At 69.2% G+C, this 57,671-nt stretch carries 44 protein-coding genes and 7 pseudogenes (2 of these 51 cut by a window edge); 20 read left to right on the forward strand and 31 right to left on the reverse strand.

Annotated elements, in window-relative coordinates:
* Together OG948_RS00250 and OG948_RS00255 are read right to left on the reverse strand one after the other, a co-directional pair.
* Positions 1-892, reverse strand: the 5' portion of a protein-coding gene (locus tag OG948_RS00250) for an FG-GAP-like repeat-containing protein (protein WP_406292771.1). Its footprint begins 2,027 nt before the window's first position; only the first 892 of its 2,919 coding nucleotides appear in the window; it begins with the start codon at positions 890-892; its stop codon lies beyond the left edge, outside the window.
* Positions 893-1,057: 165 nt separating this feature from the next.
* Positions 1,058-1,337 (reverse strand): annotated as a pseudogene (locus OG948_RS00255) (transposase); the annotation flags it as partial.
* 393 nt (positions 1,338-1,730) lie between these two features.
* Between OG948_RS00255 and OG948_RS00260 the strand changes: the two are divergent.
* Positions 1,731-3,590 carry an RICIN domain-containing protein gene (locus tag OG948_RS00260; protein WP_406292773.1) on the forward strand — a complete coding sequence of 620 codons (1,860 nt, stop codon included), beginning with the start codon at positions 1,731-1,733 and terminating at the stop codon, positions 3,588-3,590.
* Between the two features lie 1,176 nt (positions 3,591-4,766).
* Here OG948_RS00260 and OG948_RS00265 read toward each other — a convergent pair.
* The 3 genes and pseudogenes from OG948_RS00265 to OG948_RS00275 form a co-directional block, all read right to left on the reverse strand.
* On the reverse strand, positions 4,767-5,132 hold the full coding sequence (locus OG948_RS00265) for a hypothetical protein (protein ID WP_406292775.1): 366 nt from the start codon (positions 5,130-5,132) through the stop codon (positions 4,767-4,769).
* A pseudogene (locus OG948_RS00270) lies at positions 5,129-5,784 on the reverse strand (hypothetical protein). Before OG948_RS00270 ends, OG948_RS00265 begins: the two are co-directional and overlap by 4 nt.
* 566 nt (positions 5,785-6,350) lie before the next feature.
* Positions 6,351-6,896 (reverse strand): annotated as a pseudogene (locus tag OG948_RS00275) (transposase); the annotation flags it as partial.
* Between OG948_RS00275 and OG948_RS00280 the strand changes: the two are divergent.
* On the forward strand, positions 6,895-7,482 hold the full coding sequence (locus OG948_RS00280) for an integrase core domain-containing protein (RefSeq protein WP_406292776.1): 588 nt from the start codon (positions 6,895-6,897) through the stop codon (positions 7,480-7,482). The pseudogene OG948_RS00275 and the gene OG948_RS00280 sit on opposite strands and share 2 nt — an antisense overlap.
* A 1,392-nt stretch (positions 7,483-8,874) precedes the next feature.
* On the forward strand, positions 8,875-9,594 hold the full coding sequence (locus OG948_RS00285) for a GIY-YIG nuclease family protein (RefSeq protein WP_406292778.1): 720 nt from the start codon (positions 8,875-8,877) through the stop codon (positions 9,592-9,594).
* A 79-nt stretch (positions 9,595-9,673) separates the two neighbouring features.
* On the opposite strand, the gene OG948_RS00290 is transcribed toward OG948_RS00285, so the two are convergent.
* The 5 genes from OG948_RS00290 to OG948_RS00310 all read right to left on the reverse strand — a co-directional run bounded on the left by OG948_RS00290 (position 9,674) and on the right by OG948_RS00310 (position 13,088).
* Positions 9,674-10,834 (reverse strand): methyltransferase domain-containing protein, encoded by a 1,161-nt coding sequence (locus OG948_RS00290; RefSeq protein WP_406292779.1) that lies wholly within the window; start codon positions 10,832-10,834, stop codon positions 9,674-9,676.
* Entirely contained in the window at positions 10,831-10,956 is a 126-nt protein-coding gene (locus tag OG948_RS00295) for a hypothetical protein (protein WP_406292780.1), read from the reverse strand. Before OG948_RS00295 ends, OG948_RS00290 begins: the two co-directional genes overlap by 4 nt.
* A gap of 127 nt (positions 10,957-11,083) precedes the next feature.
* The gene (locus OG948_RS00300; protein WP_406292782.1) at positions 11,084-11,896 is read right to left on the reverse strand and encodes a hypothetical protein; all 813 of its coding nucleotides are present in this window, start codon (positions 11,894-11,896) and stop codon (positions 11,084-11,086) included.
* Positions 11,897-11,898: 2 nt separating this feature from the next.
* Entirely contained in the window at positions 11,899-12,873 is a 975-nt protein-coding gene (locus tag OG948_RS00305) for a hypothetical protein (RefSeq protein ID WP_406292783.1), read from the reverse strand.
* Positions 12,873-13,088 (reverse strand): hypothetical protein, encoded by a 216-nt coding sequence (locus OG948_RS00310; protein ID WP_406292785.1) that lies wholly within the window; start codon positions 13,086-13,088, stop codon positions 12,873-12,875. Before OG948_RS00310 ends, OG948_RS00305 begins: the two co-directional genes overlap by 1 nt.
* Before the next feature lie 202 nt (positions 13,089-13,290).
* Between OG948_RS00310 and OG948_RS00315 the strand changes: the two genes are divergently transcribed.
* The 3 genes from OG948_RS00315 (at position 13,291) to OG948_RS00325 (ending at position 18,378) form a co-directional block, all read left to right on the forward strand.
* A complete protein-coding gene (locus OG948_RS00315) occupies positions 13,291-14,598 on the forward strand; it encodes a helix-turn-helix domain-containing protein (protein WP_406292787.1) in 1,308 nt (435 codons plus the stop codon).
* A gap of 297 nt (positions 14,599-14,895) precedes the next feature.
* A complete protein-coding gene (locus OG948_RS00320; RefSeq protein ID WP_406292789.1) occupies positions 14,896-16,809 on the forward strand; it encodes a hypothetical protein in 1,914 nt (637 codons plus the stop codon).
* Between the two features lie 99 nt (positions 16,810-16,908).
* Positions 16,909-18,378 (forward strand): ATP-binding protein, encoded by a 1,470-nt coding sequence (locus OG948_RS00325; protein WP_395874343.1) that lies wholly within the window; start codon positions 16,909-16,911, stop codon positions 18,376-18,378.
* A 573-nt stretch (positions 18,379-18,951) separates the two neighbouring features.
* On the opposite strand, the gene OG948_RS00330 is transcribed toward OG948_RS00325, so the two are convergent.
* Both OG948_RS00330 and OG948_RS00335 read right to left on the reverse strand, forming a co-directional pair.
* Positions 18,952-19,311, reverse strand: coding sequence for a hypothetical protein (locus OG948_RS00330; protein WP_406292791.1), 360 nt, complete (start codon positions 19,309-19,311; stop codon positions 18,952-18,954).
* 1,184 nt (positions 19,312-20,495) lie between these two features.
* The gene (locus OG948_RS00335; RefSeq protein ID WP_406292793.1) at positions 20,496-20,918 is read right to left on the reverse strand and encodes a tetratricopeptide repeat protein; all 423 of its coding nucleotides are present in this window, start codon (positions 20,916-20,918) and stop codon (positions 20,496-20,498) included.
* 167 nt (positions 20,919-21,085) lie between these two features.
* Between OG948_RS00335 and OG948_RS00340 the strand changes: the two genes are divergently transcribed.
* Complete coding sequence (locus OG948_RS00340; protein WP_406300155.1) at positions 21,086-21,727, forward strand: recombinase family protein; 642 nt, start codon at positions 21,086-21,088, stop codon at positions 21,725-21,727.
* Positions 21,724-23,691: a pentapeptide repeat-containing protein gene (locus OG948_RS00345; RefSeq protein ID WP_406292794.1), complete on the forward strand. Its 1,968-nt coding sequence runs from the start codon at positions 21,724-21,726 to the stop codon at positions 23,689-23,691. Before OG948_RS00340 ends, OG948_RS00345 begins: the two co-directional genes overlap by 4 nt.
* Positions 23,692-23,693: 2 nt before the next feature.
* Here OG948_RS00345 and OG948_RS00350 read toward each other — a convergent pair whose 3' ends face one another.
* The 4 genes from OG948_RS00350 to OG948_RS00365 all read right to left on the reverse strand — a co-directional run bounded on the left by OG948_RS00350 (position 23,694) and on the right by OG948_RS00365 (position 29,460).
* Positions 23,694-25,538 (reverse strand): IS1182 family transposase, encoded by a 1,845-nt coding sequence (locus OG948_RS00350; protein WP_406292796.1) that lies wholly within the window; start codon positions 25,536-25,538, stop codon positions 23,694-23,696.
* Positions 25,539-25,699: 161 nt separating this feature from the next.
* Positions 25,700-26,713: an ABC transporter permease gene (locus OG948_RS00355; protein WP_406292798.1), complete on the reverse strand. Its 1,014-nt coding sequence runs from the start codon at positions 26,711-26,713 to the stop codon at positions 25,700-25,702.
* Positions 26,714-26,742: 29 nt separating this feature from the next.
* A complete protein-coding gene (locus tag OG948_RS00360) occupies positions 26,743-28,284 on the reverse strand; it encodes a sugar ABC transporter ATP-binding protein (RefSeq protein ID WP_406292799.1) in 1,542 nt (513 codons plus the stop codon).
* A 120-nt stretch (positions 28,285-28,404) separates the two neighbouring features.
* Positions 28,405-29,460: a substrate-binding domain-containing protein gene (locus tag OG948_RS00365; RefSeq protein WP_406292800.1), complete on the reverse strand. Its 1,056-nt coding sequence runs from the start codon at positions 29,458-29,460 to the stop codon at positions 28,405-28,407.
* A 251-nt stretch (positions 29,461-29,711) separates the two neighbouring features.
* Here OG948_RS00365 and OG948_RS00370 point away from each other — a divergent pair, with 251 nt between their 5' ends.
* Entirely contained in the window at positions 29,712-30,500 is a 789-nt protein-coding gene (locus tag OG948_RS00370) for a DeoR/GlpR family DNA-binding transcription regulator (protein WP_406292802.1), read from the forward strand.
* A gap of 184 nt (positions 30,501-30,684) precedes the next feature.
* Here the strand turns inward: OG948_RS00370 and galT are convergent, their stop codons facing one another.
* Together galT and OG948_RS00380 are read right to left on the reverse strand one after the other, a co-directional pair.
* Positions 30,685-31,821, reverse strand: coding sequence for a galactose-1-phosphate uridylyltransferase (galT, locus tag OG948_RS00375; RefSeq protein ID WP_406300156.1), 1,137 nt, complete (start codon positions 31,819-31,821; stop codon positions 30,685-30,687).
* 193 nt (positions 31,822-32,014) lie between these two features.
* The gene (locus OG948_RS00380) at positions 32,015-32,497 is read right to left on the reverse strand and encodes an ATP-binding protein (RefSeq protein WP_406292803.1); all 483 of its coding nucleotides are present in this window, start codon (positions 32,495-32,497) and stop codon (positions 32,015-32,017) included.
* Positions 32,498-33,061: 564 nt separating this feature from the next.
* Between OG948_RS00380 and OG948_RS00385 the strand changes: the two are divergent.
* The 3 genes and pseudogenes from OG948_RS00385 to galK form a co-directional block, all read left to right on the forward strand.
* Positions 33,062-33,199 (forward strand): annotated as a pseudogene (locus tag OG948_RS00385) (galactose-1-phosphate uridylyltransferase); the annotation flags it as partial.
* Positions 33,196-34,178: pseudogene (gene galE / locus OG948_RS00390) on the forward strand (UDP-glucose 4-epimerase GalE). The pseudogenes OG948_RS00385 and galE, both read left to right, overlap by 4 nt.
* The gene (galK, locus tag OG948_RS00395; RefSeq protein WP_406292805.1) at positions 34,175-35,287 is read left to right on the forward strand and encodes a galactokinase; all 1,113 of its coding nucleotides are present in this window, start codon (positions 34,175-34,177) and stop codon (positions 35,285-35,287) included. Before galE ends, galK begins: the two are co-directional and overlap by 4 nt.
* 524 nt (positions 35,288-35,811) lie before the next feature.
* On the opposite strand, the gene OG948_RS00400 is transcribed toward galK, so the two are convergent.
* Positions 35,812-36,576 (reverse strand): alpha/beta fold hydrolase, encoded by a 765-nt coding sequence (locus OG948_RS00400; RefSeq protein WP_406292806.1) that lies wholly within the window; start codon positions 36,574-36,576, stop codon positions 35,812-35,814.
* Between the two features lie 233 nt (positions 36,577-36,809).
* Positions 36,810-37,307, reverse strand: a complete 498-nt coding sequence (locus tag OG948_RS00405; protein WP_406292808.1) for a hypothetical protein — start codon at positions 37,305-37,307, stop codon at positions 36,810-36,812.
* 362 nt (positions 37,308-37,669) lie between these two features.
* On the opposite strand from OG948_RS00405, the gene OG948_RS00410 reads away from it, so the two are divergent.
* Positions 37,670-37,885 (forward strand): hypothetical protein, encoded by a 216-nt coding sequence (locus OG948_RS00410; RefSeq protein ID WP_406292810.1) that lies wholly within the window; start codon positions 37,670-37,672, stop codon positions 37,883-37,885.
* A gap of 147 nt (positions 37,886-38,032) precedes the next feature.
* Here OG948_RS00410 and OG948_RS00415 read toward each other — a convergent pair whose 3' ends face one another.
* The 6 genes from OG948_RS00415 to OG948_RS00440 form a co-directional block, all read right to left on the reverse strand.
* Complete coding sequence (locus OG948_RS00415) at positions 38,033-38,353, reverse strand: hypothetical protein (RefSeq protein ID WP_406292811.1); 321 nt, start codon at positions 38,351-38,353, stop codon at positions 38,033-38,035.
* A gap of 245 nt (positions 38,354-38,598) precedes the next feature.
* Positions 38,599-39,597: a hypothetical protein gene (locus OG948_RS00420; protein WP_406292812.1), complete on the reverse strand. Its 999-nt coding sequence runs from the start codon at positions 39,595-39,597 to the stop codon at positions 38,599-38,601.
* A 1,467-nt stretch (positions 39,598-41,064) separates the two neighbouring features.
* On the reverse strand, positions 41,065-41,586 hold the full coding sequence (locus OG948_RS00425) for a hypothetical protein (protein ID WP_406292813.1): 522 nt from the start codon (positions 41,584-41,586) through the stop codon (positions 41,065-41,067).
* Positions 41,587-41,612: 26 nt separating this feature from the next.
* Entirely contained in the window at positions 41,613-42,677 is a 1,065-nt protein-coding gene (locus OG948_RS00430) for a hypothetical protein (RefSeq protein WP_406292814.1), read from the reverse strand.
* A 171-nt stretch (positions 42,678-42,848) separates the two neighbouring features.
* Positions 42,849-45,017: a polymorphic toxin-type HINT domain-containing protein gene (locus OG948_RS00435; RefSeq protein WP_406292816.1), complete on the reverse strand. Its 2,169-nt coding sequence runs from the start codon at positions 45,015-45,017 to the stop codon at positions 42,849-42,851.
* A 320-nt stretch (positions 45,018-45,337) separates the two neighbouring features.
* On the reverse strand, positions 45,338-45,619 hold the full coding sequence (locus OG948_RS00440; RefSeq protein ID WP_406292818.1) for a hypothetical protein: 282 nt from the start codon (positions 45,617-45,619) through the stop codon (positions 45,338-45,340).
* 131 nt (positions 45,620-45,750) lie between these two features.
* On the opposite strand from OG948_RS00440, the gene OG948_RS00445 reads away from it, so the two are divergent.
* Together OG948_RS00445 and OG948_RS00450 are read left to right on the forward strand one after the other, a co-directional pair.
* A complete protein-coding gene (locus OG948_RS00445) occupies positions 45,751-46,110 on the forward strand; it encodes a hypothetical protein (protein WP_406292820.1) in 360 nt (119 codons plus the stop codon).
* Positions 46,107-46,382: a hypothetical protein gene (locus OG948_RS00450; protein WP_406292822.1), complete on the forward strand. Its 276-nt coding sequence runs from the start codon at positions 46,107-46,109 to the stop codon at positions 46,380-46,382. The genes OG948_RS00445 and OG948_RS00450 overlap by 4 nt, the downstream gene beginning before the upstream one ends.
* Positions 46,383-46,824: 442 nt before the next feature.
* Here the strand turns inward: OG948_RS00450 and OG948_RS00455 are convergent.
* Positions 46,825-47,493, reverse strand: a pseudogene (locus OG948_RS00455) (ATP-binding protein); the annotation flags it as partial.
* A gap of 434 nt (positions 47,494-47,927) precedes the next feature.
* Between OG948_RS00455 and OG948_RS00460 the strand changes: the two are divergent.
* Together OG948_RS00460 and OG948_RS00465 are read left to right on the forward strand one after the other, a co-directional pair.
* A complete protein-coding gene (locus OG948_RS00460) occupies positions 47,928-48,641 on the forward strand; it encodes a carbon-nitrogen hydrolase family protein (protein ID WP_406292824.1) in 714 nt (237 codons plus the stop codon).
* 125 nt (positions 48,642-48,766) lie between these two features.
* A pseudogene (locus OG948_RS00465) lies at positions 48,767-49,700 on the forward strand (TniB family NTP-binding protein); the annotation flags it as partial.
* Between the two features lie 616 nt (positions 49,701-50,316).
* On the opposite strand, the gene OG948_RS00470 reads toward OG948_RS00465, so the two are convergent.
* The 3 genes from OG948_RS00470 to OG948_RS00480 form a co-directional block, all read right to left on the reverse strand.
* Positions 50,317-50,724, reverse strand: coding sequence for a hypothetical protein (locus OG948_RS00470; RefSeq protein ID WP_406292825.1), 408 nt, complete (start codon positions 50,722-50,724; stop codon positions 50,317-50,319).
* Positions 50,725-50,748: 24 nt separating this feature from the next.
* Positions 50,749-51,675: a hypothetical protein gene (locus OG948_RS00475; RefSeq protein ID WP_406292827.1), complete on the reverse strand. Its 927-nt coding sequence runs from the start codon at positions 51,673-51,675 to the stop codon at positions 50,749-50,751.
* A gap of 961 nt (positions 51,676-52,636) precedes the next feature.
* The gene (locus OG948_RS00480; protein WP_406292829.1) at positions 52,637-53,152 is read right to left on the reverse strand and encodes a GNAT family N-acetyltransferase; all 516 of its coding nucleotides are present in this window, start codon (positions 53,150-53,152) and stop codon (positions 52,637-52,639) included.
* A gap of 158 nt (positions 53,153-53,310) precedes the next feature.
* On the opposite strand from OG948_RS00480, the gene OG948_RS00485 reads away from it, so the two are divergent.
* The 3 genes from OG948_RS00485 (at position 53,311) to OG948_RS00495 (ending at position 56,960) form a co-directional block, all read left to right on the forward strand.
* Complete coding sequence (locus OG948_RS00485; RefSeq protein ID WP_406292830.1) at positions 53,311-53,841, forward strand: hypothetical protein; 531 nt, start codon at positions 53,311-53,313, stop codon at positions 53,839-53,841.
* A gap of 342 nt (positions 53,842-54,183) precedes the next feature.
* Complete coding sequence (locus OG948_RS00490) at positions 54,184-55,608, forward strand: serine/threonine-protein kinase (protein ID WP_406292832.1); 1,425 nt, start codon at positions 54,184-54,186, stop codon at positions 55,606-55,608.
* 404 nt (positions 55,609-56,012) lie between these two features.
* A complete protein-coding gene (locus OG948_RS00495) occupies positions 56,013-56,960 on the forward strand; it encodes a transposase (protein ID WP_406292834.1) in 948 nt (315 codons plus the stop codon).
* A gap of 83 nt (positions 56,961-57,043) precedes the next feature.
* On the opposite strand, the gene OG948_RS00500 is transcribed toward OG948_RS00495, so the two are convergent.
* A protein-coding gene (locus OG948_RS00500) for a LuxR C-terminal-related transcriptional regulator (protein WP_406292835.1) crosses the window boundary here: on the reverse strand, positions 57,044-57,671 show its 3' portion. It continues 386 nt past the right edge of the window; only the last 628 of its 1,014 coding nucleotides appear in the window; its start codon lies off the right edge, out of view — the gene reads right to left on this strand; it ends in the stop codon at positions 57,044-57,046.

The raw sequence follows: 57,671 nt of genomic DNA on the forward strand, positions 1-57,671 counted from the left end.
CGGCGGGCGGTATCGCGTGTTTTCCGGCCGTGTACTCACCCGAGCGGCAACGGGTCACGCTCGCACAGTTGGGCGCGAAGTGCTCGCGATCGCTCTCGTCGGCTTCCACCAGGTCACCGTTGCCGCTCTGAGCGGAGTAGAACCGGCCCATGTTCGGGTCCTGCGGGTCGGCGTTGAAGTCTCCGCCGAGGATGAGCGGGGAACCGGCGCCCCACGTCTTGATCCGGTCCGCGACGACAGGGGCTCCCTGGTCGGGGAGCAGACCGTCGAGGTGTGTTGCGCACACGAGGGCGGCGCGGCCGGCGGGATTGGCCTCGGCGCACAGCAGCGCGTAGTGATCCGCCGTCGGGTCGTCCGCCCGCGACGGATCGGCGGCCGGGAAGACGTGGTCGAACGTGCGGGCGACCGAGCCCTTGACAAGCATGCCGATCCCGGAGGGCGCGGGCGCGCTGCTGCCGATCCATTTGCCGCATCCGTAGTCCTCGCGGCGGGTCTCCAGCCACACCATCCGATACCCGGCCGTGTCGAGGGCCTCGAGTTGGCCACGGCACAGTTCCTGGAGCATGACGACGTCGGGCGCCAACCCGAAGATTGCCGCCTTCGCGCTGTTCGCCCAGGAGGCCGTGTCGAGGGTGGAACGACAGCCGGCTATGTAACCGCCGCATACGTTGTAGGTGATGACCCGGACCGGTGGGACCGTAGCGGAGCCGTGGGTGGCAGCAACGGCGTTGGGCGACAGCGTCGTTGCTCCGGCGATGCCCAATATCAGGGCGAGGAGGAGGTGGGCGAGGGTGACGGGGAGGGGCCGCGTGCGGGATACCGCCACCCTGGGCGCCGGTACGGAGTCCGGTGGCGAGGACCACGTCGGACAGGGCTGGGTCGACGATGACATCGAATGTCCTTCGGCTGCTTGGCGACAGTGCGTGCGCGTTCCCGAACTGGTGACCTGACTGCACGTCACCTACCGGATACGGGTAGCACCCTACGGCCGATCGGCTCGTGGAACGCGTCGGCCGGACGGCGGACCGAGTCGTCTCCCCCGAGCTGAGCTTGTCTTTCATGCTCCGCGTCGGTCTCGTTCGGCGACGCCCTCGGAGCGCACGGTTTTGCCCACGTCGTGGCGGGTGGCGGACTGTCGGTTCTTCGAGCCGGGCGGCCGTCCTGGGCGGGGCAGTGAAGGTTTGGGTGTACGGGCCGGCAGGCGAGGTGCGGGCGGAGGTTCCGGAACCGGCGGCCGGCCCGGGCAGGGTGCGTCGGCCGGTTTCTCCCAGGGGCGTTCCAGGTCGGCGGCGGGCCCGGCGGACGAGCCTGAAGTCGGTGTGGCCGGTTACCCAAAGAGCGTGCGCCAGGGCGAGGCCGATGTCGGTCAGCGGTCGATCACACCGACGAACCGCCGGTCCGGTGATCGCGAGGGCGCCGTCGGTGCGCTGGAGTCGCCATCACCGCCATCGACGACGGCACCGAACGCGTTACCGAAACCAGCCTCGACGCGATTCGTCCCCCACGGCCCCCACCCGAGCGCCCACGAACCGTCCCCGTCCAACCTGCGACACCCCAACCCACACGACCCGCCACACCCCAACTCGCCACGCCCGGGCTCAACACCCGATCCTGCGGCGCCCACAAGCATGCCTGGCCACCACGCAGTACTTGCTAGGGTCAACGATGCCCACTCGACCAACCGGTCGTGCTGACAGGTGTGTCAACGGATTCGCCCTACCGGAGGCAGTATGCGTCCCAGATCTCTGATCATCGCCCTGACCGTCCTGGCAAGCGTGCTATTACAACCGTTCCTCGCGTCGGCGGCACCCGACCGCCCGAACTCCGCGCCCACACAGACCCTTTCGGCAGCCGCTCAGGCCGGCGACGACTTGCGTTTTCTGGAGTACAACATCTGCGGAGGCGCGGGCAACTGCACCGACTTCATCAGCAATCCGGCCAACGAGTGGCGCGGTGAGATAGTCAACCGCGTAAACAGGATCACCAACGAGACCGAGACATGGGCGCCGGACGCGGTGTTCCTGAACGAGGTCTGCGAGGTGCAGTACCACGCCCTGCGCCCGCGCCTCGAAGCACTCGGCTACAAGGGCAAGTATCAGCGCACGACCTCCGATTCGGCGGGTTGCGCCATGACAGACGACACCTACGGCACGACCGAGGGCGTTGCGGTCTTCGTCAAGAGTGAGGTGCTCAACCCCAACGAGGCCGGACACGACCTCGGCACCCCCGACACCAAGAACGGCGTAGTCGTAGAGCGCTTCATCCTCCTGTGCGCGGACACGCACCTGCGCGGCCGGTTCACCAAGGTGTGCGCGACGCACCAGAGTGCCTATGGTGGCGCCCCGGCCCAGGTGAACGTCATCCGATCACTCACGGATCCTTGGATCGCGGCAGACCTGCCGGTGATCGTCTCCGGTGACGTCAACATCCTGCCGGGGGATCCGGCCCTGGCCACGCTCTATGCCCAGCCGCGCGGCAACGGGCAGTTCATCGAGGCCGACCAGACCACCCGGCCGGCCGGCGACACCCCGTGTGAGGCGTATCGCCAGCCGTGCGGGATCGATGAGTTCACGTATGACACCAAGAAGCCGGACCCGAAGAAGCTCGACTACATCTTCCTGAGCAAACGTCACTTCCAGGACGTCGGCGGCAGCGTGCTGCACTACGACGAGAAGGTTTCGGACCACGATGTGTATCGCGGCACCGCCCGATGGGCCGACTGCACGCCGCGCGTGTCGCTCGACCCGCGCGGGATGTGCGCCTCGTCCGTCTACCGGTTGGTCGATCGCACCACCGGCAAAGTCGCCTCGATAGCCGACGGGGCCGATACGGCGGGCGCCGGTGTGACACAACGGACGTGGACCGGAAGTGCGTACCAGCAGTGGACGATCAGCCCCTCCGGGAACGGATACCTCCTCGCGAATCGGGGCAGCGGACTGCTCCTCGACGGGCCTCAGCAGCCGAACGCCGTCGGTCGGCAACTACTGCAGTGGGGGCCCAACGGCGGAACCAACCAGAAATGGCAGATCACCTCGTCGGGTGACCAGGCGACCGTGAAGAACGTCGAGACCGGACTCGATGTCGCCGTGCGCGACGCCTCGCCTGCCGAGAACGCCGAGGTCGTTCAGGTCGCGGGCGGCACCCCGGCCGCTGCCCAGTGGCAACTGGTGCCGATCACCTACAAGTTGACCAACGTGCACAGCGACAAGGTCTTGGCCGTGGCCGGCGGGTCGATGGTGCGCGGTGGCACCGCGGTCCAGCAGACCGCGTCCCAGAGCGCTTTCCAGACCTGGCGGTTGGTCGCGCAGGGCGGTGGATTCGTGCTCGTGAACAAGGGCAGTGGATTCGTCCTGGACGCCCCGGAGCAGCCCGGCGCCGCAGGCAAGCAATTGGTCCAGTGGGGCTCGAACGAGGGGCTCAACCAACGCTGGACGATCGGTACGGGCAACGCCGCGGTCACGCTCACCAACGTCTCGACCGGCCTGGTCGCCGATGTTCGGGACGATTCCGTGGCGGACGGCGCCGACGTGATCGAGTGGTACGCCAACGGCGGCCCCAACCAGAAGTGGCAGCTCGCGCCCACGGCGTAGGCACAGGCGTCGCCCCGCCCACGATTCCACCGTGGGCGGGGCGACGAGCTCGCGCGACTGCGCGAGGCAGGCCGGGACGGCTCCCCCGGTGGTTGCCTGGGCTACGCGGAGCGCGACCGGGCAGGCCCCACGTCCCGACGCCGCCCACCCGGCTCGGGGATCGGCTGCGCCCGCCCCGACGGCGCGAGTCTGCCCCTCGTTCCCCCGGGCGACGGGCGGGCCGGGGCCGGTGTCGCCGACGTGGACGTTCAGGCACCGACTGTCCCGGGCCAGGACGAGGTGGGCGTCGCTGTGCGCGTGCGTGTGGGCGTTGGTGATCAGTTCCGAAACCGTGAGGAGAACGTCGTCCACCGTCAGCGGCGCGTTCTTCGTCCACGCCGGGGACGCCAGGTGCACGACCGTGTTCAGCGTCGTCCCGCCGTCACACCACCGGCGATGGGAAACAACCGCGCTCACCCCACCGCACACACATCCGCCATGGCGCTTTCTCCCCATTCGTACCCCCAGGAACACGCCTTCCTTCGTGTGCGTGCTCGTGCCCTGGCCGGCGTCGGCACGGTCGTGGACACCCGGCCCCCGACGCCCGCAGGCCCAGGTCCTCTTTCGACGTGCGTCCCTTGACCGTGCCCGCCTTCCCGCCGACCCTGCGCTCCTCCGACCGGCCCACCTTCACCCGCACCGCCTGACAATCCCGACGTAACGCACCCGCAAGGCGGCGACGACCAGCCATGCCGTCAGTGCCCCTCCCCGAGCCGACAAACGCCGCCAGAAAACGGCAGCCTCCTCCGTGGGACTGCCATCGGATGCGCGACCCTGTCGTCAGGGAACCCCAGGGCGTACCGCAAGCCGAGGCCGTCGTTGGGCCCGGCGGTGGTCCCGCAGCATCGACGCCACCGCCGAGCGCCCCGCCGCGCTCACCGGGGACTTGCGATGCCTGCAGACGTGGCACGTGCTGCCGGGTCAGGACGCGGGAGGCCGGCGCGGGAGCCCGTGCCAGGGTGCGTTCGGCGTCTGCTCCGCACAGCACCAGGCTGGTGTGGGTGGTGGGGGCGTCCGCCAGGAGGCGCAGGTAGTCCAGCTCGGGGACGGCGACGCGCTGGACATCGTCGATCACGAGCACACCCGGGGGTGCGAGGGCGTCGAGGAGCGCGCGGTCGGCGGCGTCCGTGCGGTTCGTCAGGGAGGTGGCCGCAGGCCGAACGCCGTGAGCAGCGCGGCGCGCAACTGGGGCAGGGCCGGTTTCACCGCGACCAGCGCGCGGTGTACCGGGACGCGGCGCGGGAGCAGACGCAGCGCCTGCTGGAGCGCAATCGTCTTGCCGTGTCCGGGGTCGCCGTACACGCACACGATCCCGTGGGCGGCGACGGTGTGGACGAGGGCTACGGTGACCGCGCCGAGTTGGCGCGTCGACACCGGGTGCGCGCCGGGTGTGTACAGGCGCGCGCCGTGGGCGAACGGCGACGACCAGGTCGCGGTGGGGTCGGTCTCGGCCGCGGCCGGGGTGTGCTCGCCGGTGGGCGGCAGGGTGTTCGGTCCGCTCAACGCAGGCCGGCAGCCGAAAGTGTGCTGACGCGGTTCTCGTACCCGCGGCGGGCCTTGTGCTGCGCCGGGACCGCCCGGGCCCCTGGGTGCCGCCGAGGGGCCGGCAGCGGGCGAGGAGTCTGCGGTGGACTGCGGGCAAGGCGGTGACGCGCAGCGTGTAGCCCTGGCCGCGCCGTACCGTCACGCCGTGGCCGAGCGCGGCCCGCTCGGCGTCGTCCAGATCGGTGGCGTGGAGGAAGTCGGCGACCTTGCCGGGCATTCCGCCCTTGTTGCCCTTGGCCTCGGCGGCCCGCAGCCCGTCGTAGGTCAGTTCGCGCGGGAGGTCGCGTTGGACTTCGCCGGCGGCGGCGAGGGTCTGCACCATGAACTTCACGGTGGACAGCAGCTCTCCGGTCCGCGGGTGGCGTGCGGTGAGGTCCATCGCGGAGAACGCGCCGTCGTGGATGCGCAGGGCGAGACGATCGTGGTGCAGACGTCGAGCAGACGACATCGGCGCCGTCCCTTACTCCGAAGTGCACGGTCTGGCGCGGCTCTCGAAGAGGTCCTGGAGGAACGGAAGTGCGGTCTCGCGCAGGCGCCGACGGGAGACGAGGGAGCCGAGTTCGAACAGCCGGCTGCCGAGCCGGTAGTACTCGCCGGTGCGCTCCAGGATCGAACTCGCCGGCCCGGACCCCTACATCACCTGACACCTCCGCTCCGGGGGCGGCCCGTTCAGCCGGCCGCCGAAGGTGGGGGTGGGAGCGGCACCCGGCCGGGCGGATCATCCGCCCCCGCTCCCCCCACCAGGCGCAGTGCCGGCGCGTCGCGGTGGCGGCCGTGTCGTGGATGTCGAGGTCGGCCCGGCGTGTGAGGGCGCGTTGTTCGGCGGCGTTTTCCCGGGCGCGGTGCGCGTGGTGTTCGGCGTCGGGCACGGGTGTGCACGCCGAAGGATTCCGGAGGCCCTGTCCCTCGCTCGTTCGGCCGAGCGTCCGCCCCGGTCGGCACGCCTGCCCCCCGAGTGCGCCCACACGCCCTGCCACACCGGGCCCGGGTGCCCTCACAGTGGCTGGTGGTCGCCCTTTCGGCGCACCCTCGCGACACCGGGCGGCTCCCCGTGATCCGTCCGATGTCGACGATCCCGCACGCTCGGAAACGAGGCGGGCATCGATGCGACTCTCCGGGTCGATAACCCCGGGAGGCGCTCCTCGAGGACTCGACGCTCCGCGGGTTCCGGGTTCAGCGCCGGGTGCGGACGCACTCGGCGGCCCGTGCCCCACGTCCTTGGACGAACAGCCCCTGGTAGATCGCTTCGTGCGAGATCCGCATGGACTCATCATCGGGGAAGTCCGTCCTGAGTCGGCGGGAGATCTGCTCCGGGCTCCACGACGTCGCCCACCGACGGTCCTGACGGCGGGGCTTGTTCCGGCCCTTCCACCGCGGTGCCTGCGGCCCCACCGCAGGTGTCCCGTCTGGGAACCGGACCTCGCCCGCGAGGCGGTCCTGCACATACATGCGCAGCCGCTCGTCGGCCGCCGGCTTCGCGGTCTTGGGCCGCCGCGCCCCCAGCTCCGCCTTCCACTGCGCGGTCGACGCCCGGTACTCGAGCCTGGCGCCGCGCGTGGCTGCGTTGCGACGCAATTCCCGGGAGACGGTCGCCGGGTCCCGGCCCAGTCGGCGCGCGATCTCGCGGACCCCGTAGTCCTGGGCCTTGAGCAGCGCGATCTCCTCACGTTCCTCAAATGACAGGTACCGGCCCGACGGCGGGGCCGGCTGCATCGGCGGCATGCCGCCACCCTTGCGGAACCACCGCGAACCGACCGGGCCCGACACACCGCACGCGACTGCGGCGTCCTCGCTGGTCAAACCCTCGGCGATCCTCGCCCAGAACGCGCGCTCCACATCTCGCCGGGGCGGCGGACGACCCGGCGACCGCATCGCCGGACGCCCGGTGAACTGCGTGATCCAACCCACCGGCCTCCCCATGCAACACCTCCACATTCAGGTGTTGCAACGACCCTTTGAACCCAAGCAATACACGTCTGCGGATTTCGCGAAAGCCTGCGAACGGCACGGGATCCGGCGGTCGATGGGGAAGGTCGGATCGAGTTACGACAACGCCGCCGCGGAGAGCTTCTTCGCGACCTGCAAACGCGAAGTCCTCCACGGAGAAGAGTGGTTGACAGAGCATCAGGCACGAATCGACGTCTTCCGCTGGATCGCGTTCTACAACCACCGCAGGCGGCACAGCTTTCTGCGCTACGTCAGCCCGGCCGCCTTCGAGGCACAAGCGGCCAAGGCGGATATGGTGTCACTCGCCGCATGGAACCCCGTGTCCACCTTCCGGGGGAAACCTCACACCATCCTCGAATGACCCGCGACGTACGCCCACAACTGCAACGGCGACTGCGGCACCACCAACGGAAACCCACCCGACACGAACCTCACCCCGCCCCCTCCCCCACCGCACGACCGCACCATCATCCCCCGCCACCACCACCCGACGACGAACAAGCCCACAAACCCCGGCGCCACACCTCGACGACGACATACCGCGGCCGGCGCCTCCGAGGATCCTCAACCCAACGTCGTGCAACACCACACCCACACGAGACGCCACTCCGGGCCCGCACCGTCGGAGCGAACATGCCGGCGTACTCTGCCCGACCGCGGCAATGGCAACGGCAACGGCCCACAGGTTTTCCCAACGGAACCGACCATCCGTCCCGGATCCCGCAAAACCACAGACCACAGACCGGACAAAGCCGAACACGACAGCAAAACCACAGGTCACGCAATCAAGATCCGAAATCCCAGATCCTGCACAGCCACTGGTCAACACATGAACGATCGACAAGAACCTTCAAAGCAACCGGGACGGAGCACCCCGACAAGCCCGGGTACCGCCCGAAGATCACCACCCTCGACGGCAAACCATCCACCATGGACCGAACCGGCCCCGACGACCCTTGGACCGAGGTCGGCCGAACCGGCAACGGAAGCAAGAAGGACCGACCACAGTGATCACCGCATCACATCAAGATCAACACCCAGGCGACCTCATCCTCCGCCTACAGGTTTTCCCCACGGAACTGAACATCCGTCCCAGATCCTGCAAAACCACAGGCCACAGGCCAGACAAAGCCAAACAAGACAGCAAAACCCAGGCCACACAGCCAAGAACCAAAATCCCAGATCCTGCAAATCCACTGGTCAACACATGATCAATAGACAAGATCTTTCAAAGCAGCCGGGACGGAGCACCCGCGACGGCGGTGAACCGGTATGGCCTCGACGGCGCGTGCGCGCGCTGTCGAGGCCATACCCATCGCGACACTGCGGGTCGCCGAGGACACCGCTGCCCCGGCCCACGTGAAGGCCCGCCGCGACGGCGGTTCGTGCCGGGACTCGGCTCTGCCTGTGCGACGGCGCAGCGGGGCGGGTCGTTTCGGGTATTGCGGTTCGGTGGGTGAAGTCGCGATGCCACGATGGCGGCATGAGGCGACGATTACGACAAGTGGTGCGTGAGGGAACGATTCCTGTCGATCCGGCGGCTTGTCCTGTCGTGATCGATGCCGTGCAGGGCGCCGAACCGGGCCCGGGCTGGGGTGAGGCGTCGTCGGGCGGAGGCGGTCGATTCCGGCGCCGGCTCCGGCGGGTGTTCCGTCGGGTCGGGACGACGGTTGCGCCCGTGGGCGGTTCCCCTGTCGCTGCGGGCTGTGTCGGGGCGGGGCGGGACGCGCCGGAACAGGTTTCGGTCGGGGCGATGGACGGCGACGAGTTCGAGCGGCGCCTCGCGGTGCATCGTGCTTGTCGGGCGGTGCTCGAGGGCCGGCGCACCGCGGTGTATCGGCTGTTCGATGTCGAGGGTGTCCTGTTGTACGTGGGCGTCTCCGTGGATCCGAGGAAGAGGTTCCATGGCCATCGGTACGGCAACGGGCGGTCGAAGCCGAAGGAATGGTGGCCGCAGGTGGCGTCGACCCGTATCGAGTGGTTCGACTCCCGATCACGGGCCGAGTTGGCGGAGTCGTTCGCCGTCGTCACCGAACGCCCGCGCCACAACAAGGCCAAGTCCGGGGAGGCGGCCGCCCGCTGGTTCCGGCACCGTTGGTTGGAGGAACGCCTGGGCGGCGGACCTCGTCCGGAGCCGGACGCGGGGACGGATGCATGGAGGGCATGGGTCGAGTCCACCGCCGTGATCCGTGGCCACGAGGTGCCGTTCGGGTTGTGGTGGAGCCCGCACCGGCCGTGCGGCTGGCTGATGGCGGAACGCGCCGAGACGGCGCGCAAGCATGGTCGAACGCTTCCGGAGCACGCTGCCTGGCCGTTGCGGGCCGGGGAGTTGACGCGCCTGACGCGTCATCGTCACGGTCACTGTGAGCGTTGCCGGGCGCCGTACCCGTGCGCGGTGGTCCGGGCGGCCGCGGCGCGTTTCGCGGACGACCCGCAGTACGTGCTGCTGTGGGACCGGCCGGCGACGTCGTGAACGCCATGGCGGATCGGGGTGCCGCGCGGCGGTGGCAGAGAGTGTCGTGCGGCGGGCCGCCGGATCGGTGGTCGGGTGTTCAGGCGGGGGCGGGGGCCGGCGTGGGCAGGTGGTGGCGGCGGCCGGTGTCGGGATCGCCTTCCCAGACGTACTGCTCGTGTTCGGTGAGGGTGATGCCGTGGTCCCAGCGGCTGACGCTGCCGTGCGCGATCCACGCGTCCCAGGCGGTCTCGAATGCGTCGAACAGGTGCCGTGGTCCGCCCTGTTCGGTTCGGGCGCCGCCGTCGGGGAGCGTGGTGACCACGGCCCAGGACGCGACGCCGTCGTGGATCCAGGCGTTGACGCCGTCCTGATCGGTGTCGGTGGTGTAGACGACGTCGGGCAGGGCCATCCGCAGCGCCCACATCAGGTTCGCGTCGGTGCGCAGCGGGGTGATGTCGCGGTCGACGGGGCGAATGTGGTCGGGCGCGCGGCCGTTGCGCACCTGTGTGTAGGAGTGGACGGTGGCCGCGGGGATGGGGGTGCTGCGGTCGCTCATGAACTGGGCCAGGCCGTGCATCCAGCCGCGGGCCGAGCGGTGGTCGTCGGCGACGGTCGCCGCGAAGTGGCCCATGCGGCCGAGCGGGAAGACCAGGTCCCCGCCGGGGCGCAGTTGTTCGATCCACGCCCAGGGGACGTGTTCGACGGCGTAGGTGGCGATCACGCGGTCGTGGGGGGCGGTAGTGGGGTGGCCGTGGGTGCCGTTGCCGATCGCGACGTCGACGCCGCGGCGGGCTTGTGCGAGGTTGCGGATCGCGGCGCGGGCGAGGTCGGGCGAGGCCTCGACGCTGGTGACCCGGCCGTGGGGGCCGACGCGGTGGGCGAGCAGGGCGGCGTTCCAGCCGGTGCCGGTGCCCAGCTCCAGGATCCGGTGGCCGGGTTCGGCGTCGAGGGAGTCCAGCATCGTCGCCACCACCGAGGGGCAGGACAGTGACGAGGTCGGGATGCCGTCGGTGATCTCGGTGACGGTGGCGTCGCGGGGGCCGGCGTAGACGAGTTCGGCCCACCGGTCGGGGGTGGTGGCGCGGTCGACGGGGACGTACGCTTCACCGTCCCAGTCCCATATGCGATCCGGGGCGAAGGCGTGGCGGGGCGTCGCGTCGAACGCGGCCCGCACCCACGGTGCGTCCTCGGGCCACGCGTGATGGGCGCACATGGCCTCGTTCCACGCGCGGCGGCGGCCTTCGAGGACGTCGCTCACTTGTTGGGGTCCTTCTTGTGCCGGCCGTCCGGGGTCGGCTCGGGGGTGGGTTGGCCGTCCTTGTTACCCGGCGGCGGGGTTCCCGTGGACGGGTCGGGGGCCGGTTTGCCGTGCTCACCCATGCGTACTCGCCTCTTCCGGTCGTCACGGTCTGAGACCTCATGATGACGGCACGGCGCGGACCGGGGGACACGGTTCACCGGATTCGGTCCGTGCGGCGCGCCCGGGGCGGTCCTGTGCGGTTCGGTGTCACGTTCGATGTGCCGGTTTCCGCTGGGTCGCGTGCTCGAGGAGGGTTTCGAATTCCGGCGCGGGCCAGGGGCGTTCTCGGGACAGGGGCACGCGGTGCCGGCCGGTGGCGATGTCCTGGAGGAGGTCGGTCAGGGTGATGTCCGGCCCGACGTCGCGGGTCGTCTGGGGTGTGGTTCCGGTCCAGGCCCAGCGCAGGGTCGCGGCGAGGGCGTGGCGTTCGTCGGCGGGGGTGAGACGGATGTGGGTGTCGGGGGTGGTGCTCAGCAGGCGGCGGGCGACGTCCGGGGTGGTGGCGTGGTCCATGCCGCCGCGATAGGGGTGCGGCAACGGCAGCAGGGCGGGGTGGTGGGTGTATTCGTGGTCGACGAACGCCACGTCGTCGGTCGGACCGACCAGGACGTTCCAGGGTTGGAGGTCGCCGTGCCGCCACCCGGCCACATTCAGGCGCTCCAGCGCCGTGAACGCGCGGCGGGCGACGGCGAGCAGCCGGGCGGCGAAGTCGGGCGGGGGTTCGGGGACGCGGCCTCGGGTGCACCAGTGCCACAGGTCGACGCCGGGCAGGAACTCCATTGCGGTCCACACGCCGTCGCCGACCCGCCCGTGTCGGCCGTCGGCCGCGTGCAGTCCCTGGGAGTGGAGCAGCCGCACGGCGTGGACCTCGTGGAGCAGCAGGGTGGTGGTGGCCGGTTCGGTGGTGGTCTTGATCTTCCAGCGGCCGGCTCGCCAGGCGTGGGTGTGGTGCGCGGTCAGGGGGTGGGGCTCGTCGGCGACGTCGAGGGTGGTCAGTGCGGCGGCGAGCAGCGGGTCCATCGTCACATCCTCGCGGGTGTGGCCGCGGGATGCCGGGGGTCGGGGGTTTCGTGGGTGTGGTGGGTGAGGAGGCGGGCGATCGCGGTGGAGATGGGCAGGCCGGTCAGGGCCTCGATCCAGCCGAACTCGCCGGCGCAGTTGGTCTCCAGGTAGGTCCAGCCGTCGATGGTGACGAGGAAGTCCAGCGCGGCGTAGCGCAGGTCGAGTTCGCGGACGTGTTCCACGCAGGCGCGTTCGACGTCGGCGGGTGGCGTGATCGGGGCGTGGCGGCAGTCGGCGGCCGGGGCGGTGCGCCAGTCGAGGGCGTCGGTGGTGGTAATCGATGCGGCGAACACCCGGTCGCCGACGACGGTCACGCGGGCGTCGAACAGGCGGTTCTCGACGAGGGCCTGGAGGTAGTGCAGCGTGCCGGCGATCGCGGACAGGTCGTCGGAGTCGTGGAGGCGGGTGGTGGGGATCAGGGTGGTGTGGCGTTGGGTCAGGGCTTTGACCACGACCTTGTCGTGGTGTGCGGTGAGGAACGCGCGGGCCTGGTGCGGGTCGCAGGTGAACAGTGTGTCGGGTACGCGCAGGCCGTGGCGGGCGGCGGAGGCGAGCTGGGTGGGTTTGTGCTCGGACGCGTCGACCACGAGCGGGTCGTTGACCCACAGAAGCGGATGTGCGCGGAGCAGCCCCAGGAGACTGGTGGTGTTCTCGTCGGCGCGCCATCGCTCGTCGGGGTCGGGGTGTGTGTCGGGGCGGGTGGGTTTGCGCCAGTACACCGAGGTTGTGGGTCCGAGGGTCGCGGCGCGGTGGCCGTCGTCGATGACGGTGGTCCAGGTGCCGGCGGTGAACCGGCCGCCGGCGGTGACGGTTTCGCGCAGGCGGCCGGGGTCCAGGCGGATGAACGTGTCGCGGTCGAGGTGGCTCGTGACGAGGTCGGCGGTGAGATCGTCCTCGGCCGCGACGACGATCACGCGGGCGTCGCGACGGGGCATTACTTGGGGTCGTCCTTGCGGCGCACGCCGCCCTGGTCCTGGGTGCTGGTGTAGTTCGCCACGACCGCGGGATCGGCCGCCTCCACCAGCAGGCGGCCGTCCGCGACGACGTTCGCACCGGCCGGCGGGTCGTAGCGGTGCTCCGGCAGCGAGAGCGGGCGGGTGGTGGGTGCGGGAGCCGCGAGGCGGCGGGTCAGGAGCAGCGGGGTTGCCATGGGTGATCCCTTTCCTGTGTCGTCGGTGGTTGTTGTGTGGTGGGGGTGCTGTTGTGTTACCAGCAGACCGCGCCGCGGTGGGGGCGGGAAGGGTGTGTGCGGTTCGTGCAATCGGTGTGCGTGTTGTGCACGCGGCGTCGACGCTGGGTGATTCGCCGGCTACGGTGGGGGCGGACATCGTCTGCGCGCCCTGGGGGTCGTGATGGTCGAGCTCCGTCCGCCGTGGGACGCGCCGCGGGTGCGGCTGTTGGCCGCGCGCGGCGACGTCGGGGGCTTGGTGCGCGTCGGGCGTTTGGCGCGGAACTGGCGGCAGCGCGACCTGGGTTCGATCGTGGGTTACTCGGCGTCGACGGTGTCGCGCCTGGAGTCGGGCGCGCATTCGGGTCGGGACGTGGCCGTGTTGCGCAGGTTGGCCGCCGCGGTGGACATGCCTGTCGGGGTACTGGGCGCGGCACTGGGCGTGAGCGCGCCGCTACCGGCTAGGGTGGCCCGGACCGCCGTGCGGCGGGACGAGGAGGACGACTCGATGCGCCGACGCCGCCTGCTGACCGCCTCTCTCGCGGCCGTTCCCGTCACGATGCTCGGCGGGGTCGACCAGGCGCTCGCGTCGATCCCCACCCGCTCCTCCCCCACCACCGGGGGCGACGTCCTGGCCCGGCTTCGGCGTGCCCGCGGGTGGTACGACAGCGGCGATCACGCCCGACTGGTCGCGGCCCTGCCGGAGTTGCTCGCTGCCGGGCACACCCACGCCGACACCGCTCCCGGTGATCAGGGCGCGTTCGCGCGACTGGCCGCGTGCTACGACCTCGCGACCGAGACGCTCTCGAAGATCGGCCGGTACCAGCGGGCGCGGACCGCCGCCGACCGGGCGACGGTGTACGCGCACCACAGCGGATCGCCGCTGGCCGCCGCCTCCTCGGCCCGGATGCTCAGCATCGTGTTGCGCCACCAGGGGCAGGAGGCCACGGCGCAGCGGGTGACGCTGGAGGCGGCCGCGCGGGTGGAGGGCACCGGGTTGACCACGCCGGAACAGGCCGCCGCCTACGCGCAGATGCTGTGCACCGCCGCCTACACGTGCGCCGGTGCCGGGGACCGGGCGAACGCGTTGGAGTTGATGGCCGACGCCAAACGCGCCGTCCGGCGCGTACCCGCCGGCCCCGAGGCCAGGACGGTGTTCACGGTGACGCCCGCGTCGGTAGGGCTGTACGAGGTCGGGGTGCTGTACTCCCTCGGCGACGCCGGCGCCGCCCTGCATGCCGGAGGCCGGCTGCACCCGGGGCGGTTCCCCACCGCCGAGCGACGCGGACGCCTGCACACCGACATGGCCCGCGCGTGGTGGCAACTCGGCAAAGCCGAACAGACCGCCGACGCGCTGGCCGCCGCTCATCGGGAGGCGCCCGGCGAGGTGCGCGACCGGCCCTCCATCCGCCGCATCGTCACCGAACTCGCCGAGCGACACCCCAACACCATCGGCGTCCGAGACCTCCTCACCGCCACCAAGGCGCAGTGAAAGCATCACGCCACGCCTCCCGGGATGGCGCGTCCTTCGCGGCCGGCTTTCGTGGCAGTACGGCGCAGCGGAGATGGTTGCCGGAGCGAGTGCGGGAGTTCGGATCGACGTGCGGTCTCGTCCGTCGACCCGTGGGGGTTGCTCACCACCGCTTGGCGCGGCCCCGGGTCCGCACGCACGTCGCGCACGACGGCCTCGAACGCGCGCTCCTCGGCGGTCGATGCGCGGCCGTCGGACGGCTCTTCGGTCGCGGCGTCGCGGGCGTATCGGTAGTCGCTGACGGCGCCGGCCCGATCGGTGGGCGAGCAGGTTGCTCTGGTCGCCAGGCTCGTCGCCGAGAAGGGCGAGTTCGACACCTGGTGGCAACACCACCTGCGCCCGGCGATCGGCACCCCGGACGAACGCGCCTGGCTGCGCGTCGGCGAGCCTCTCGACGCCGCCAACCGCCTGGAGCCGCAGGACATCGCGGCCCTGACCCTGACCGATCCGCGGATCGCGGCGGCGGCCTTCGCCGCCGGCGCCACCGCCGAACCCGGATCCGCCCAGGAGGAACGCCTGGTACGTGCCGTCCTGGACGGACACTGCACGGACGTGGACCTGCGCACGCGCGGCGGATTCGCCCACGACCTCCTGCGCGTGTTGGCCCCCCAACACTTCCTCCACAAGGCCATCGGCCCCGACGGGGCGCTCTATCTCCTGCCGGTGGGGCACGCCGAAAACTGGAGCGGTGGCCGTCAGGGAGCCACGGCACGGCTCGAGGCCCGCGACGGCAGATTCTCCACGTTGCGCAACGCGGCGAAGTTCGGCAAGGGGCAGGCCAACACGACGTCACCGTGGATCGACACCGCGCGAGCCGTCGCCGCCATCTTCGGGCCGTGTTGGCTCGCCGCCGAGATCGCCGTGATCGGCGCCGCCTCCTCACCCACCGAATACGTCACCGGCGGGGGCATCACCACGGGCTCCCAGCCCTTCGGGCCCGATGCCGACTACGGGCGGCTCGTGGAAAGCCTGCGCAGGGCCCACGGCTTCGACACAGGCCCCTGGTGGGCCGAGCAGTTCGATCGACACGGCGATCCGCTGTCTCGGGCGACCTGGATCCTGGCCCTGCTCACCATCGCAGCCGACCCCGTGGTCACGGCCAACATCGCCCGGCTCGACGAAGCGGTTCGCGCGCAGCCCGCCGACTCGCTCCGGGCACTGATCGCAAGTTCCGGCCGGATCGGAGCGTCCTCCCTCTCACACCGCCTGGACCCGGCCACTCTCGGTGCGGCCGTCGGACTGTCCACCCCGACCCTGCTTCTCCTCGCCCACCATCTGGAGCCGCTTCCCGATCCCCTGGCCCCACTCACGCCAAACGACCTGGCGGACATGGCCCCCTACGGGGCGGCGGCCTGGCCTGCGCTGAACGCGCTGGCGGCCAGGACGTCCACCGGACCGGACGATGAGATCCTCGACGCCTTGAGAGCCCACGGACCGGACGGCCGAACGCTCCTGGACAGCCACGCCATGACAGAACAGGCCGCCACCAAAATCATCGGCAGTCCCTTCGACTATCCGCTGGAGTGGGTCTTGCTGGCCGAATGGACCCTCGGGGGGGGCTCCGCAAGAGCACCTGGCCGAAGTCGCGGACACACAAGGCTGGTTCAGCCGCTGACGCCCCGGAGGCTCCTTCCTTCCGTGGATCCTTCCGCTCTTCGCGTGCCCACGCGGCGACGTCGGCACTCGCGCCCTTCGGCTCCTCACCGCGCGCGCCCCGTGCGGGGGGCGGGGGAACGTCGATGCGCGGGGCATCCTCGATCCCCCGGGGCGGCGGGACGTGGCCTCGACGTCGTCGGGGCGGGACGGGCGCGGGGAACGTGCCGTCGATGTCCCCCGGTCGCCGAACCACCGCCCGGAATCGCGCCTCGGCCGGACCACGCCGACGTCTCGGGGGACCACCGGCCATTCGGGGAGCCGACGAATGCGCGCACCCGGTCGGCGTGTTCATGTGACGCCACGCGGTGGGATGCTCGTTGTGTCCGTCGTGGTGGCCCCGGTGTCTCCCCGTCGCCGGCCCGGCGGCGTTCGGGTGTCGACTGTGTGCGGCGCGGCGTGCCGGTGGGCTTGTGCGGGTGGTTCGACACTCGGCGCGGTGGGGGCGGGTGTGTGTGCGGCACGGCCGGTGGGGCCCGGGCCTCTCTTCTTTCGTCTCGGTCTCGACTGCGGACATGACGCCCCGGCCCACACCACTGCCGGAACACCGACCTGCGGCCCCGGCATCGCATCATCGCAAGGAGTACACTCCTTAGAAGTGTGGTCCTAAGGAGAAGCATGCAGAAGCCGGAGCACGTGTTCGATCGCGCGATGGAATGGCGGGCGCTGGTGTCGTTCGCGACCCGAGCTTCGCCTCATGCGTTGTTGGGGGTGGTCAGCGGGCGTCGGCGGATGGGGAAGACGTATCTGCTTCGGGCGTTGACGGAGCAGTGCGGTGGGTTCTACTTCGGCGCGACGACGGCGACGGCGGGTGAGTCCCTGCGGCAGTTCGGCGCCGCGCTCGCCGAGCACACCGGGGCGCCGGCGCCGTTCTCCTTCGCCACGTGGGACGACGCGGTCACCTTCCTGTTCGGTCTTGCCGATCCGGCCCGGGGAGAGGGTTCGCAGGTGATCGTCCTCGACGAATTTCCGTACCTGGCGAAGGTGGCGCCGGAGCTGCCGTCGCTGCTGCAGCGCGAGATCGACCGGTTCCAGACCCGGCCCAGCCGGATGCGGCTGCTGTTGTGCGGGTCGGCGATGTCGGTGATGGGCGGTCTGCTGGCGGGTTCGGCGCCTTTGCGCGGGCGGGCGCAACTGGAGCTGGTGGTGCGGCCGTTCGACTACCGTGCCGCCGCCGCGTTCTGGGAAGTCGCCGACCAGCCGGAACTGGCGGTGAGGCTGGGGGCGGTCCTGGGCGGAACGCCGGCGTACCGGCGGCAGTTCCTCGCCGACGATGTCCCCGGCACGCCGGCGGACTTCGACGACTGGGTGTGCCGTGCGGTGATGTCCCCGCTCAGCCCGTTGTTTCGGGAAGCGCGGTATCTGCTGGCCGAGGAGACCGACATCCGCGACACCTCGCTCTACCACTCCGTCCTGGCCGCGGTCGCGGAGGGCAATCACACCCGCGGCGGGATCGCCGGGTTCATCGGGCGCAAGGCGGTGGACATCTCCCACCCGCTCAACGTGCTCGAGGACGCCCACCTCCTCACCCGTGACATGGACGTCTTCCGGCAGGGCAAGTCCAGGTACCGCATCGTCGAACCCCTCATCACCTTCTACGAGGCGATCATGCGCCCCGCCTGGGGGCGCCTGGAACTCGGCCAGGCCGATCGGGTCTGGGCCGCTTCCCGAGAACGCTTCGCGGCCCAAGTGGCCGGCCCCCACTTCGAGGCCCTGTGCCGCGATCACCTCCTCGGTCCCGGCGCCGACCTCGCCGGCGCGCCCCTGGGGCACGTCGGCGCCGGAGTGGTCACCGACCCCTCCTCCCGCACCTCCGTCGAGATCGACGCGGCAGTCGTCGAGGCCGGCACCGGCGCCCACCCGTCCAGGATCGCGCTGCTCGGCGAAGTCAAATGGGGAACCACGATCGGGCTGCCCCACCTCGCACGCCTCACCCGTGCCCGCGACGTCCTCGCCGGCCGCGGACTGGAAACCGCCGGATGCGTCCTCGCGTGCTTCAGCGCCACAGGCTTCACCGACCACCTCCGCCACGAAGCCGACGCCCGCGACGACGTCCGCCTGATCGGCCTCGACGAGTTGTACGCCTGACCCCGACCCGGCCGAACCAGCCGTTGCGGACCCGGTCGCAACAGGCACCCGACGCCGTGTGCGGCGTTGCGGTGCGATCCCGTGCGGGGTGTTCCCCACGTCGTCCGGCGAAGCACAACGTGATCGGCGTCCGAACCACGATCACCTTCGACGCCGACACGACCCGCACGACAGTCCTCGCGTGTTCCACCCCCACGAACGCGACGAACGCGCGACCCCACCGCCGAGGTCCCCCCGACGTACGGACCGAAGGAGCGTGGGACCTGTCGCCCCGGACAGACGTCATGCCGACCGAGCGCATGGTCGCCGGCCGCCCCCGCGTCCTCGCCGCCCCCGACCACCCGGCATGCCTCGTCCGAATGCAACCCCGCGCCGGCCGACCGGGTACCGCCACCATCCCCGCGTCCCGGGCCGCCCCGGCCGGACGACCTCGCCGCCCGAACGTTCACACGGCCGCGACCGCCGACCGAAGCGATCGGCGACCCGATCGAGGTCCTCCCCCGCGTCCTTCACGCCCGGTGGCACCCACGGTGAGGCGGCGGAGCCAGTGGGTGTGGTCGTGGTCGCCGCGGGTCAGGAACGGGCCCCGGGCGCGCATGCCCGTCCGAGGAGTTCACGGCCGGCGACGGCGTCCGGCCGGCGGACGCGAATGACGTGCAGATGGAAGGTGATCCCGGCCCGGATGCGGAAATCGCCCCTGGCCACGGTGTCGTCGACGTGCCGCACGTCCTTGGTGGCGACGATTTCCCACAGGTGGTGGAACAGCCGCAGGGTGCGCGGAAGTCGGGCCGAGCCCAGCCGGGTGAGCTCGTGCCGGGTCAGGACCCGGGAGGCCGGCGCCGGCGCCGGGACGCGTTCACACCCGGCACCGCACAGGACCAGGGCCGCGGTGGCCGTGGGCGCACCCCACAACAGGCGCAGGTGGTCGAGCATGACCGGGACCAGGCGTTGGCATCGTCGAGGAAGAACACCCCAGGCTGTTGGAGCGCCTCGGTCAGGGCCCGGTCGCAGGATTGCGCCTGGTGTGTGGGCGCCACGGACGGCAGGTCCAACGCGGTGACCAGGGCTGCCCGTAGGTACGGCAGGGTCGCCTGGACGGGGCGAGGGCCCGCCACACCGGAACCCGCGACGGCAACAGACCCAACGCGCGTTCCACCGCGACCGTCTTCCCCCGGCCGGAGTCCCCGAACACGCACAACACGCCCTGTGCGGCCGCGACATGCCCCACCACCTCGACCATCGCGGCGACCCGGGACGGTGGCGTGCCGGGCGCGCGTCGGGGGTGTACAGGCGCGCCCGGGAAACCACGGCGGGAACGGCGGCGTCGGGGGCGGTGTCCGCGGACGCGGGTTCGGGTGCCCGGTCGTCGAAGAATTCCTCCACCCGCAGATCGGCCGGTGCGCGGTCGTAGTGACTGGAGGGTGTGCCGGTTCGGGATCGAGGGGCGACCTCCAGCAGTCGGCCGGCGCGTACGTCATCACGGACCGCGCGATGCAGCGTGCTCGACGACGGCACCAAGGCGGCGTCCCACGCGGCGAGCGTGCCCGCCGCCCGACGCTCCGGCATCGACCGGCGCAGGCCGGCTACGTTGCCACCCAGACGGGCGAGTTCGGCCCACAACGCGTCGGAAAGGGTGAAGCCGTTCGTCCGGAGGCGTGCTTCGAGACACCCTCCGCGTGCCTCACGCAGCCACCACCCGCATCGTCCGTTCGGACACCCCGGCCGCTTCGGCGATGATCCGGCGCGTGCGTGCCGGTCACCGTCCCGGAGGCGTCGATGTCGAGCAGACGCCGTACCGCCCATGGGCGCGGCACCACAACGGCCCCGGGGCCCGGAGAAGAGGCGTTCCTGCGTGCGTCGGCCATATCCCGAGCACACCCCCGCTCGCGGGTACGTGACACAGGAACGGCCAACCAACCGACAACGCCGGATGTGTGTGGTAGACGGCCCGCAACACTCCCCAGATCAACACATGGCAGCCGGCAACAGCCCTCCCACCACACCGAAAGACCCCCGGAACAGCCCGGATACCCCTACATGACAATGCCGACCAACACACCACCACCACACCACCCACCCACACACGCGATGAGGGCTAGCCACAGACCACCTGCGAACTATCGGCATCTCGCCCATCGGGACCAAAATCGTGGCCGGCGCTGGTTACGCCACACCCGCAGAACATTCGCCGCAGCCACGGTGTCGGGGTGTTCGGGCCCGAGCAACCGCTCGACGCCAGCGACGACCTGCTCCAACAGGGCGACGGCCCCGCCGATACGACCCGCCTGCTGATAAGAGTCGACCAGGTTGGCGGGCGCGGCAATCGTGTGAGGGTGCTCGGGCCCGAGCAACCGCTCGCGGTCGGCGGCGACCTGCTCCTCGATCACCAGCGCCTCGCCCATACGACCCGCCACCCGATAGGAGACCGCCAGTTTGCCGCGCGCGTTGAGCGTGACGCGGTGCTCGGGCCCGAACAACCGCTCGCAGTCGGCGGCGACCTGCTCCGACAGGTCAACAGCCTCGCCGATACGACCCACCACCCATCGATCGTCAGGAAAGGGTGACCCGAGGTTCTGAGCGTTGGGGGTTGTTGAAGGAGTTCTTGAAAACTCCCGGGGTCGATTTCGGGCGTTCGTCGGGAACTTCAGAAAACGCTGGATTCTGAGACCACAATGCCCCTGTGGACACCACACCCGACACCGCGAGCATCGAGGACCCCCTCACCGCCTGGCCGCGCACCCTCAGCGACATCCGCATCGGCTACGCCCGGGTCAGCACCGGCGGACAACGACTCGACCGACAACTCGACGCGCTCACCGCGGCCGGATGCCGCAGGATCTTCGCGGACAAGAAGTCGGGAAAGAACGCGCTGCGGCCCGAGCTCAAGGCCTGCCACGCCTTCCTCGCCCCCGGCGACACCCTGATCGTCCCCGCCCTGGACCGCTACGGACGCTCCCTGCGCAACCTGATCACCATGGTCGGCGACCTGCGGACGCGCGAGATCGGGTTCCACTCCCTGCACGAACGCCTCGACACCACCACACCGGGCGGCCGCCTCGTCTTCCACGTCTTCGCCGCACTTGCCGAGTTCATCCGGGAGCTGATCGTCCAGGGCACGAACGAGGGCCTGGCCGCCGCGCGAGCGCGGGGCCGGGTCGGCGGACGGCCCACCGTCGTCACCCCCGAACTGCTGCGGGCCGCGCGGGACATGCTGCCCAACCCGGAGAACAGCGTCCAGGCCATCGCGAAGCTGCTCGGGGTGAGTCCGGGGACGTTGTACAACCACATACCCGATCTCCGCGAACTCCGCGCCGCACGCCGCCCGCAACGACCGGCGCCGGTCGCATGACGCCGCCCCCCCTGATACTGACACTTCCCCCGTGGCCGCACTGCGCCCAGGGGGCGAGCGCAACCGACCCGATCGGCTGCCTGGGCATCCACGTCGCCGGACACACTCGCTGCCTGACCCACCTCGACCCCACCGACCGGACCGCGTACCTCGCGACCCTGACCCACGGCTCCGACGTCGATCACCGCGGCACCCCCTTTGACCAGCCTCTGCTGACCGCACTCCTCCACGCGCTCCGAGACCCCACCACCGGCCGCCCGCGCCTTGGCCTCACCCGGTTCGACGGCGCGACGTTCTTCGCCGACGCCTGGTTCAACGAAGCGACCTTCTCCGCCGAGACCCGGTTCGACGGCGCGACGTTCTTCGCCGACGCCTGGTTCAACGAAGCGACCTTCTCCGCCGAGACCCGGTTCGACGGCGCCACCTTCTCCACCAACGCCTGGTTCAACAAAGCAACCTTCTCCGCCGGCATCCAGTTCGACGGCGCCACCTTCTCCACCAACGCCTGGTTCAACAAAGCAACCTTCTCCGCCGGCATCCAGTTCGACGGGGCTACCTTCTCCGGCCCTGCCTGGTTCAACAGGGCAACGTTCACAGCCAACACCTGGTTCACCGGCGCCACCTTCTCCGCCAACGCCTGGTTCAACGAAGCGACCTTCTCCGCCGAGACCCGGTTCAGCAGAGCAACCTTCTCCGCCGACGCTCAGTTCGGTAAGGCGACCTTCTCCGCCGAGACCTGGTTCAACAGGGTGATCTTTTCGGCAGACGCCCGGTTCGACTGCGCCATCTTCTCCACCAACGCCTGGTTCAACAGAGCAACGTTCCACTCCGCTGCGACACTGGGCCCTCTCGTGTGCGTGGGGATTCTCGGTCTGTCCGGAGTGGTGTTCGGTGCCCCGATGGTGATCGAGGCCGCCGCCGCACGCGTCAGATGCACGCGAACCCGATGGGACGCAACCGCGACCCTGCGGCTGCGGCACGCGGCTCTCGACCTGACCGATGCGGTCGTCACCCAACCCCTCGCCGTCACCGCCCACCCCACCGCCTTCGACAACCCCGACGGCGGCGGTGTCGTGGACGAGTCAGCTCTGACAGGGGGCACCGGGGTACGGGTGGTCTCCCTGCGTGGCGTCGATGCCGCACACCTGGTCCTGACCGACACCGACCTCACCCGGTGCGTGTTCACCGGCGCCTTCCACCTCGACCAACTCCGCCTCACCGGCCACACCCTCTTCGCCAACACCCCAACCGGCACCCACTGGCGCCTCGGGGTGCCGTGGCGGTGGACCCGCCGCCGGGTCCTGGCCGAGGAACACCACTGGCGCGCCACCCGCACCCCACCCACCAACCCGACCACGCCGACCAACCGCGAATGGACCCCCGGCCCCCACCACCCCGACCCCGACCACACCCCCGGACCCGACGACCTCGCCCCCGTCTACCGCGACCTGCGCAAAGCCTTCGAAGACGGCAAGAACGAACCCGACGCCGCCGACTTCTACTACGCCGAGACCGAGATGCGCCGCAAGGACCGCGAACGGCCCCGCGCCGAACGCGGACTCCTCACCGCCTACTGGGCCCTGTCCGGCTACGGCCTCCGTGCCTCCCGCGCCCTCACCTGGCTGCTCCTCGCCATGACCGCCACCATCCTCTCGATGATGCTCTGGGGACTCCCCACCGACGACCCCAAACCCCACACCGTCGGAATCCAGGCGCAACCCGGCCAACGCGTCGACCTCGTCACCGACAACCCCGACCCGGTCCTGACCGGCTCGCCCCATGAGCGGCTAAGCGGCAAGCGCGCCGAGAAGGCGACCCGGGTGGTCCTGAACTCCGTAGTCTTCCGCTCCAGCGGCCAGAACCTCACCACTGCGGGCACCTACATCGAGATGACGTCCCGCTTCCTCGAACCCGTCCTCCTCGCCCTCGCCGTCCTCGCAATCCGAGGACGCGTCAAACGCTGAACTCACTGACATTTGATCGTGGCGAAAGGTGCTGTCACTTTCAGGCTCTGGCACTGATCTTGGATGCTGTTGGCGATCTTCTGTGGGTCAGTGATTCCGGGGATCGCGAGCTCGTCGCAGAGTCGTTGGAAACGGCTGGGAGCTCTGGGTGTTCGGGTGGGCATCGTGCCTGGTGGTAGGCATCCGCTGAGCCGGGCGATGTTGGTGCCGGCGGCGGCGAGAACGTGTTGGACATGGGTCTTGGCAATGCCGCGGTAGCGGCAGTTGCGCATCCCGTGGGCCCGGACGGTCTCGGAGACGGTCGCCTCACAGCCGGCCCGCATCGCGTACCGCCGCCGCCATTCCGGGGTCTGCTGATCCCGGCGGACCCGACTCTGGATCTCGTGCAGAGGCCGGGGCATCAGGGTCGGATGTCGACCACGGCCGCCGGTGTTGCCGGTGCACCGGAGCCGGTCCTCGCAGGCTCTGCAGGCGGCCTTGGGGAACAGGACGGAGAATCGGGGCTGTTGATCCCCGAGGGTGGGCTTCCACGGTGGGCTGGTGACCCCACGTGGGCAGGTCGCGGTGCGACTGTCCCAGTCGAAGGTGAAATCCTCTTTGGCGAAGCCGGGTCGGTCGGAAGCGCGCGGATCGACCCGGACCGGCCCGGTCGGGTCGATGCCGTGCGTGGCGGCTGCGTGCCGGATCGTCTCCGCGCTGACGTAGCCGGCGTCGACCAGGTGCTCGTGCGGGGCCAATCGACGGGCGACGAGAGCCGCGTGGATGCCGTCGAGTGCTTCGATGTCCTGTTCCGGAGCGGGCGCCGTGGCGACGTGCACGATCACGTTCGGCCCGCCGGTGTCGCAGGTCTCGGTCAGGTGGACGCGGTAGCCGACCCAGGCGGCCTTGCCGGCCTTGTGGCAGAACCGGGCCTCGGGATCGTGCGGCGTGACGACCTCCATCGTCGACCAGGGCACCCGCGCCGATTCGGGGTCGGGTGAGCCGTCGGCGGCCGGGGCGGAGGCGGCCCTGCGAGGCCGGTCCCGGCGACTGGCCCGGTCCTTGGTGTCCTTCGGGCCCCGCCAACGCAGCCGGCCGGCCGCGTCGTACCAATACTGCTGCACCCAGACCTGCCGCAGGACCTGCATCGATGGCAGGGCCCGCAGCCTCGGCGAAGCATCCGGCGCGTGTGCCGCGCGCAGAAGCAACATGCCGTCCGCGCCGACCTGTTCGACGTAGGCGTCCAACTCGGCCCTGCTCTTCGGCAGCCGGTCGTAGCGGACCGACCGTCCGTAACGCTCCGCCCACCCCGGCACGATCAGCGGTGCGAGCCATGTCTCGTCGGCCGCCGCCAGCGCCTCCAACGCGCACCGCAGCGTCTCGCCGACCAACTCGGCCCGGTTGAGCCGGCGCACCGCGGCCAACACGTGCGTGGAGTCGGTCCGCTGCCGCCCACCACCTCTGACCAGCCCGGCCGCCACCAGGCGCTCCACGAATACGGCCGGCAGCCGGTCGGCACGATCGCCTTCCGCGACACGGTTCCGGAACTCGGACAGCACCGAGTAGTCGAACCCGGGATCGTCCAACTCCAAACCCAGCGCGTACTTCCAGTCGATCCTGCAACGAACCGACTCGGCCGCCTGCCGGTCCGTCAGGTTCTCGGCGAACTGCAACACCGAGACCAGCGCCAGGCGCGCGGGCGAGATCCCGCGTCGTCCGTCCGACGGATACCAGTCTGCGAAGTCCTCGTCCGTGAACAACTCGGAGAGCCGGTCCCGCACCCACATCGCCGTGGTGCCATGCGGGTTGGCGGCCCGCGCAACCTCCAACGTCCGCACCGGGATCCCGGCCCCCGAATTGGAACCCATCGACATGGCCACTCCCCTCGCTGCGGCTCACTCCTTCCCAGCCAAGCAGCCCATGCGCGAACAGTCAGCCTGGCGAACGAAAGCGAATACTCGGCAAGATCACCAACAGCATCCCGAATGTGAGACAGAGCCGAGTCCTTGATAGTCCCCCGGCGCATGCGCTACGTCGGGAGGCCGACGGCGCGTTCGCCGTTGCGGCGTTGTTGGATGACGACGGCGACGACGAGGAGCGCCCCTTGGGCGACGTTTTGCCAGAAGGAGTTGACTCCGACGACGTTGAGGCCGTTGTCCAGGGCGCCGAGGAGGAAGACGGCGAGGAGTGTGCCGCCGATGCCGCCCTTGCCGCCCTGGAGGGCGCAGCCGCCGAGTGCGGCGGCGGTGATGGCCTTGAGTTCGAGGCCTTCGCTGCCGGATGTGGGTTGTCCGGAGCCGGTGCGGGCGGTGAGGATGACGCCGGCGATCGCGGCGACGACGCCGGCGAGGGCGTAGACGGCTACGAGGTATTTGTTGATGTTGATGCCGGCGAGGCGGGCGGCGGTGTCGTTGCCGCCGATGGCGTAGATGTTGCGGCCGATGTCGGTGTACTTGAGGAGGACGTGCACGGCGGCGGCGACCAGGAGCAGGGTCCAGATCTGGACGGAGAGGCCGAGGATCTTGCCGCGGGCGAGGAAGATGAAGAAGTCGTTGCCCAGGACGTAGCCCTGTGCGCGGCCGCCGGCGAGCAGTTGGGCGATGCCCTTGTATGCGGCGAGGGTGGCGAGGGTGGCGATGACGGGGTTGACCCGTCCGTAGACGATGACGATGCCGTTGACGACACCCGCTGCGATCCCGACTCCGATCGCGGCGAGGATGCCGACGGCGGCGTTGCCGCCGGCGGAGGTGAATGCCATGGCGCTGACGACGGAGGCTATGCCGGCCTGGGAGCCGACGGAGATGTCGAGGGCTCCGCAGATGATGACGACGGTCTGGACGACGGCGAGGAGGCCGGTCACCGCGACGGTGTCGCCGATCACGGTCATGTTGGCGGTGGTGAGGTAACCGTCGTCGAGCCAGGTGAAGATGCCGACGACGGCGATCAGTGCGGCGATGAGACTGGTGTTCTGCGCGCCGATGGCCGAGGTGACGCGGCGGGGCATGGCGCGGGCGGGCTTGGTGGTGGTGGCGGTGGTGGACATCGGTGGCGGTGCCTGCCTGGTCGTGGTGGCTAGGACGGGTGTCCTGGGGTCGGTTTGGCGAGATCGTGGGCCATGGCGAGGGCGAGAATGTTCTCCTCGCTTGCGGCGGCGCGGTCGAGTTCGCCGGTCACCCGCCCGTTCTGCATGACGACGATCCGGTCGGCGAGGCCGAGGACCTCGGGGAGTTCGGAGGAGATGACGAGGATCGCGACGCCGGATCCGGCCAGTTCGTCGATCAGGCGGTAGATCTCCGCCTTCGCGCCGACGTCGATGCCGCGGGTGGGCTCGTCCAGGATCAGGAGCTTGGGACGACGGGCCAGCCAGCGGGCGAGGACGACCTTTTGTTGGTTGCCGCCGGACAGCTTGCGGACCTCGTGGTCGATGGACGGCGTCCGTACGCCGAGTTGCTCGACGAACTGCTCGGCGAGTTCTCGTTCGCGTCGCGAGCTGACGAACCGGTGGCGTCGCAGTCGGTCGAGGACGGCGATGCCGATGTTGTAGCGAACCGAGCCGGTCATGAACAGCGCCTGGGCCTTGCGTTCCTCGGGGGCGTAGCCGATGCCGGCCCGCACCGCGTCCCGGGGCATGCGCAGCCGAAGTTTTCGGCCGTCGACGCGCACCTCGCCGGAGCGGATCGGCAGGTCCCCCACGAGGGCGGCGGCCAGTTCGGAGCGGCCGGCGCCGACCAGACCGGCCAGGGCGACGACCTCGCCCTCGTGTACCTCCAGGCGCACGTTCGACACGTGGTCGGAGGTCAGGTCGCGGACGTCCAGGACGACGCGGTCGCGCGCGTTGCGTTTGCGGGCGAACATCGCGGACAGGTCGCGCCCGACCATGAGTCGCACGACCTCGCCCTCGCCGGTCCGCGCCGCGTCGCGGATGCCGGCCAGTGCCCCGTCGCGCAGTACCGCGATGCGGTCGGCGAGCCGGAAGATCTCCTGCATCCGGTGGGAGACGTAGATGATGGCGAGCCCTCGGTCACGGAGCCTGCGGATGAGGCCGAAGAGCGCTTCCACCTCGTGATCGGACAGGGACGAGGTCGGTTCGTCGAAGGCCAGGACGGTGGCCTCGGTGGTCAGCGCGCGCAGGATCTCCACGAGTTGGCACTGTGCGGGCGAGAGCCGGGAGCCGAGCGTCTGCGGGGCGATGGCGTGCGCGAATCCCAGGCGCTCGAGGTCGGAGCGCATGCGCCGGTACAGTTCCTCCCGGTCCAGGAGTCGGCCGTTCCTGCGCGGCAACGCGCCGATGTACACGTTCTCCGCGACGCTGACGTGCGGGACGATCTCCGGTTCCTGCGCGATCACCCGGATCCCGTGCCTGCGCGCGTCGGCCGGACTGTGCAGGTCGTGGGGTGTTCCGTTGATGAGGACACGTCCTCGGCTGGGACGGTGGTCGCCGTTGATGATCCTGATCAGAGTGGACTTGCCGGCGCCGTTCTCCCCCATCAGGGCGGTGACGGTGCCGCGGGGGAAGTCGAGGGTGATGCCGCGCAGGGCGTGGACCCCGGCGAACTCCTTGTGGATGTTCTCGACCGTGAGCGCGGGGGTTTCGAAGGGTGGGCTATTCGTCATGGCTGGCCTTGAGGCGTTTCGGGGGCGCGACGACGTCGGAAGGCCTCGGTCGCGACTCGCACCGGTCGGTGCTGTCGAAGGCGACGCCCTTCAGGTCGTTGCCGCCGTGCGAGGGTTCGATCAGCTGCACTTGAGGCCGGACTGTTGCCAGTTCGAGGGGTCGACCATCTTGGTGGTCGCGAACGCCTCGGGAGGGAAGGGCTTGCCGTTCTTGAGGCGGTCGACCATCGTCTGCACGGCGAGACCACCGACCTCGTAGCCGTTGATGAACAGCGCGGCCTTCATGCCGCTCGGCTTGCCGGAGCCCCAGTCCTTGCAGGCCAGGTAGCCGCCCAGGCCCACTCCCACGACGTCGGCCGCCCCGTAGCCGCCGTTCTGCAGCGCGGTGACCGCGCCGCTGACGTTCTCGTCGTTGCAGCCCCACACGATCCAGTGCTTGACCGACCGGTTGCCGCTCATCGTGGCCGCGGTCTTGTTCTGGGCGTCGGGCGGGGTGTTGTCGGTGCCGACCTTGAGCAGCTTGACGTCCGCACCCGTCGCCCGCTTGAACGCCTCGTGTGCCGCGTTGACACGGTCCGAGCAGACCGTCACGTCCTGCTTCCACGCGGCGATGATCGCGGTGTCCTGCGGAGCCCAACCCGCCTTCCTGAACTCCTCGGCGGCCCGGTCACCGACCTGGGTGCCCATCTGAGCCCCGCTGAAGCCGACACGCGGCACCAGCTGATCAGGGGAACACTTGGTCGGATCGGCACCGTTCACACAGATCTGGTCATCCGACGCCAACAGCGCCGCACCGCCACCCTTCGCGATATCCACCACCTGCGGCCCCACCGCCGGGTCGGGCACGACCACGATCACGCCGTTCGTCTTCTGGGCGACGGCCGCCTGAACCTCGCTGACCGCCTTGTTGGTGTCGTTGCCGAGATTGACCACCTTCAGATCGACACCCAACTCCTTCGCCTTCGCCTTCGCCCCGTCCGCCTCGTCGACGAAGTACTGCTGGTCCCCCTGCTTCTGCAGATACGCGATCTTGACATTCCCCGACACGGGAGCCGGTTCGCCCGTGACCGCCCCGGACCCGCCGTCGTCCTTGCCCGACGAACACGCGCCGAGGGCCACGGTGAAAGCGAGTGCCGTCGCCACCGCGGCTCCGTTTCGGATACGTCTGCGCGTCATGGTCGATCTCCAAATGGATGAGGAAGCTTTGATCTGTCATATTTAGATGTATCTGCTCATGATTTGAGCTATATGTCCAGAGGTTTCAACATTAAGCAACAAGGCTTGTTCCATATCACCCACGCCGTGATTCGAGACCGGCAAGCAGGCGCCGCCGCAAGGTGATTCGCAGACGCGGCAGGTGACAGATCGTCCGAACGCGGTACGTTGGAACGTGTTGGTTGCTGTGGTGTACAGCGAGAGGGTCGATCATGCTGGCAGGTCAGCGACAAAGCGCGATCCTGGAGATGATCGCCGGGTCGGGGTCCGTCAGGGTCGCGACTTTGGTCGAGGAGTTCGGTGTCTCGGACATGACCGTCCGGCGAGACTTGGAGACGCTGGCCAGGCGTGGTCTGATCGCCAAGGTGCACGGTGGTGCGACCCTGGTGGACGGCGGGTCGACCGAGGAACCGGGGTTCGTCACCAAATCCGGTCGGCAAGCCGCGGAGAAGGAAGCGATCGCGCGGCACGCCGCGACGATGGTCGCCCCCGGCAGCGCGATAGCGTTGTCCGCGGGGACGACGACCTGGACACTGGCCCGGCATCTGGTGGGGGTTCCCGGGCTCACCGTGGTTACCAACTCGATTCCGGTATCCGACGTCTTCCATCAATTCGGTCGTCCGGATCAGACCGTGGTGGTGGTCGGCGGCGTGCGCACCCCGTCGAATGCCCTGGTGGGGCCGGTCGCGGTCGCGGCCCTGCAAACGCTCAACGTCGACATGCTCGTCCTGGGAGTCCACGGCATGAGCCCGAGGGTCGGCTTCACCACCCCGAACCTGTTGGAGGCCGAGACCGACCTCGCGCTCGTGCGCGCCGCCCGCCGCCTCGTGGTGGTGGCCGACCACACAAAGTGGGGCCTGATAGGGATCAGCACCATCGCTCGGCTCGAGGACGCGGGAACGCTGATCGTCGACTCGGGTCTGTCCCGGGAAGCACGCGAGGAACTGTCCGAGCACATCGACAACCTCGTCGTGGTCGAGCCCAGCGCCTCCGGCAACTGAGGAGAGCCCCGACGCCCACGGCGCGCAGCGCGTCGTTCTCGTCGGACAACCCTTCCAGGCCGTCCAGGGCCGCCGTCCGGCGTCCGCCCCGCGACTCGGCGCCGTCCCGCCGATCGCGCGGCGACCCCGGGCGCCGGCGCTGCCGAGGACAATCCCATGCATGTCCGCGACCTCCTCTCGATGGTCAAGCGCCGACGGCGGACTGGGTGTGGAGGGCGGGCGGCGCGTCGGCGATGCGGGTCTCCCGCAGCGCGCGTGCCGCGGCTTCGGGAGCCACGTCGTTGACGAAGACGCCCATGCCGGACTCGGACCCCGCCAGGAACTTCAGACGCTCCGCCGCCCGTCGAGTGGAGAACAGTTCCAGGCGCAGCCACGACAACGCTCGGTCCTCCTCTCCTCGCACCGGCGCCTGATGCCAGCCGGACACGTACGGCATCTTCACGCCGAACACGGCGTCCAGGCGCCGCAGCACCTCCAGGTACACCGCGCGAAAGTCGACACGCTCCTCGACGTCGAGCGCGGGCAGGTCCGGTACCTGTCGATTCGGATACAGGTGGATCTCCATCGGCCACCGTGCGGCCGCGGGAACGAACGCGGTCCAATACGGTGTTTGCGCGATCAGGCGTACGCGCGCACGCTGCTCGGCCGCGAGAATGTCCGCGAACAGGTTTCCGCCGGTCCGTTCGCGGTGGGCGCGCGCGGAGGCCAGGACCCGCTTCGTTCTGGGGGTCACGAAGGGGTATCCGTAGATCTGCCCGTGCGGGTGGTTCAGCGTCACCCCGATCTCGGGGCCGCGGTTCTCGAACACGAAAACCTGCTCGACGTCGGGCAGGCGGGACAAGTCCGCGGTGCGGTCCGTCCAGGCGTCCAGGACCGTCCCCACGCGCCGTGGCGTGAGGTCCGCGAACGACGCGTCGTGGTCGGCCGTGAAGCACACCACCTCGCACCGCCCCACGCCGGGACGGCGAGGGAACATCGGCTCGGCTTCGGAGACCGGGCCGGAGGGAATCGCCGACGACAACGACGGGAATCGGTTGTCGAAGACGACCACGTCGTACTCCGCTGCGGGAACCTCGGTCGCCCGGGCCTCGGTGGACGGACACAGGGGGCACTCGTCGCCCGGCGGCATGTGGGTGCGCACCTGGCGGTGTTCCGCCACCACCACCCATTCGTCCGACAACGGGTCGTAGCGCAGTTCGGATGCCGGCTCGGGGGGTGGGAGAGTGCGCCGATCCCGGGGGAACGACGGTCGTTCGGTGCCCTCGTCGAAGTAGTAGTGCAGCGCGCGGCCGTCGGCCAGGCGAGTCGTGGCGCCTTGCACGCCATCCATCCCCTGCGCCGGTGCGGACCGGACGTTGCGCGGGCCGTCCACCTGCCCGAGATCTTTCATGAGCAACTCCGGCGAAAGATGGGAATACGAACAATGAAGACGGATCTCACACAAGTTGATCAAATCGGTCACGTCTAAACGGGACCCACGCCCGTTGTGGGCGTGTTCATTGGTCAGGGCACGGCTACGTGGCCGTGAACTGCTCGCACGGCACCTGCCGGGATCCCGCTCCGGGGACGTGGAAACCCACGCAGGCAGTGTGCGCTTGCGGCCGGTGCGTGACGTCGAACCAGTCGGCAAGGCAGTCGACGATTCCCAGCCCTCGCCCCCGCTCCTCCCCGGCCGCCGGGACCGCCGACATCGCCCTCGGGCCGAGATCGGTGACGTTGACACACAGTTCCGCGCCCGCGAGCACCGCACTCACATACATGTACGACCCGCCGTGTTCGGCGGCATTGGCCGCCAACTCGCCGACCACGAGGACCACCGAGTCCACGAGCTCCGCCTCGATGCCCCACCCGGTGACAAGCGTCGCGACGAACCGGCGGGCGATGCGGACCTGGGAGGCATCCGCAGTCAGGGCGACCGCGCCGTGGCGAGGCTGCGGGACGTCCAGCGAAGCCGGAGCCCGGGGGTGATCGCTCAGAACGTTGGTGAAACCGGACATGGCTTACCTCACACAGTCCGTAAGCCCCGAGGTGAAGGTTGAATTAAACCTGCTTCCAGAATGACACATACCACAACATTTATCAACGACTTCAAACATTTTGGATGTTCGCACGAAAACTCACTCGGTGGTCGCAGCACGAGGTCGTACGCGAGGCCCGCGTCCCGGACCGTCGCCGACCCGCGCAGCGCGTCCTCGCGCCGCAGTCGTTGGAGCCGGTTCGCTTCGGACCTGGTGCCCGAACCCTCACAACGCGCCCCGCCCGGAAGTTCGCGTCCCGGTTTGTCGAGGCGCCCGGCCGGCGCTGCGCCCTCTTCGTGGGGAGTCGGCGTGGGGTGACGGGCCGCAGCAGCGTGACGTGCCTGCGACGTCGCGGTCGCCGGTGGTGGTGATCTCCCGCGCGATGGCGTCGGCGCCGACGGCCTACAGGGTCGGGACGAGGGCGCGGGCCCCGAAACTCGTATCAGCGCACAGTGTGGCTCAGGTGACCGGCCGGGCGTGATGGCAAGGGACCCGGGGTGCGCCTTCGGCACTCGAGACCGCGGTCTGCTTCACGAAGCGGTGCAGGGCGAACTGTTCTCGATTCGACGCGCGCCGGGCAAGCTGAAGTACCTTGCCGGGTCGAAATCGGGCATGGGTGTGTTCATCAGCGACGTGCCGCCGGAGACCGCGGCGGCACGACTGCGGAAGGTCGGCGAATGAGGCTCATGGTCACCGGCGGCGCGGGCTACGTGGGCAGCGTCGTCACGGCGCGTCTGGTCGCGGCGGGGCACGAGGTGCTCGTGCTCGACGACCCGTCCACCGGCCACCGGGACGCCGTCCCGGACAAGGCGGTGTTCGTCGAGGGCCGCGTGCAGGACGCCGCGCGGCACCTCGACGCGAGCTACGACGCGGTCCTGCACTTCGCGGCCTCCTCCCTGGTGGGCGAATCGGTCACACACCCCGAGAAGTACCGGCACAACAACGTGGGCGGCTCGCTCGCCCTGCTCGACGCGATGCGCGCGCTGGGCATCGACCGCTTCGTCTTCTCCTCCACCGCCGCCGTGTACGGCGCCCCCGAGGTGTCGCCGATCACCAAGGACGCTCCCTGCGCCCCCACGAACCCGTACGGCGCCTCGAAGCTCACGGTCGATCGGCTCATCACGTCCTACGCCGCCGCGCACGGCCTGCGCGCCGTGAGCCCGCGCTACTTCAACGTCGCGGGTGCCTTCGAACGCTACGTCGAGCGGCACGCCACCGAAATGCACCTGATCCCGCTCGCGCTCCAGGTCCCGCACGGCACCCGCGACTCCGTCGCGATGTTCGGGAGCGACTACCCGACCCACGACGGCACCTGCGTGCCGACTACATCCACGTCGCCGATCTCGCCGACGCCCACCTGTTCGCTCTCGACGCGACCGCGCAAGGCGGCGTGGCCCAGGAACGAGGGAGCCACCTCGTCTGCAACCTCGGCAACGGAACCGGGTTCTCGGTCCGAGACGTGGTCGACGCGGTCCGCACCGTGACCGGCCACGCGACCCCCGTCCACCAGGCACCGCGCCGCGCGGGCGACCCGCCCGTCCTGGTCGCGTCGGCGCAACCGGCCCACGACGTCCTGGGATGGCACCCGACGCGCACGACCTTGGAGAGCATCGTCGCGGACGCGTGGTCGTTCCTGCGCAACGGTGAGGTGGCGCCATGAGCGACTTCGCCGTCGAAGGCGTGTGGGCGGCCCCCGGACGAGTCAACGTGATCGGCGAACACACCGACTACAACAACGGGTTCGTGCTCCCGATAGCGATCCCGCACACGACGCGCGCATCGGTGGGCCGGCGCACGGACGGGCTGCTGCGGCTCGCGTCCTCGCACGCCGGCGCAGAGCCGCTCGAACTCGCGGTCGCCGATCTCGCCCCCGGCACGCTGTCCGGCTGGACCGCATATCCCGCCGGGGTCGTGTGGGCGCTGCGCGCCGCCGGGTATGACGTGAGCGGCGGCGCCGACATCCGGATCGACAGCGACGTACCGGTGGGAGCGGGCCTGTCGTCGTCGGCCGCACTGTCGTGCGCGGTCGCCCTCGCATTCAACGACCTCCACGACCTCGGCTGCTCCCGCGTCGAGTTGGCGCGGATCGCCCAGCAGGTGGAGAACGACTTCCTCGGCCTGCCGACCGGCATGCTGGACCAGATGGCGTCCCTGGGCTGCACGGCCGGCCACGCCTGGTTCCTGGACTTCCGCGACCTGACGGGTTCCCATATCCCGTTCGACTGCGAGGGCGTGGGGCTGCGGCTGCTGGTGATCGACACCCGGGCCGCGCACGCACTGGTCGACGGTGGGTACGCCGCCCGGCGTGCGTCGTGCGAGGAGGCCGCACTGCTGCTGGGCGTACCGTCGCTACGCGAGATCACGGACCCGGACGCGGCACTGGCCGCGCTGCCGGCGGGACCGTTGCGCATGCGGGTGCGTCACGTGCTGACCGAGAACGTGCGCGTCCTGCGCACCGTGGCCGCGTTGCGAGCCGGCGACGTGCGCGCGATCGGCCCCGAACTGACCGCGTCGCACGCGTCGATGCGCGACGACTACACCATCTCGTGCCCCGAGTTGGACACCGCCGTGGACACCGCGTCGGCCGCGGGCGCACTCGGCGCCCGCCTGATCGGCGGCGGTTTCGGGGGCTCGGCCATCGCCCTGGTCGAGGAGGACGACTCGGGTGCGGTCGCCGAGGCGGTGGAAAAGACCTTCGCGGCACGCGGGTTCACCACCCCTCGCTTCTTCGAGGCCATCCCGTCGGCAGGGGCACGCCGCTTGTCCTAAACCCGGACCTCACCCCGCCCGCCAGACGGGGCGAGGTCCGGCGTCGACCGCGGGTCGGTCGAACTCCAGGCCCTACGCGATGGAGCGCAGCCGGGGAAGAGCGGACACACGTCGACCTTCACGTACAGTGCAGCCGAGAGGGGACTCAGGTCTGTCACGGCACACAGCTCTGGCCGCCCTCAACCCGCTCCGGAGGCTAAACCACAGAGCTACGTGTCGAACGCGCCGCAGCTCGGTTCAGTTGTGCAGCTATCGCAGAATTGAGACCGGCGCCCAGGTGGAGGCAACAGTGAAGTCCCCGACATGTCGCACGATGCGCGCCTGACTGAGCTGGCCCGAGTTTTGTACAGTCCGTCTGCGGTTGTTCACGCCGGACTGCGTGGTTTGCTCCCGGTCGGCCCAGTGTTGCTGCTCGTACTCGACCGATGGCATGTAGTCGAGCGCGAAGACGTCTACTACACGCCTGCCGGTGCATGGGAGTGGGCCTGGCCCACTCCCATGCACCGGCAGGTGTCGCCGACGGCTCAGCCGGCGATCTCGTCGAGCAGTGCCGCGAGTTCCGCGGGTCGCGAGAACATCGGCCAGTGGCCGGTGGGCAGCGCGCGCGTGTCGAAGGACTCGGCCTTGACGAGTTCGGCGAAGAAGGGGTGTTCGGCCGCGATCATGGCCTGAACCTGGTCGAGGGGGAACGTGCACGTGATCAGGTGCGCCGGCACCTTCAGGCGGGCCTCGTTCGAGACGCGCAACGGGCTCGCGGCCACCGCGTACGGCTGCGGCACCGCGCGTGCCCGCAGGACGGCGAGATGGGCGTCGGAGAGGCCGTCGAGCACCTCCGGGTCGGCTGTCGGGTCGAACGCGTTCGTGTATCGCCCTCCGTGCTCGGCGGCCTCCGCCTCGGCGCGCGTGCGCTCGGCCGGATCGATCACATCGAGCAGGGCGGTGCCGTCCCCGACCGGGCCGGCGTCGACGTAGACGATCCGGGCGATCCGCTCCGGGACGGCGTCCAGCGTTTCGTACGCGGGGAACGAGCCGCCCGAGTGGGCGACCAGGACCACGTCGGTGAGATCCCGAGAGGTGATCTCCTCGATCAACGCGCGGGTCTGGGTGGCGAGATCGACGCCCGCGACGTCGGCGCGGTCTGCCTCCAGACCCGGCAGCCGGACGGCGTCGCGCATGGCGTCGACGACCAGGCTGGTGCGCAGGTGGACGGCCCAGCCGGCAACCTTGCGGGTGGCGATGGTGCGCTCTCCGTGTCGGCGATGCCTGCCGACGAGGCCTGCGGCGCGCATCAGCCGCGCGATGCGGCGGCGCCCGACCCGGGCGCCGCCGCGGATCAGTACCGCATGCGGTTTTCTCCGCCTCGACGCCATCACAATCGGCGACGAAGAGGGATGGTACGACGACGCCCTACCGCGATGGCCCATACACCTGGAGACGTCCACATCGACACGAGATCCGGCCGCAGCGATGGCGGCCCACCGGCTGTCTGCCGCGGCCGGACCGGCTCGGTCCTGGACCGGGATCAGTTCGACGGCGGCGGACCGCCGAGGTGCACCATCTGACCGTCCTCGGTGTCGATCACCCTCGGCGCATCCGGGTCGTCGACCGGCACGCAGGGAGCGACCGTCCCCCTCGCAAGATCACTGTTGCCCACCGCCGTTCGCTGCTCCGACCCTTTGGGGCCGTCGAAGATCGTCTCGGTCAGCACCAGCGTTGTTCCCGGCGGGATCCGTTCCGGCCGGATCTCCTGCCATGCCTGGCGGAAGTACACGCTCTCCTCGTCGGTCATCAGCCGGTCCATCGGCGGCTTCACATGGTGGATCGCGGCCTCGACCGCGTCCCGGGGCAGCGTCCCTCCCGGGAACCGACCTGCCGCGCAGCCCTTTCCGGCAGGAAGGTAGTCGACCTTCGCCGGTACGCCCAGCCGGCGCAGCCGGGTTTCCACTGCCAGACGCCGGAGTTGACCCGCCCGGGGTGCCGAGGAACGAACCGCGTCGCCCTGGGAGGACCATTCCCCCACGCCCCCACCGGAGTCCGACGATGGAGACGACCCCGTGAACCGCCGCCACCTCCTGCGCGGCGCGCTCGCCACCGGCCTCACCGCAACCGCGCTCGGCGCCCTCACCGACACCCGGGCCTCGCTCGACCTCGCCCTCGCCGCCGAAAACGCCCCTGCCGAACTCTCCGACCTGGAGGCCGCCGCCGAGACGTACGGCTACGGCTACCACGGACAGGCCCCAACCCGCGTCCTCGCCAATCTCGCCGGCGACTTCGCCCGACTGAGGCCCCTGCTCGACGCCCCGCAGCCGGTGGCCGCCCGCATCCGGGTGTGTCGCACCGCCGGGCAGATGGCCGGAACCCAAAAGGGCCCGACTGCGGGCCGTGCACGCGGAGTTGGTGGCCGGCGACCCCAAACTCGCCGCCCGCGAGGAGTTTCGGCGCAAACCCCCACCGGCCCACATCTGCGGGTTCGCGGAAGAGGCACACGAAAGAAGCGAGACGGCACGCGAGATCAAGGCGAAGACCGGGACCCGCGACGACTTCGACGAGGAGGAATGGGCGATTCGATACGCCAACGACAAAGCCGCCCGCTGGTAGATCGACTCTGCGACCGCTCGTCCGGACACGGCGCCACGGCGTCAGGGCGAGCCCGGGCGGCTTCGGACCCCTGTGGTGTCCACGCCCCGGGAGGCACCGCTGTCGCGCAACCCGGATCCTCGCCCTGCTCGCCGTCGTTCCCGGTGTTCAGGGGCGTGCGTTCGCTGCTTCGAGAAGGTCGACGGGTGTGAGTCCGGTGTCTCCGCCGACCAGTTGCAGTGCGACTTCGGCGCGGGCCGCCAGGTCGAGGGGGTCGAGTTGTTCCACGAGTGCCGCGTGGACCATGCGGTCGAGTCCGGCGCCCAGGATGGGGGCGGCGGTGCGCAGTGCGGCGTCCAGGGCGACGCCTTGGGTGGATCCGCCGTGCAGGACGATGTTGCGGGCCCGGTACAGGCGTCGCATCGTCAGCTTCAGGGTGTCGGCGACGTCGCGCAGGACGACGCGGGGATTGGCCAGCATGTTCGTCATGCGCAGGGCCGCCGCGGGATCGCCCTGAGCAATGCGGCTCTTCCCCAGGCGGTGCCCGTACTCCCTCCGTAACCCGCCGGCCCCGGGTAATCCGGGCCGCGCCTGGATCGCCCTCGGAATCGCGCTGCAACACTACTGACGGGCCTGGTCGAACGCGCCCCCACCCACCCAGTTGCGGGCCCTGATGAACTCGGTCGGAGCAGATTGCGGCCTGCACCTTTGCCTCCCGAACCAACAAACCACCGCTAGAAAACGGGTTCGGGTGCGGGGCCGGGCCAGGTGTCGGGGTCGAGCATCTGCCACAGGGTGTGCGACAACCCGTCGACGCCGGTGTCCTCGACCTGCCTCATCCAGAGCGTCGGGGACAGCAACCGGTGGAGTTCGGGGGTGACGCTCTCCTCGATCACGGCGCGCAGGGCGTCGGGGGCGGGATCGTCGACCAGGCACAGCCATCCCAACGCGGCACTCACTCTCACCTCCGCGGGGCCGGTCGGGTCCGACCACAATGCGCGGGCCCAGGCGACGGTGGCGTCTGGGTCATGTTCGTGGGCGAGTTGGGCGATCGCCAGGACCAGGCACGCGCGCACGCGCGCGTCGTCCTCGATCCTCAGCCGCTCATGCAGGGCTGCGGAGATCTCCCGGGTCCGGCCGGAGGCTGCGGCGAGGGCGTACGCGGCCATCTCCCGCACCGGCGGGTCGGAGTCCTCCAGCAACCCGATCACCACGTCCGCGTCCGCGGCAACCGCGTCACGGGTCGCACGGATCGACCAATTCTGCACAGAGCCGTCCGAGGCGAAGCGCACATCATCGTCCGCATACGCGACCCGCAGCAGACCGGGTCGGGATCCGTCGTCCCAGAAGTCGCGACGCGCCGCCAAAGCACACAACCGAAGCACCGAGAATCGATCGTGCGTGGACGGGTCGGCCGCGATGCGCAGCAGGAACGGCACCGCCAACGCCCCCGCCGGGAAACGACACCCCTGATGGAACATGGCGCTCCCCACCGCCTCGCGCGCCTCCCGCGCCGCAGCGGGATCGGCGGAGCGCATCCGCTCCAACTCCCCGGGCAGACCGGGCTCGTGGGCGAACCGGGCGAACGGCACCCGGTCGTAGAGGAAACCATCCCGAACCTCGAGCGGTATCCCCGCCACCACCACCCGCACGTCCCGATCCGTCCCCTCAGACGGTTCGGCCCAATCATCGTGCGGCAACGCCCACTCGAAACCCTCGCCATCCACATCCACCGGCACACACTCCTTCGAAATTCCGTTCGGCACAATCGGCCGGCGCGGCCTGGCCCGAGGGACCCGGGGACGCGATGGCGGCGTTCCGCCGGGCCCACTCCTCCAGCCGCTCCGTCAAGGAGGCAACGGCCCATCGGGCATGGGGACCGGCGGCCAGCACGCGCAACTCGTCCAGCTGGTCGTGCCGGGCCAGGACGGGTCCACTCCACGATGTCGTTCGTCGAGCCGCACCTCGTCGATCCGCGTGCGCAGCACTGCGATCGCCTCGGCCCGCCGCGCTCCAACACCCGGGCCAACATGACGGTGCCGTTCCACGGTCCGTCCCCGCCGTCGAGCCAGCGCAACAGTTCAATCACGCGGGCGTCGCGCCCGCGACGGTCGGAAACGTCGACCAGGGCCTTGATGTGGTACCAGTCGCCCAGGCGCGGGCGCAGCACCTCGATCGCCTCGTCGACGCGGTCGTTGTCGGCGAGGAGTGAGGCCAGCGTGTTCCACGCGTGGCGTTCGCCGTCCTCGGCCCGGGCGTGTACCAGTGTGATCGCCTCCCGCCCCCTGCCCCACCCGTCCAACAACAGTGCAGCGTCCTCGACGGCCGGCCACCATCCGGTTTCGGCGAACGGGGCGATCTCCGCCCACGCCGCGTCGCGTTCGCCGCGCCCGGCCAACTCGTGTGCCGCGCCTCGGGCGCACCGCCACTCCCCCGAGCACGCACCACCGCCAACACGGCATCCAGGTGCCCGTATTGGAGAAGAAGGTCGACGGTGGGCGGCACCCCGTCGAAGAGGGGATGTTCCTGGCGCCGGAGATCGTCGAGGTTCACCCGCCGCACGGTAGAGGCCGGGCCCGACACAAGCCCACACCACGGTGTGTCCGTGGAAGATGTCGCCACGCCAACGGGTTCGAGGGTGCCGGCGACGGTGCGCTGTGGACACGCACCGATTCACCGCCCGCGCCGGCCAAACGAATCCCCGGATGTTCACTCGAAAGCGTGAACTGCCCTGTCCGTGTGTCCACAGGACAGCGTCGCCCGCCAGGAGGCGGCGCTGTGGGGCTCGTCGTGGCGGATCAACGCCCACGTCCGCGAATCCAGACCGTGGCAGGGCTCCACGGGGTCCGCGGGCTGGCACGCGGGCAAGTTGCGCAGGGTCACCGCGGGGGGGGCGCGCAGGGCCGCGGCCTCCGCAGGCGGCGCCGCAGGGTACGCGAAGACCGCTGCGCCTGCTGAGCGCGTCAGGCCGGTGGAGCCTGGCGGACGCGCCGGCGCCGCTTTCACCATTCCATCATCCACACAGTCGGAGCGAGGAAAGGCCAGACGAGCGGGACGAGGACGCGGTCCGTCAGCCGCTCCTTCAGCTGTGCCGGCGTGAAGTTCCCGATGCTCAGGGCGAGTTCTGGATCCCCCGGTCGTCAGCGCCTTGATGTCCCGGCGTGAGCGATGCTTGGTCAGCGCCCAGTTCGGCTCGCGGATCAGCTCGTCCTGTCCCGCTCGCGTGTGGCCTTGCCGAACAGCCGAATGGTGTGGGCGGGTCCGCTCGTCGCCAGAGCCGCGACGAGATCGGTGGACCAGTCAAGACCGGCACGGCTACAGAAGCCTTGATGAGGGCTGATCGAATGGAACCGGTCCAAACCTGCGCACTTCTTCGCTGCCGCCACAACCACGCATTCTCGGTCGAGTGGACGCTGCTCGCTGCGGAAGCGCCACCACACCGGGCGAACGATCTCCACCGGTTCCGATCGGCACAGTTGCTTGATGACCGCGTCCGCTTTGCGATCCTCGTCCAGATCGCGTAGCGCGGTCACCTGCAGGACGATGTGTTGCGGGAGCCAGTCACGTCGTCCCGGTCCTGCCGGCGGACCTCCCTTCCATATGGCGAGTTCGGCCTCTGTCCGGTCGATCATCCGAGACGCCTTCTCGACGTCGTGAGCGCCCAGGCGCAGCATCGCCTCGGCATGCGAGACCTGTTCCTCAAGCACGGCGATGCTCGCCACGCAAGACCGGTGTCCCGCCCTGCCGCTCAGAAAGGCGGGTCATCGTCACATCCGCGGATCCAGGGATCGACGAGCCTGTCCCTGGCGGCCAGCAGGGCCGGGAGGTCCTGTTCCTCGGCCTGGAGTATCCGCTCCAGGATGCGGGGCAACCCGGCTTCGTCCACGACCTCCAACCATGGGATCGGCGACATGAGTCGATCGAGTTCCTCGGTGACCGTCTCCTCCAGGACTGCACGCAACGCGTCCGGCAACGGGCCCTCGACCAGGCACGACCAAGCGAGCAACGCGCTCACCCGCACCTCCGCCGGCCGCGTCGCATCCGCCCAGCACGCCCGGGCCCAGGCGACGGTGTCGGCGTGGATCTTCGCGTGCTCACGGGCCAGTTGGGCCAGCGCCAGGACAATCCGCGCCCGTACTTGCGGATCGTCCTCGACACCGAGCCGTTCGTGCAGGGCGATCGAGATCTCGCGGGCCTTCCCGGAGGCTGCGGAGAGTACGTGGCAGGCCCGGCCGCGGACGTCCGGATCGGGGTCGTCCAGCAGATTCAGCAGGATCTGCGCGTCGGCGGCGATGGCGTCACGTGCGGCCTGGATCGACCAGTTCTGCGGGTACATGTTGGTGTCGTACCGCAGATCGTCGTCCCGGTAGGCGACCCGGAAGAACTCCGTACGTATCTCCACCACATGATATGAGTGGTCACTTCGTGCCATGTGGGCAACCAGCGACAGCACGCCCGACCGCCAGTAGGTCGAACGATCGGCGGCGATACGCAACAGGAACGGCACGGCCAAGGGCGCCGGCGCGGACGTCTGGTGCTGATGGCGCAAGCTCCACAGCTCGCCGAGCGCCCGCTCCGCCGCCTCCTCGTCGTCCGCGAAGCGAAGTTGCTTCAGGAGCCCGGGAATGTCTTCACCTCGCCCGAAGGGGTGAAAGAAGCGTTCCCACGGCACCCGCTCGTATCGGAAGCCGTCCTTGACGTCGACCGGCATCCGCGCCATCACCACACGCACATCCAGATCGGTCCCCCGACACCGCTCATAACCGCCCTCCTGCAAAAACACCCGGTCGTAACACGTCTCATGCACCTGCACGACATCCCCTACAAGTCCGCACTACAGGCTACAGAAGCGCCACTGGGCATCAGTGGGGCAGTCCCGCCTCGATCCGTCAGAGTATATGCCCATCAGCAATCTCGTAGGCTCCGGGCGTCATCGACGAGTTTCAAGATCTCCACTCCGTCAGCGACTGAAAATCACCAGCGCCTACTTTCTGTTTTTGTGATCTATCGAGTAGATAACTTGTGACGTCAGTCCCGATGGCGTCCGATGCCAGACGGTCAGGGATGAATTTCTGGGCAGAAGGTACGGCACGGTTGGTGAACATTCCCACGCGCCGCCAGTACAGACTCCCTTCGGATGATTGATAATTATATTAACATTGACATTCTCTTCATGTAGTTTTCTCATTTCCCACGCAACCTTTACTTCAACATGAGAGGACGTCGGATACCGATCAACACCATTACCGTCGCGAGGAAATGTAACGCCAGGCATCCGAGTGTCGGCGAGAAATCGAAGGTAATTATCTATTTCCGAAGACTCATAATTCGCTTCACCACTTGACATCCTTCCCTGCACTCGCCCCGCCTCGTCAACAATTGCTCCATGGGTCTTTCGATTTTCTTCAGTCCACTTCGGAAGACCTGCCTCGATATTCTCGTAGGCCTCACGAGCATCGTCAGTCAGTTTTCCAGGTTCGCAATTGTGAACCAAAACCGGCGTCGCGCCTGCCAGCACGTGGTACGTGTGATCGGTGTCGACGGTCAGGTCGTAGGTGCGTCGTTGGTTGGTATAGACCTGTACGGCGGAGACCTGGACCCAGGTGCCTGAGGCGGTTTGGAGCCACTGGCCGGGTTCGAGATCACCGGCGTTGACCCACTGCTTCAGATCGGGAATCCAGAACGGATGATTGGTGGTGGCGATGATCGAGGCGTCACCTCGGTCCGTTCGGACGGTGATCTCGGCGAATTCTTTGTCGTCCTCGGTGGTGATCGAGGCCAAAACGGTGCGGGGTTTGCTTTCGCCCGTCTGGGGATCGGTGGACAGCACCGAGTCGCCCGGCTCAACCTCCCGAATGGGCTTGGCCGAGCCGTCGGCCATCAGAACGCCGGTGTCCGGGAGAAAGCTGTGACAATCTCCATCATCACCGCCACGGCTACCCCAACGCCAACCCCAGCTAAAACCTTCGAGCAAGGTGTTCGGCGAACAAATAAACCATCTCTCCTTCCGGCAGCGATCCGCGAGGGTGCCGGTCAAGGCCACAGCCGCCGCGGCTACTGCTAGCGAGAGGTCGGCGGGAAGTTGTTCGGGTGAATCTGCGGTCCGGAATCCACTCGTTCCCGTGCCTGCGGATGAGTGCTTGCCACTCCGACCACTTTGATAGGAAATAGTCGTTACGGGGTTACTGCCCTTTCGTTTGGCCGTTTCGGCTGCCCGATGTTGTCTCTTCTTCTGCTTCTTGTCCTCACCGCCAGCCGCTGCCCCTATGGCTTCGCCTATACCGAAGAGACCCGTCGGGTCGCTGACCGTCGCGGGATTGTTCCCGGAGTAGGTGTAGCCGTGCATTTGCTGGTTGTCGGTGAGGTCCATCAGGGGGTCGACACTGATGAAGCGTCCGAGGGTGGGGTCGTATTCGCGGGCGCCGACGTGGGTGAGGCCGGTGCTGTCCATGGGCTTGCCGAGGAAGCCCTTGTCGTCGGGCCATTGGCCGTTGGCCTGGGTGGGTTGGGTGCCGCGGGGTTCGCCGAAGGGCTTGGACTGGCGGCGGGTGGCGGTCAGGTCGGCGGCGTCGAGGGTGCTGGTGGGGGTGCCGTGGTGGTCGGCCGCCACATAGATCAGGGCGCCCGACCCGCTGCGGACGACGGTGGAGCCACCGGCGGTCGGGTAGTACCTGGTGCCCACGACCGGGCCGGTGCCGTTGCTGTTGGTGGTGAGTTCGTCGCCCCCGAGGTAGAGGGTGGTCTTGCCTGCCTCGCGGCGGATGATGCGAGTGCCGTCGGCGTCGTAGAGGGATTCGCTCGTGCCGGTGGCGGAGTCGACCTTGGTGAGCTTGTCCTCTTCGTTCCAGGTGAGGGTCTGGAGGTTGGCGTCGGCGCCGGGGCGGGTCTTGACGCTGCCGTTCGCGTCGTAGGTCAGGCCCGTGGTGACGGCCTCGCGGGTACCGGTCTTGAGGGTGACGGTCTCCAGGCGGTGGGTGCGGTCGCCGGCCTGGGCGCCGGGGCGATAGCCGTACTCGGTGGTGACGTTCTTGGCCGGGTCGTCCGTCACGTCGTGCTCGACGAGTTTGATGCGGTTGCCCACCGCGTCGTAGTCGAAGGACTGCCAGTACGGGTCCGGGCCGCCGACGGTCGCCGTGCTCGGGGCCTGGGTCACGCAGCCGCCGATACCGGGGACCTTGGGGGCGGGCAGGGTGGTGGTGCCGGCGGTGTCGGTCCAGGCTTGCTTGAGGCGACGATGGCCGTCGTAGGCGAAGCCCCGAGATGAGGGGACGGGTGCGCACCGCTGCCCAGCCCATATCCGCCAGATTTGAGCTGGTGTTTCAGGCTTGAGGAGCGTTCAGCCGCTGGTTCCTCTCGTACACCTTCCCGTCTCGCTTGCCGGGCCCGCTCCGTCTGGCGATACCGGACCGTCCCGTCGTTGTCGGGGCTGCTTTCGACCTCGCCGGCGTCTCCCGGTTCGGTCTGCCCCCAGCTTCACCGCGCTGCTGCGACAGCACGGCGGTGGCGGTCTTCCGCCTCCACTCGGTTGCACAGCGCTTCACGGCGCTCGTGGTCGGCTTCCCAGGTGTGGTTGCGCCAGGTGCGGGGTCGTTTGGCGAACACGTCCAGCGCCCGGGCCGCTTCGGGGCCGTTGCGGTAGCCGGCCCGCTCCCCCGCGGTCAGGTCCCGGCGGATCGCGCGCAGGAACGTCGACAACGACGGCACCGGATCCAGCACCGGCACGCCGGCCGGCGGAGCGCCACCTGGGAGCGGCATGCCGCCCGGCCGGGGCGGTGACGAGGCGGGCGAGGCGGCGTCGCCGGCCGTCGTGCCCGGACCGGTGGCCTGAGGGGCACGCGGCAGTAGGGTGGGGCGGAGCTGCTGCGAGAGATCAGGAGGCGGTCGTGATGGGCGAGCCGAACGTCGAGACGTCGGGGGACGTGCCGCTGTTTCCGATGCCGCCGGTAACCGAGCAGGCTCTGCGGGTGGCGGTGCTCTCGCTCGACCCGGCCGCGGCCGTGCGTTTCGAACAGGAATTCCACGCCGCCTGGCAGGAAGCCGTCCAAACGGACAGTACCGTGCCCATGCACACGTTCCTGCGTCGTTGGGCGGTGTTCGTCGCGCTACGGCGTGTACCCGCCCGCGCAAGGCGGCTGCGCGAACTCGAGCGGGCGATCGCGGACGCCGACACCCTCGCCGCCGCCCGGCCCGCCGCCGCCGAGATCGCCGCCATGTTGGACCAGGCCGCCCGCGAAGCCGCCGCGTGAGCGACTGGACCTGGGAATACGAACCCGATGCCGACCATGTCGTCGGCGGCCTGACGCCTCGGGTTCGCGCCGACGTGGACGCCCTGGCCCAGCGTTTGGCCGACGCCGCCGCCGTGCGATACCTCGGCGACCCCTCCGAACACGATTCCGGCGTGTCGGGCATCCGTGATCACGCCGAGGGCCGCCTGATCGTCTGGTACATGGAACACCGACGCCTCGCCGTCCTGCTCGTACTCCGCGTCCAACACTGGCCGGACCCCGACCACGACTGACACGCGGCGAAGGAACCCCGCGTGTCATGCCCCTTCGATGGCACGAATCCTTCCTCGGGACGACCCGGCACGAGTCCGGCGAACGTCGGTCCGGCAGCGAAGGACGAATCACGGGTCGGCAGGGCGCGGTCCGCATTCTTGCCGGAGCCGCGGTGGCGGGCCGCCTACGGGTGCGAGGCGGCCGTCGCCCAGGTGCGGAAGTTCCCCCCGCGCGTGCGTGTGGTCGGGGTGGAGCAGGCCCTCGTCGGTCGCGGTGTGCCACAGGAGGTGGAACAGGCGGAGTGCGTCCGGGACTTGGGCGGTGTCGAGGCGGGGTGTGTGCTGCCAGGGTGAGGACGCGGGAGGCCGGCGCGGGAGCCCTTGCCAGAGTGCGCTCGGCGCCCGCTCCGCACAGCACGAGGCTGGTGTGGGTGGTGGGGGCGTCCGCCAGGAGGCGGAGGTAGTCGAGTTCGGGAGCGGCGATGCGTTGGACGTCGTCGATCACGAGCACACCCGGGGGCTCGAAGGCGTCCAGGAGCGCGCGGTCGGCCGCGTCGGTGCGGTTCGTCAGGCGGGCGGCAGGCAGGCCGAACGCGGTGAGCACCGCGGCGCGCAACTGCGGCAGGGCCGGCTTCACCGCGACCGGCGCGCGGCGTACCGGGACCCGCCTGGGCAGCAGACGCAACGCTTGGTGAACGGAGACAGTCTTGCCGTGGCCGGGGTCGCCGTACACGCACACGATCCCGTGGGCGGTGACGGTGTGGGCGAGCGCTTCGGTGACCTCGCCGAGTTGGCGCGTCGACACGACGTGCGCGCCGGGCGTGTATAGACGCACGCCGTGTGCGAACGGCGACGGCTGTGTCGCGGCGGGGTCGGTCCCGGCCGCCTTTGCGGTGTGTTCGCCGGCGGGCAACGAGGCGGTCCGGCCGGCCTCGTCGACCGTGCACGGGAGCGCGAGTTCGGCCAGGGCGCGGTCGTAGCGGTCCGGGTCGCGTCGGGCGTGAGCGGGCCGGGACACCTCCAGCACACGGCCGGCGCGCAGTTCTCGGCGTACCGCGTCGTGCACCGTCGTCAACGAGGGCACCCATCCTGCCTCTCGGCCGGGCCAGGGCTCGGGGGGCTGGTCGTGCATCCATCGACGCCCTCGCCACGAGCGGGCGCGCCCTGATGGTCCTGGGCCGCCGCCAACAGACCACCGCGCCCGCCCGTCCCCGGTCGTCACCGGGCTCCACGGCGGACGCGCCTGCCACCTCGCGGAAGCCGCCCGACGCCGCGGGAGGGCAGAGGGCTGGGTGCCGGTGGCGACGTCCTCGTACCCAGCGCGGCCGCGTGATCAGTACAAACAGGACCGGGGCCTTCAGACGCACAAGGCTATGTGCAACACACCCGGGCGTTCTCAACGAAACCGCGCCCCCCAGATCAGGTCCCCAAGACCCTCGCCACCCCAGCTCACACCACCACCCGCACACCAACCACACTGCGAAATCACATGACGGTTCCGGCGGACGGGGATCCGAGAGGAACCCGCCCGGAGCAGCGGCCCGGTCGGCGGCGATGATGGAGGCCATGATCGCCGCAGCCACCCAGTTCGCCCCGGTCGCCGGGGACATCGACACCAACGTCCGCACCATCGCCGGGCTGATCCGGGCCGCCGGGGCCGACGGCGCCCGCATTGTCGTCTTCGCCGAGCTCGCCGTGACCGGCTACGAGCCGACGCTGATCCGGAACACGCCCAGCCTCGTCCTCACCGAGGACGACGCCCGCCTCGAACCCGTACGGGAGGCGTGCCGCGCCGTCTCGGCGGCGGCGGTCGTCAACGGTCCCGTACGCACGGCGGAGGGCCGGCCCGCGGTCACCTCGCTCGTCATCGGTCCGGACGGCGGACTCCTCGCCCGGTACGACAAGCAGCATCTGTACGGCATCGAGCAGGAGGTCTTCGCGGCGGGCGGCCGGGACGGCCGCTTCGAGCTGGACGGCACCCGGTTCGCGCTGGCCACCTGCTACGACAACCGCTTCCCGGAGCTCGCCGAGCGGGCCGCCTCCGACGGCTGCACGGTCTATCTGGCGAGCTCGGTGCTCTCCGCCGACAACGACTCGTTCGAGAAGGTCTATCCGGTGCGGGCCCGGGAGTTCGGTCTCCACGTGGTGCTCGGCAACGTCCTCGGCAGCAACGAGCACTGCGTGGGCTGCGGCGCCGCCGGTGCCTGGAACCCGGACGGCGAACGGATCGCCGACGCGGGCACCGAGGCACCGGGCCACGTGCTCGCCGGGGTCGGCTGAACCGGGCGCTGTATAGCCGGATCGGGCGTGAGCCGATTCCCCGCCGGACACTGTGCCGCACGTGCCGGAAAGCACGGTCTCTCCGGCGACCTGGGAGATCATGCCGACAATCCCAGATAGCCCCGCCACACAGCCGGGAAGAGCGTCCGGCCTATCACTCCGCGTTCGTGACCGTCCGCACCCCGGCCATCGACACCCTAGCCATCAGCGTGCACACGCTGATGATCCTGGGCCGTCACCAACAGACCACCGCCCGCCCGGCGTTGATCGTCACCGGCCCCGCCGCGGCAGGGAAGACCACCGCCCTGCTCCACGTCGGACGCGCCTGCCACCTCGCGGAGGCCGCCCGACGCGGCGACAGAGCGGAGGGCCGGGTGCCGGTGGCGTACGTCCTCGTGCCGCCGGGCGCGACCGCCAAGGCCCTCGCCGTCGAGTTCGCCCGCTGTCTCGGCATCCCCGTCGGCACCCGGATGACGCAGGCCCAGATCACCGTGGCCGTCTGCCACACCTACAACCGGGCAGGCGTCCGCCTCGTCCTCATCGACGAGAACCCACCGCCCTCGACCCCCGCACCACCACCGGCGCCGAGACCGCCGACCTGCTGAAAGACCTCACCGAACGCATCGGGGCAACATTCGTGTACGCGGGCATCGACGTGACCGCCACACCGTTGTTCGGGGGTGTACGCGGGGCGCAACTCGCCGGACGGGCCTCACTCGTCGAGTGCGGCGCGTTCCCCGCGCGGCTCGGGAAACACGAACCGTTCACCAAGCTGATCGCCGGGTTGAAAGCCACCCTCGACCTGGACGCACACCGCGCGGGGACGCTCCCCCCCACCTCGCGCCCTATCTCCACCAACGCACCGCCGGCCGGATCGGCAGCCTCATCCGCCAAGCCGCCATCACCGCGATCGTGGACGGCACCGAACGCATCACCAAAACCAGCCTCGACCGGATCCGCCTGGACCACACCGCCGAAACACACCAACGCCCTGGCACCGGGTCCCGCACACCCGGCGGTAGACACACTCTGGCCCTGCAACCATGCAAAACCCTGTGACCTGCACAAACACGGTTCGGGCCTTTAAACGCACAGGGCTATGTGAAACACACCCGGGCTTTCTCAACGAAACTGCGACACCGCCAGGTCAGGCCCCCGCAGCCCCCACCCGGACGGCCACAAAACGTTCTCACCCAACCTGCAACACCCCAGCTCACACCACCACCCACACACCAACAACCACTGCGAAATCACACCTTCGGGAACGCCGCGCGCGCGACCATCCGCGTTGCCTCGGGAACCCCCCGACCCGAACCCCGACCCATCGACACCACACCACCCCGTCCCGCGACCGCACGACGAACACCCCTGACAGGCCGCGACTTCAGGCTCCATCCCGCAGATCCCGCGTAACTGCAAGATCACCCAGGTTCACCCAATTGAGCAACAGGGTCGTCGACAGCTGGTGCAACCTCCGCAGGCTGCACAGCAGCCTCGGCTATCGTCGCGGCCTGGCCACAACGACGGTGTCCGTCAAAGCGGAGCAAGCTCATACCCATCTTGGCCCACATCGCCCACCACCTCGAAGCCGCCCGCTCGGCGGTCGCACCCAACAACCTCCTGCGGGCCCGGCACCACCACCGGGCCCGGTCGGCAGCCACGGCAGACGAAGGCTTCATACGTGCTCCGCCCGCCACACCACGCCTTCGGGGTCTGGCAGGATCAACTGGAGGATCCGGTTCGAAGCAACGTCGACGCTCCATGAAGCGTTAGGGCGATGCCAGATAACAGTTCTATCGCCGTGCTTTCGTTGCGCGAACGCAAAATCGTTGTCTTCCCAATGGAAAACGGAAAACTTCACGTCGTCGAGACTATCCCAGCTTCGTTCCACAGTTAGGACCAGTCGCTTTGAAAGATCCTCGATCGGATAGGTCAAGGTGAGAATCGGCCTGAAAACAGCCTCCACGACCGACCAGACTCCCAGTTGGCGAACTGGATTGACACCAAACGACCCAGGATTTCCAGAAAGGGTCGCCGATCGCCATTCGGGATCTGGTTCCGGAATTGGAGCAAGCACGATCATTCCTCTCTTCGAAGGTATGGCTTTTTAATACATAAAGGGAGAGAAGAACGGCTGCTGCCCCGAGAAGCTTGATGCAGGAATCTGCGTATTCTTCGTGATAATCACCGGAACCTTGACTGTGTCAAGACCGTTTTCAACAGCCTTTATCGTTCCGGGTGATCCGATTGGCCACGTCGGACCCCACGGACCCGTTCCTCGCGGCTTGATTGGAGTATACATCTCAACTCCCCGCTCCCCTGGTTTCAGCGCTCCCGGCCAAACCTCCGCCCGCGCTTCACTCCCGAAGAACCCGCCCGGCTTACCCTGCCCCCACAGTTGTCCCGAGTCCTGCATAAGCGCAGCATCAGCATCCGTCTGCGTCTTTGATTCAATGCGCTTGAACGGGCCGTAGAGTTCCTTCCAGCCGCCATCCAGCTTCTTGGCGTTTCTTTCTGCCAACATCGCGGCATCATCCGCCGTCGCCAAGGCCCCGGTGACCGCATCCTTGCTCGCGATCCGGGCTGCGGCGGCCTTCGATGCCCCTTCGAGTGACGCCTTTGCTGCAGCACCGGTTCCGCCGGTCAGGAGCAATCCTCCCACCGTGATACCGGCTTCCAGGCATGTCCCGTTGACCCCAGGGTCCATCCCACACTCCACGACGGATTTAGCGCCCGAGTATTCGTAAACAATCTTGAGTCCGGAAGTTAGCCAGTTTCCCCCGCTGCCCTTCGGCTTTCCCGCCGTAAGCTTCTTGGTCCCATACCTGGCGATCAGCCCGGGGTCCGCGCCCGTCCCCGACCCGCCGTTTCCGCCAGTGGTTCCAACGGTCTTGACGGGCGTTGTGGGCGCTGCGCTAGTGGCGCCGCCGTTGTGTTCGGCGGGTGCTCCTTCGTGTCCAGGGTTGTTGTACGGCGGCGAACTGACCGGGCCCCTCAATGCCGAGGACGTACCGGAACTGCTCGTGACCATCACGAATTTGCGCTCCCGACTGCGCGAGCGACGTTCCGCCGCCGCCCACGACGGTGGCCGGCAGGATTTCGCCAAGACGGAACCGGCGTTCCCCAGATAGGCGAAGAAGATGGCGGCCACCTGGCCGGACCGTTCGTGGACGCCACGTCATGCGGTGCCGACGACGGAGAGTCGAACACCTGGGCGTGCGGCGATCGCCTCGGGGCGGGTGATGGCCTCCCGACCGTAGCGCGCCTGGGCGAGTTCGAGGTCGTGTTTCCCCCTACCACTACACGCTCGATCACTCGCCCAGGACCTATCCGCGTGACCTCCAAGGCACTTCGCGCACTGGCACCACCTCCGCAAGCTGCGGGCCAAGGCGGACTGCGGCCCCCGGCCTCAACACCCTCAGCGAACACCGGCAGCAGTCCACCCAGGTCGGTGCCTTCCTCGCCTGGCTCGCCCACCAAGGGCACACACTGGCGACAGCAACCCAAACCTTGGAAACCTGGCGCGGCGAGAATCGCGCCACCCGACGTGCGTCCCCGCCGTTCCTTCGCTGGTGTATGGAAGCGCGCGCCGCATACCGCGGCCGACCATCTTCCACCACGCAACTCGCGGGCCGGCACAAGCGGTTGGCCGTCCTGGGTGATGAACCTCTTCACCCACTGGCTCTTCCCGGTGCCGCCCGCCTACAGCCGCTGAACCGACCACCTGGCTCGGTGCCCTCCGCGGCCTCGCCGTCCCGACCGACGAGCCCGCACGTCCACCATCGGGCACCTCGTCTTTCGGGCCTCGGCTCCCGTGATCGCCAAGGCCCTCGGCCATCGCGACAAGACTGCCACTCGGCTGGTCACCGAGGCCGGCGACACCTGGGGCCGACACGCGCCCGGAGACAACACATGGTGACGAGGCGCCTGTCATCCCGGGCGAATGCCCGACGCCTCGCCTTGAGGGCCCACCAGTCCCGGTTCGACCCCGACGATCAGCGGCGCGGGGTGATGTTCATCGGCGGGTCGAACGAGATCCAAACGTCGGGCGGCAGGTCCGGTCGGTGGGTCACCGGCCTGCGCTCCTCAGTCCAGGCGTCACCGGCAATCTCTCCGGCGACGCGACGCCAGAAGCGAACCGCCCCCGGGTTGGCGTATTGAAAGGGGACCTCCCAGGGGCCTCGGTGCCTGGCGATCACCTGCCGAACGGCATCCAGACCGATCCCCGCCCTGCGTGCTCCACGAACGACGAAGAAGCTGTTCAACACGCGCTTCGGGCCGGTCAGACCCCGGACGAAGGCAAGGCCGGCCGGGCGTGTGCCGATCGTCACGAGGTAGGCCGCCCAGTCGGTGTCGGTGAGAGCGAGGTCGGGCCGATCGGTGTAGAACGTCCCGTCGCTATCAGGAAGGACTTCATCGAACTCCGACAAGTCGTGACGGAACATCAGCCACAGCCGCTCCACCACGGGACGGTCGACAATATCTGCCAAGCGCACGGAAACGTCCGGCACGAGACTCCTCACGACAGCCGGCCCGAACACGTCGGACCGGACCACGAAAATTGTTCCCAACGAAGGTGTATCCGACCGACCTCCGCCGCGAACACCGCCGCAGAGTCCTGATCGGACTGATCTTCCGCTGAGGCCAGGGCAGGCCGCACTCGCGCCTGGTGGCGACACCGCTGGAGAGGCGAGTCAACGCCGAAACGGACATCGGCCGAGCCGTACTGGAGTGCGCGGGCGAACTCGACACGCTGTGGACCCTTGCCCCTCGGGTGGACGTTCCCCACGGCGAGGCGGACCTTCGCGACGTCCTCGCGTGGTCGCGGGAACTGTTCGACGACCTGACGAAGCCGGCCCACGGTCCGGGAACGCCCGGCATCCGTAGCCGAAGTGGTTTCGTTCCGGCCGTGTCGAAGTCGGACTTCGACCGGCTGCACAGCGCCGCCTACATGGCGATGAGCACGGCCGAACGTCGGATGTACCTGATGCTGCGGGAAACCGTGGACGTCTCCGGCGCGGATCTGTCCGTGATGGAGTTCGCCGACCTCGAGGTATTGGAGAACGTCCTGTGGACCGACTGCACCCGATGGCACCCCGACGCTCGCGACGTCGTCTGCGAGTGCTCCCACGTCATCGGCGAAGGCGTGTACCGGATCCACACCGAGGGCCTTCGAGACCGCGACCGCGCATGCGTGTGACCGGCCCTACCCGCTCGAGATCGACACCCCACATCCTGATCGGCCGATGACACCGCGGCCCGGACGGCCGCGTGCGGCAGCCGTTGGGGGTCAGTGTCGTGCGGCGGGTCACGACGTTTTCCTGACCGCCGTGCGGTTGCCCAACGGATGGACCGAGACCTTCGACGGCCAACGGGTCAGCGCCGCCGAACTGCGCGCCGCCATCCGGGGAGAGCACCCGGCCGGTGTCGATGAAGTCCGCTTGTGCGCGGGCACTTTCTTCGTGTTGGGCTGTTGTCGGGCTCCGGATGCGGTTGCGGCGTAGGTTGGGCCGATGGCGGTTCGGGGAAAGGTGGCCACGGCGTGGAACCCGATACGGTGCTGAGCGGGAGATACCGATTGCACGCCCGCCTGGGCAGCGGGGGCATGGGTGAGGTGTGGAGTGCCCTCGACCAGGATCTGAACCGCCCGGTCGCCGTCAAGATCGTCCTCGCCGACCCGAACGTCGACCCCGCCCTGACCGCACGACTGCAACAGGAGGCCCGCACCGCCGCCGCGTTGCAGCATCCCTGCATCACCGTCGTCCACGACATCGGCGTACACGGACATCGTCCGTACTTCGTGATGGAACTGCTCGCCGGTCACGACTTCACCGCACTGCTGACCGACCACCCCGCCGGCCTGCCCGTCGACTTCGCGCTGCGCCTGATGATCCCGGCCGCCGCAGCTCTCGCGCACGCACACCGCCACGGTGTGGTCCACCGGGACATCAAACCCGCCAACCTCATGCTGACCGCCGGCGGCGCGGTGAAGGTGTGCGACTTCGGTATTGCCCGCTACGCCGAGGCCACCACCCGTCTCACCACCGTGGGCGGCGTGGTAGGCACACCCGCGTACATGGCCCCCGAACAGTGGCGGGGCGAGCAGGTCGGCATCCACACCGACCTGTACGCCTTCGGCGCGTACCAACACCTCGACCTCGACCCGCCCCGACTGCGTGCCCTGCGTCCCGACGCACCCCACGAACTCGACGACCTGATCCGGAACCTGCTCGCCAAGCAACCCACCGCCCGACCCGCCACCGCCGGCCACGTCGAAGTGGCTCTCCGGAGCGCCCTCGACCGTGTCGTCACCTCCGGCGGGCCCATCGCCGCCCTCGTTCCCGGCCGCGACAACACCCCAGAAACCACCCGGCCCCGCATCGTCGTGTCCGACGGCCCCACGACGATCGTCAACAGCCGGTGGACCGTCGTGAGGAACGCGGCCCTGCGCGGGGGCGAGTACGCCCTCATGGTTGCCGCCGTGTTCGTGATCATCAACGGCGTCTCCGGTGAATTCGACGGATCGGACGCCGTTTTCAGTGTGTTCTTCCTGACGATGCTCGGGATGTTCCTGGGAGTCTGCATGGGGTTCGGATACAGCGCTGTTCCCGATGTCGTCACGCTGGACGGTGCAGGCCTCACGGTGACGCACACCATGCAGTCCCAAGCCGGCCCGGAGAGGGTCGCCTTCTCGGTCCGGTGGGACGCCATCGACCACATCACCGTGGACATGGACGAGAACAAGAAGGGCAAAAGCGTACTGGTCGCCCACTTTCTTCCGTCTCGTCAACCCACACCCCAGTGGACGACCAAACACGGTGTGCCGAAGCGTGCGGATGGCGGCCACGTCATCTACGGGCCCGTCAACAACTGGCTCGTGATGATCGACCCCGAGCGGCTGCGGGACGCGCTGCCGCGTCACGCGGGACGGCTGTACCGCGACCGGGACGACATCCCCGATCCGTAGGCGAGTATCCCGTCGTTCCGCCGTGGTGACCGCGATCCGAGCGGCCTTTCGACGATCGACACCGCCGCGACGGACGCGCTCGCGTTCCCGAATGCGCAAACTGAGCCTGCGGCGCCGGGCGAGGGCCCCGACAACACGAACCGGATCTGTTCTCGGCGATGCATCTTGCGCTGATGCGCCCGACGACGACCGTCTGTTCGTGGTCGTCGTCGACTACGGTCTCGATCTCGATCGTGGGTGGCGCGGTGGTGTCCGCGAGTCGGCAGGGCACGGCGCGGGTCAACAGGAGTCGGAGCATGTCGTCCATGATCCGTCCGTCCCTTTCGTACAGGTCGAGACTCCAGCGTTCCTCGTACTCGTGCCTGACGGTCAGGGGGGTGACCGTGGCGGATCGGTCGTCGGTCATGCGTGAGCCCCTCGGGTGGTGCCGTGGCGTCGGTGCGCCGAGGCTACGGGCCCGCTCGGACGACGGCGAGGGGTTATGTAAGCACTCCCACGGCGCGCTACGTCCGGCACGGGCACATCATCCGCTGGAAAGGGTTCGCCGCCCATCTCACCGAGACGTGCTCGTCCGACGACGTCAACGTGATCACGGACGTGGCCACCACCTCGGCCGCCACCAACGACGCCCAGGCCCTGCCCGGCATCCACACCCGACTGGCGCGCCGCGGGCTCCTGCCGGACGAGCACCTGGTCGACGGCGGCTACACCTCTCCGGTCCACCTGGAACGCGCCGCCCGCGAACACCATGTCACCGTCAGCGGGCCCCTGCCGGGCAACCCCACCAGCCGGCACCGCCGAGGCGAGGGCTTCGACCGGGACGACTTCCACATCGACTTCGACCTTCGGCAGGTCACCTGCCCCCGGGGCCAGGTCAGCCAGGGCTGGCACGGCCCCTACCCGACCTCCTCGCCCACCGCGGCACCCCTGATCGTGGCGCGGTTCACCAAGGGCCAGTGCCGGCCGTGTCCGGATCGCCCCCGGTGCACCAGTTCCCGCGAGGGCGCCCGGAACGTGGGCTTCCCCCGCGAGAACTCCGCGACCTGCAAGTCCGCGTCCGCAGCGAGCAGCAGACACCCGAATGGAAGGCCCGCTACGCGGTCCGCTCCGGGGACGAGGGCACCATCAACGAGTTCGCCCACGGCCACGGCATGCGCCGCTGCCGCTACCGAGGACACCCGAAAGCCCACCTGCAACACGTACTCACGGCCATCGCCGTGAACATCGAACGCCTCAGCCGCCGATCAGTGACCGAGGAAGCCTCTCCACCGAGACCGCCAACTGCCTTCCAGACCTTCCTGGACCAGCAGGCGATTCCCCGATCGAAGTCCTGGCGCACCCTCGGCACCTAACCTCGGCCACCCAAGATCACCGACAGAGTCAAGCTAAGCAGACGGCCCCCCTTACGAAACATCGAGGTTAGGGTGTTTCGCGATCAACTCGGGGTCCTATCAAGCCACCCGGAACGCGCTACAAGGAAACCCAGCTCGGCGCGGCTTCGACTACCCAACAGCGCGGATACTTTGCGGACATGCTCCGCTACGGTCCTCGGACTCACCCCCAGCCGACCAGCGATGCTCGTATCCGTGTGTCCTGTGATCACCATATGGATGATCTTCTTTTGCAGGTGAGAAGTTACCTTCGGCGCCCAGCGCGTCTGATGCTCCGTGTTGATTGGAGCGGCACGCTCCCATGCCTTCCCAAAGCCGGCGACCAGATAGCGAATTATAATTGGATCGCGAATCTCAAGCGCGGCGTCACGGCGAATTTCGCTCGCGGGAATGAAAGCCACGCGATCATCGCAAACGATAAGCCGATCGACCAGCTCGTCCAGCGTTCGAACCTCGGCGCCACACTGAATCACCCGCTTGATGTAGTTAAGTGTCGGCACGTGGCCTCGTACGGTATTTTGGTAAAGGGTGCACTGAGAAACTCCACGCCGAAGCGCCGCCTCGTCGCGCTTGAGAGCTTCCCGCAGGACAGACTCCGGACGCCCCCCGCCCGGTTGTACGGTCAACAACGTAGCGGCGCACTTCGCGATTTCCCGCTCGAGGACCGCGTTG

The organism is Embleya sp. NBC_00888 (assembly GCF_045207655.1).
Taxonomy (GTDB): Bacteria; Actinomycetota; Actinomycetes; order Streptomycetales; family Streptomycetaceae; genus Embleya.

Excerpts from the sequence above, each read along its gene's own strand:
- OG948_RS00345 (WP_406292794.1), top strand. The coding sequence starts at position 21,724 with ATGACGCCGCCCCCCCTGATACTGACACTTCCCCCGTGGCCGCACTGC.
- OG948_RS00380 (WP_406292803.1), bottom strand. The coding sequence starts at position 32,497 with ATGTCCGGTTTCACCAACGTTCTGAGCGATCACCCCCGGGCTCCGGCT.
- OG948_RS00295 (WP_406292780.1), bottom strand. The coding sequence starts at position 10,956 with ATGGGTGAGCACGGCAAACCGGCCCCCGACCCGTCCACGGGAACCCCG.
- OG948_RS00285 (WP_406292778.1), top strand. The coding sequence starts at position 8,875 with ATGGACGGCGACGAGTTCGAGCGGCGCCTCGCGGTGCATCGTGCTTGT.
- galK (WP_406292805.1), top strand. The coding sequence starts at position 34,175 with ATGAGCGACTTCGCCGTCGAAGGCGTGTGGGCGGCCCCCGGACGAGTC.
- OG948_RS00325 (WP_395874343.1), top strand. The coding sequence starts at position 16,909 with ATGCAGAAGCCGGAGCACGTGTTCGATCGCGCGATGGAATGGCGGGCG.
- OG948_RS00400 (WP_406292806.1), bottom strand. The coding sequence starts at position 36,576 with ATGCGCGCCGCAGGCCTCGTCGGCAGGCATCGCCGACACGGAGAGCGC.
- OG948_RS00300 (WP_406292782.1), bottom strand. The coding sequence starts at position 11,896 with ATGGACCCGCTGCTCGCCGCCGCACTGACCACCCTCGACGTCGCCGAC.
- OG948_RS00370 (WP_406292802.1), top strand. The coding sequence starts at position 29,712 with ATGCTGGCAGGTCAGCGACAAAGCGCGATCCTGGAGATGATCGCCGGG.
- OG948_RS00315 (WP_406292787.1), top strand. The coding sequence starts at position 13,291 with ATGGTCGAGCTCCGTCCGCCGTGGGACGCGCCGCGGGTGCGGCTGTTG.
- OG948_RS00445 (WP_406292820.1), top strand. The coding sequence starts at position 45,751 with ATGGGCGAGCCGAACGTCGAGACGTCGGGGGACGTGCCGCTGTTTCCG.
- OG948_RS00360 (WP_406292799.1), bottom strand. The coding sequence starts at position 28,284 with ATGACGAATAGCCCACCCTTCGAAACCCCCGCGCTCACGGTCGAGAAC.
- OG948_RS00350 (WP_406292796.1), bottom strand. The coding sequence starts at position 25,538 with ATGGGTTCCAATTCGGGGGCCGGGATCCCGGTGCGGACGTTGGAGGTT.
- OG948_RS00365 (WP_406292800.1), bottom strand. The coding sequence starts at position 29,460 with ATGACGCGCAGACGTATCCGAAACGGAGCCGCGGTGGCGACGGCACTC.
- OG948_RS00460 (WP_406292824.1), top strand. The coding sequence starts at position 47,928 with ATGATCGCCGCAGCCACCCAGTTCGCCCCGGTCGCCGGGGACATCGAC.
- OG948_RS00415 (WP_406292811.1), bottom strand. The coding sequence starts at position 38,353 with ATGACGAACATGCTGGCCAATCCCCGCGTCGTCCTGCGCGACGTCGCC.
- OG948_RS00310 (WP_406292785.1), bottom strand. The coding sequence starts at position 13,088 with ATGGCAACCCCGCTGCTCCTGACCCGCCGCCTCGCGGCTCCCGCACCC.
- OG948_RS00330 (WP_406292791.1), bottom strand. The coding sequence starts at position 19,311 with ATGCTCGACCACCTGCGCCTGTTGTGGGGTGCGCCCACGGCCACCGCG.
- OG948_RS00470 (WP_406292825.1), bottom strand. The coding sequence starts at position 50,724 with ATGATCGTGCTTGCTCCAATTCCGGAACCAGATCCCGAATGGCGATCG.
- OG948_RS00495 (WP_406292834.1), top strand. The coding sequence starts at position 56,013 with ATGCGTGAGCCCCTCGGGTGGTGCCGTGGCGTCGGTGCGCCGAGGCTA.
- OG948_RS00440 (WP_406292818.1), bottom strand. The coding sequence starts at position 45,619 with ATGCCGCTCCCAGGTGGCGCTCCGCCGGCCGGCGTGCCGGTGCTGGAT.
- OG948_RS00260 (WP_406292773.1), top strand. The coding sequence starts at position 1,731 with ATGCGTCCCAGATCTCTGATCATCGCCCTGACCGTCCTGGCAAGCGTG.
- OG948_RS00305 (WP_406292783.1), bottom strand. The coding sequence starts at position 12,873 with ATGCCCCGTCGCGACGCCCGCGTGATCGTCGTCGCGGCCGAGGACGAT.
- OG948_RS00280 (WP_406292776.1), top strand. The coding sequence starts at position 6,895 with ATGCCGCCACCCTTGCGGAACCACCGCGAACCGACCGGGCCCGACACA.
- OG948_RS00355 (WP_406292798.1), bottom strand. The coding sequence starts at position 26,713 with ATGTCCACCACCGCCACCACCACCAAGCCCGCCCGCGCCATGCCCCGC.